Source organism: Acinetobacter tandoii DSM 14970 = CIP 107469, assembly GCF_000400735.1.
GTDB classification, from domain to species: domain Bacteria; phylum Pseudomonadota; class Gammaproteobacteria; order Pseudomonadales; family Moraxellaceae; genus Acinetobacter; species Acinetobacter tandoii.
In genome coordinates, this window is the sequence record NZ_KE007366.1 from 519,044 (window position 1) to 573,052 (window position 54,009).

General features: G+C 40.8%; 54 protein-coding genes and 1 rRNA gene. 11 read left to right on the plus strand and 44 right to left on the minus strand.

What is annotated here, in order from left to right; translation table 11 throughout:
- Positions 1-27: 27 nt before the first annotated feature.
- From trxB to I593_RS09105, 3 genes are all read left to right on the plus strand, one after another.
- Positions 28-981, plus strand: a complete 954-nt coding sequence (gene trxB, locus I593_RS09095) for a thioredoxin-disulfide reductase (protein ID WP_016167275.1) — start codon at positions 28-30, stop codon at positions 979-981.
- An 81-nt stretch (positions 982-1,062) separates the two neighbouring features.
- The gene (aat, locus tag I593_RS09100; protein WP_016167276.1) at positions 1,063-1,797 is read left to right on the plus strand and encodes a leucyl/phenylalanyl-tRNA--protein transferase; all 735 of its coding nucleotides are present in this window, start codon (positions 1,063-1,065) and stop codon (positions 1,795-1,797) included.
- Positions 1,798-1,816: 19 nt separating this feature from the next.
- Positions 1,817-2,632 carry an arginyltransferase gene (locus I593_RS09105; RefSeq protein ID WP_016167277.1) on the plus strand — a complete coding sequence of 272 codons (816 nt, stop codon included), beginning with the start codon at positions 1,817-1,819 and terminating at the stop codon, positions 2,630-2,632.
- Between the two features lie 49 nt (positions 2,633-2,681).
- On the opposite strand, the gene rimI is transcribed toward I593_RS09105, so the two are convergent.
- The 7 genes from rimI to I593_RS09140 all read right to left on the minus strand — a co-directional run bounded on the left by rimI (position 2,682) and on the right by I593_RS09140 (position 10,623).
- Positions 2,682-3,143 carry a ribosomal protein S18-alanine N-acetyltransferase gene (gene rimI, locus I593_RS09110; protein ID WP_016167278.1) on the minus strand — a complete coding sequence of 154 codons (462 nt, stop codon included), beginning with the start codon at positions 3,141-3,143 and terminating at the stop codon, positions 2,682-2,684.
- Between the two features lie 117 nt (positions 3,144-3,260).
- On the minus strand, positions 3,261-4,142 hold the full coding sequence (locus I593_RS09115; RefSeq protein WP_016167279.1) for a metal-dependent hydrolase: 882 nt from the start codon (positions 4,140-4,142) through the stop codon (positions 3,261-3,263).
- Positions 4,143-4,455: 313 nt separating this feature from the next.
- Positions 4,456-5,646: an elongation factor Tu gene (gene tuf / locus I593_RS09120; RefSeq protein WP_016167280.1), complete on the minus strand. Its 1,191-nt coding sequence runs from the start codon at positions 5,644-5,646 to the stop codon at positions 4,456-4,458.
- A gap of 94 nt (positions 5,647-5,740) precedes the next feature.
- Positions 5,741-7,879, minus strand: a complete 2,139-nt coding sequence (gene fusA, locus I593_RS09125) for an elongation factor G (protein WP_016167281.1) — start codon at positions 7,877-7,879, stop codon at positions 5,741-5,743.
- Positions 7,880-8,009: 130 nt separating this feature from the next.
- Positions 8,010-8,480 (minus strand): 30S ribosomal protein S7, encoded by a 471-nt coding sequence (rpsG, locus tag I593_RS09130; RefSeq protein ID WP_016167282.1) that lies wholly within the window; start codon positions 8,478-8,480, stop codon positions 8,010-8,012.
- A gap of 177 nt (positions 8,481-8,657) precedes the next feature.
- A complete protein-coding gene (rpsL, locus tag I593_RS09135; protein ID WP_002050319.1) occupies positions 8,658-9,032 on the minus strand; it encodes a 30S ribosomal protein S12 in 375 nt (124 codons plus the stop codon).
- Between the two features lie 154 nt (positions 9,033-9,186).
- On the minus strand, positions 9,187-10,623 hold the full coding sequence (locus tag I593_RS09140) for an EcsC family protein (protein ID WP_016167283.1): 1,437 nt from the start codon (positions 10,621-10,623) through the stop codon (positions 9,187-9,189).
- 271 nt (positions 10,624-10,894) lie between these two features.
- On the opposite strand from I593_RS09140, the gene I593_RS09145 reads away from it, so the two are divergent.
- The gene (locus I593_RS09145) at positions 10,895-12,124 is read left to right on the plus strand and encodes a beta-ketoacyl synthase N-terminal-like domain-containing protein (protein WP_016167284.1); all 1,230 of its coding nucleotides are present in this window, start codon (positions 10,895-10,897) and stop codon (positions 12,122-12,124) included.
- Between the two features lie 76 nt (positions 12,125-12,200).
- Positions 12,201-12,653, plus strand: a complete 453-nt coding sequence (gene hemJ, locus I593_RS09150; protein ID WP_016167285.1) for a protoporphyrinogen oxidase HemJ — start codon at positions 12,201-12,203, stop codon at positions 12,651-12,653.
- An 83-nt stretch (positions 12,654-12,736) separates the two neighbouring features.
- Here hemJ and I593_RS09155 read toward each other — a convergent pair whose 3' ends face one another.
- The 5 genes from I593_RS09155 to I593_RS09175 form a co-directional block, all read right to left on the minus strand.
- Positions 12,737-13,840, minus strand: a complete 1,104-nt coding sequence (locus tag I593_RS09155; protein ID WP_016167286.1) for an acyltransferase family protein — start codon at positions 13,838-13,840, stop codon at positions 12,737-12,739.
- A 188-nt stretch (positions 13,841-14,028) separates the two neighbouring features.
- Complete coding sequence (locus I593_RS09160; RefSeq protein WP_016167287.1) at positions 14,029-15,468, minus strand: amino acid permease; 1,440 nt, start codon at positions 15,466-15,468, stop codon at positions 14,029-14,031.
- Positions 15,469-15,645: 177 nt separating this feature from the next.
- Positions 15,646-16,005 (minus strand): RidA family protein, encoded by a 360-nt coding sequence (locus I593_RS09165; RefSeq protein WP_016167288.1) that lies wholly within the window; start codon positions 16,003-16,005, stop codon positions 15,646-15,648.
- A gap of 10 nt (positions 16,006-16,015) precedes the next feature.
- Positions 16,016-17,119, minus strand: coding sequence for an alanine racemase (gene alr / locus I593_RS09170; RefSeq protein ID WP_016167289.1), 1,104 nt, complete (start codon positions 17,117-17,119; stop codon positions 16,016-16,018).
- Positions 17,120-17,163: 44 nt separating this feature from the next.
- Positions 17,164-18,423: a D-amino acid dehydrogenase gene (locus tag I593_RS09175; RefSeq protein ID WP_016167290.1), complete on the minus strand. Its 1,260-nt coding sequence runs from the start codon at positions 18,421-18,423 to the stop codon at positions 17,164-17,166.
- Positions 18,424-18,563: 140 nt separating this feature from the next.
- On the opposite strand from I593_RS09175, the gene I593_RS09180 reads away from it, so the two are divergent.
- Positions 18,564-19,028: an Lrp/AsnC ligand binding domain-containing protein gene (locus tag I593_RS09180; protein ID WP_016167291.1), complete on the plus strand. Its 465-nt coding sequence runs from the start codon at positions 18,564-18,566 to the stop codon at positions 19,026-19,028.
- Positions 19,029-19,124: 96 nt separating this feature from the next.
- Entirely contained in the window at positions 19,125-19,868 is a 744-nt protein-coding gene (locus tag I593_RS09185; protein WP_016167292.1) for a sporulation protein, read from the plus strand.
- Between the two features lie 60 nt (positions 19,869-19,928).
- Here the strand turns inward: I593_RS09185 and I593_RS09190 are convergent, their stop codons facing one another.
- The gene (locus tag I593_RS09190) at positions 19,929-20,573 is read right to left on the minus strand and encodes an HAD-IA family hydrolase (protein WP_016167293.1); all 645 of its coding nucleotides are present in this window, start codon (positions 20,571-20,573) and stop codon (positions 19,929-19,931) included.
- A gap of 82 nt (positions 20,574-20,655) precedes the next feature.
- On the opposite strand from I593_RS09190, the gene I593_RS09195 reads away from it, so the two are divergent.
- A complete protein-coding gene (locus I593_RS09195; RefSeq protein WP_016167294.1) occupies positions 20,656-21,423 on the plus strand; it encodes a hydroxymethylpyrimidine/phosphomethylpyrimidine kinase in 768 nt (255 codons plus the stop codon).
- A 55-nt stretch (positions 21,424-21,478) separates the two neighbouring features.
- On the opposite strand, the gene I593_RS09200 is transcribed toward I593_RS09195, so the two are convergent.
- The 8 genes from I593_RS09200 to rpe form a co-directional block, all read right to left on the minus strand.
- Positions 21,479-22,132 (minus strand): nuclease-related domain-containing protein, encoded by a 654-nt coding sequence (locus I593_RS09200; protein ID WP_016167295.1) that lies wholly within the window; start codon positions 22,130-22,132, stop codon positions 21,479-21,481.
- A gap of 35 nt (positions 22,133-22,167) precedes the next feature.
- Positions 22,168-22,650: a methylated-DNA--[protein]-cysteine S-methyltransferase gene (locus I593_RS09205; RefSeq protein ID WP_016167296.1), complete on the minus strand. Its 483-nt coding sequence runs from the start codon at positions 22,648-22,650 to the stop codon at positions 22,168-22,170.
- A gap of 40 nt (positions 22,651-22,690) precedes the next feature.
- A complete protein-coding gene (locus tag I593_RS09210; protein WP_016167297.1) occupies positions 22,691-23,008 on the minus strand; it encodes a DMT family transporter in 318 nt (105 codons plus the stop codon).
- 252 nt (positions 23,009-23,260) lie between these two features.
- On the minus strand, positions 23,261-24,268 hold the full coding sequence (locus I593_RS09215) for a copper resistance protein B (RefSeq protein ID WP_016167298.1): 1,008 nt from the start codon (positions 24,266-24,268) through the stop codon (positions 23,261-23,263).
- The gene (locus I593_RS09220; RefSeq protein WP_016167299.1) at positions 24,255-24,554 is read right to left on the minus strand and encodes a hypothetical protein; all 300 of its coding nucleotides are present in this window, start codon (positions 24,552-24,554) and stop codon (positions 24,255-24,257) included. Before I593_RS09220 ends, I593_RS09215 begins: the two co-directional genes overlap by 14 nt.
- Positions 24,541-26,445 carry a copper resistance system multicopper oxidase gene (locus I593_RS09225; protein ID WP_016167300.1) on the minus strand — a complete coding sequence of 635 codons (1,905 nt, stop codon included), beginning with the start codon at positions 26,443-26,445 and terminating at the stop codon, positions 24,541-24,543. Before I593_RS09225 ends, I593_RS09220 begins: the two co-directional genes overlap by 14 nt.
- Before the next feature lie 49 nt (positions 26,446-26,494).
- Positions 26,495-26,974, minus strand: coding sequence for a hypothetical protein (locus I593_RS09230; RefSeq protein WP_016167301.1), 480 nt, complete (start codon positions 26,972-26,974; stop codon positions 26,495-26,497).
- A 385-nt stretch (positions 26,975-27,359) separates the two neighbouring features.
- Positions 27,360-28,046, minus strand: a complete 687-nt coding sequence (gene rpe, locus I593_RS09235) for a ribulose-phosphate 3-epimerase (protein ID WP_016167302.1) — start codon at positions 28,044-28,046, stop codon at positions 27,360-27,362.
- Between the two features lie 157 nt (positions 28,047-28,203).
- Between rpe and I593_RS09240 the strand changes: the two genes are divergently transcribed.
- Positions 28,204-28,479 (plus strand): DUF2218 domain-containing protein, encoded by a 276-nt coding sequence (locus tag I593_RS09240; protein ID WP_026441180.1) that lies wholly within the window; start codon positions 28,204-28,206, stop codon positions 28,477-28,479.
- Positions 28,480-28,503: 24 nt separating this feature from the next.
- Here the strand turns inward: I593_RS09240 and fghA are convergent, their stop codons facing one another.
- The 7 genes from fghA to I593_RS09275 all read right to left on the minus strand — a co-directional run bounded on the left by fghA (position 28,504) and on the right by I593_RS09275 (position 34,485).
- Complete coding sequence (fghA, locus tag I593_RS09245) at positions 28,504-29,340, minus strand: S-formylglutathione hydrolase (RefSeq protein ID WP_016167304.1); 837 nt, start codon at positions 29,338-29,340, stop codon at positions 28,504-28,506.
- A gap of 12 nt (positions 29,341-29,352) precedes the next feature.
- Positions 29,353-30,762, minus strand: a complete 1,410-nt coding sequence (locus I593_RS09250; protein ID WP_026441181.1) for a C13 family peptidase — start codon at positions 30,760-30,762, stop codon at positions 29,353-29,355.
- Between the two features lie 117 nt (positions 30,763-30,879).
- Positions 30,880-31,692 (minus strand): class I SAM-dependent methyltransferase, encoded by an 813-nt coding sequence (locus I593_RS09255; protein ID WP_016167306.1) that lies wholly within the window; start codon positions 31,690-31,692, stop codon positions 30,880-30,882.
- Positions 31,692-32,513: an undecaprenyl-diphosphate phosphatase gene (locus I593_RS09260; protein ID WP_016167307.1), complete on the minus strand. Its 822-nt coding sequence runs from the start codon at positions 32,511-32,513 to the stop codon at positions 31,692-31,694. The genes I593_RS09255 and I593_RS09260 overlap by 1 nt, the downstream gene beginning before the upstream one ends.
- Positions 32,514-32,521: 8 nt before the next feature.
- The gene (gene tsaB, locus I593_RS09265) at positions 32,522-33,190 is read right to left on the minus strand and encodes a tRNA (adenosine(37)-N6)-threonylcarbamoyltransferase complex dimerization subunit type 1 TsaB (RefSeq protein WP_016167308.1); all 669 of its coding nucleotides are present in this window, start codon (positions 33,188-33,190) and stop codon (positions 32,522-32,524) included.
- Positions 33,191-33,322: 132 nt separating this feature from the next.
- Positions 33,323-33,853: a gamma carbonic anhydrase family protein gene (locus I593_RS09270; RefSeq protein WP_026441183.1), complete on the minus strand. Its 531-nt coding sequence runs from the start codon at positions 33,851-33,853 to the stop codon at positions 33,323-33,325.
- 2 nt (positions 33,854-33,855) lie between these two features.
- Positions 33,856-34,485 (minus strand): NUDIX hydrolase, encoded by a 630-nt coding sequence (locus tag I593_RS09275; RefSeq protein WP_016167310.1) that lies wholly within the window; start codon positions 34,483-34,485, stop codon positions 33,856-33,858.
- A gap of 122 nt (positions 34,486-34,607) precedes the next feature.
- Here I593_RS09275 and I593_RS09280 point away from each other — a divergent pair, with 122 nt between their 5' ends.
- Positions 34,608-35,156 carry an NUDIX hydrolase gene (locus I593_RS09280; RefSeq protein ID WP_016167311.1) on the plus strand — a complete coding sequence of 183 codons (549 nt, stop codon included), beginning with the start codon at positions 34,608-34,610 and terminating at the stop codon, positions 35,154-35,156.
- 72 nt (positions 35,157-35,228) lie between these two features.
- On the opposite strand, the gene filF is transcribed toward I593_RS09280, so the two are convergent.
- The 6 genes from filF to filA all read right to left on the minus strand — a co-directional run bounded on the left by filF (position 35,229) and on the right by filA (position 43,402).
- Entirely contained in the window at positions 35,229-37,157 is a 1,929-nt protein-coding gene (gene filF / locus I593_RS09285) for a putative pilus system protein FilF (RefSeq protein ID WP_016167312.1), read from the minus strand.
- A gap of 22 nt (positions 37,158-37,179) precedes the next feature.
- Positions 37,180-38,577, minus strand: coding sequence for a putative pilus assembly protein FilE (gene filE, locus I593_RS09290; protein ID WP_016167313.1), 1,398 nt, complete (start codon positions 38,575-38,577; stop codon positions 37,180-37,182).
- The gene (gene filD, locus I593_RS09295; RefSeq protein ID WP_016167314.1) at positions 38,571-40,235 is read right to left on the minus strand and encodes a putative pilus system OmpP1/FadL family transporter FilD; all 1,665 of its coding nucleotides are present in this window, start codon (positions 40,233-40,235) and stop codon (positions 38,571-38,573) included. The genes filE and filD overlap by 7 nt, the downstream gene beginning before the upstream one ends.
- A gap of 12 nt (positions 40,236-40,247) precedes the next feature.
- Complete coding sequence (filC, locus tag I593_RS09300) at positions 40,248-41,342, minus strand: putative pilus system protein FilC (protein ID WP_016167315.1); 1,095 nt, start codon at positions 41,340-41,342, stop codon at positions 40,248-40,250.
- 41 nt (positions 41,343-41,383) lie between these two features.
- The gene (gene filB / locus I593_RS09305) at positions 41,384-42,217 is read right to left on the minus strand and encodes a putative pilus system C39 family peptidase FilB (protein ID WP_026441184.1); all 834 of its coding nucleotides are present in this window, start codon (positions 42,215-42,217) and stop codon (positions 41,384-41,386) included.
- Positions 42,218-42,418: 201 nt separating this feature from the next.
- Positions 42,419-43,402: a putative pilus system protein FilA gene (gene filA, locus I593_RS09310; RefSeq protein WP_016167317.1), complete on the minus strand. Its 984-nt coding sequence runs from the start codon at positions 43,400-43,402 to the stop codon at positions 42,419-42,421.
- Positions 43,403-43,659: 257 nt separating this feature from the next.
- On the opposite strand from filA, the gene pabB reads away from it, so the two are divergent.
- Positions 43,660-44,997 (plus strand): aminodeoxychorismate synthase component I, encoded by a 1,338-nt coding sequence (pabB, locus tag I593_RS09315; RefSeq protein WP_016167318.1) that lies wholly within the window; start codon positions 43,660-43,662, stop codon positions 44,995-44,997.
- Here the strand turns inward: pabB and hisC are convergent.
- The 10 genes from hisC to rrf form a co-directional block, all read right to left on the minus strand.
- Positions 44,994-46,082 carry a histidinol-phosphate transaminase gene (gene hisC, locus I593_RS09320; RefSeq protein WP_016167319.1) on the minus strand — a complete coding sequence of 363 codons (1,089 nt, stop codon included), beginning with the start codon at positions 46,080-46,082 and terminating at the stop codon, positions 44,994-44,996. The two genes, pabB and hisC, sit on opposite strands and share 4 nt — an antisense overlap.
- A gap of 240 nt (positions 46,083-46,322) precedes the next feature.
- Positions 46,323-47,627, minus strand: coding sequence for a histidinol dehydrogenase (gene hisD, locus I593_RS09325; protein WP_026441186.1), 1,305 nt, complete (start codon positions 47,625-47,627; stop codon positions 46,323-46,325).
- A 118-nt stretch (positions 47,628-47,745) separates the two neighbouring features.
- On the minus strand, positions 47,746-48,408 hold the full coding sequence (locus tag I593_RS09330) for a DUF4272 domain-containing protein (RefSeq protein ID WP_016167321.1): 663 nt from the start codon (positions 48,406-48,408) through the stop codon (positions 47,746-47,748).
- A gap of 146 nt (positions 48,409-48,554) precedes the next feature.
- The gene (gene hisG / locus I593_RS09335) at positions 48,555-49,256 is read right to left on the minus strand and encodes an ATP phosphoribosyltransferase (RefSeq protein WP_016167322.1); all 702 of its coding nucleotides are present in this window, start codon (positions 49,254-49,256) and stop codon (positions 48,555-48,557) included.
- Positions 49,253-50,512, minus strand: coding sequence for a UDP-N-acetylglucosamine 1-carboxyvinyltransferase (murA, locus tag I593_RS09340; RefSeq protein WP_016167323.1), 1,260 nt, complete (start codon positions 50,510-50,512; stop codon positions 49,253-49,255). The genes hisG and murA overlap by 4 nt, the downstream gene beginning before the upstream one ends.
- Positions 50,513-50,518: 6 nt before the next feature.
- The gene (ibaG, locus tag I593_RS09345) at positions 50,519-50,770 is read right to left on the minus strand and encodes a BolA family iron metabolism protein IbaG (RefSeq protein WP_016167324.1); all 252 of its coding nucleotides are present in this window, start codon (positions 50,768-50,770) and stop codon (positions 50,519-50,521) included.
- A 138-nt stretch (positions 50,771-50,908) separates the two neighbouring features.
- On the minus strand, positions 50,909-51,241 hold the full coding sequence (gene hpf / locus I593_RS09350; protein ID WP_016167325.1) for a ribosome hibernation-promoting factor, HPF/YfiA family: 333 nt from the start codon (positions 51,239-51,241) through the stop codon (positions 50,909-50,911).
- A gap of 169 nt (positions 51,242-51,410) precedes the next feature.
- Positions 51,411-52,862 carry an RNA polymerase factor sigma-54 gene (locus I593_RS09355; protein ID WP_016167326.1) on the minus strand — a complete coding sequence of 484 codons (1,452 nt, stop codon included), beginning with the start codon at positions 52,860-52,862 and terminating at the stop codon, positions 51,411-51,413.
- A gap of 569 nt (positions 52,863-53,431) precedes the next feature.
- Positions 53,432-53,677, minus strand: a complete 246-nt coding sequence (locus I593_RS09365; RefSeq protein WP_016167328.1) for a hypothetical protein — start codon at positions 53,675-53,677, stop codon at positions 53,432-53,434.
- A gap of 177 nt (positions 53,678-53,854) precedes the next feature.
- Positions 53,855-53,969: ribosomal RNA gene (gene rrf, locus I593_RS09370) — 5S ribosomal RNA — on the minus strand.
- Between the last annotated feature and the right edge of the window lie 40 nt (positions 53,970-54,009).

The window sequence follows — 54,009 nt, forward strand, 5'->3', positions numbered from 1 at the left end:
TTTTGAAAGAAAAAAAGGATGTCGCGAATGAGCGCTCGTCACTCACGATTAATTATTTTAGGTTCTGGTCCTGCAGGTTACAGTGCTGCAGTTTATGCTGCGCGTGCCAATTTAAAGCCAATGCTGATTGCTGGCTTGCAATTGGGTGGTCAATTAACCACAACAACGGAAGTCGATAACTGGCCAGGTGACCCAGAAGGTTTAACAGGTCCAGCGTTGATGGAACGTATGCAAGCCCATGCAGAACGTTTTGGCACTGAAATCGTGTATGACCACATCAATGAAGTTGACCTCAGTGTTCGTCCATTCGTCCTTAAAGGCGATATGGAAGAATTTACTTGTGATGCACTGATTATCTCAACGGGTGCAACTGCACAGTATTTAGGCTTAGAATCTGAAGCAAAATTCATGGGGCAAGGCGTGAGTGCTTGTGCAACTTGTGATGGTTTCTTCTATAAAAACCAGAAAGTCATGGTGGTTGGCGGCGGTAATACCGCAGTCGAAGAAGCCCTCTACCTGTCTAACATTGCTTCACACGTGACGCTTGTGCATCGTCGTGACAGTTTACGTTCAGAGAAAATTCTACAGGACCATTTATTTGAAAAAGAAAAAGAAGGCAAAATTAGCATTCTTTGGAACAATCAAGTTGATGAAGTCTTGGGTGATAACACAGGTGTAACTTCTGTACGCTTAAAATCAACTGTAGATGCAAGCACACAAGATATTGATGTCCAAGGTTTATTCGTTGCAATTGGTCACAAACCGAATACGGGGATGTTTGAAGGCCAACTCAATCTACGTGATGGCTACATTCAAGTGCAAAGCGGTACCTCGGGTAATGCAACGGCTACATCGGTTGCAGGCGTATTCGCAGCAGGTGACGTAGCAGACAGTATTTACCGCCAAGCAATCACTTCAGCAGGTTCGGGCTGTATGGCCGCACTAGATGCTGAAAAATATTTGGATGCTCTAGGTTCATAATCCTTTATATCCATTAAAACCGCCCAAATAGGGCGGTTTTTTTATGTATGATAGAACAAAGAATAATCCCTGAATTGAATCATGCAGCATACTTTAGCACCTTCTGAATATTTATTTCCCGATCCCATAAACTCAGACCCAGAAGGACATGGACTGATTTGCATAGGTGCTGATCTCTCCCCTTCTACGCTTTTTGAGGCCTATACACACGGTCTTTTTCCATGGTTTTCTGAAGGTGAACCTATTTGCTGGTGGTGTCCCGAGCCACGCTGCATTATCCGCCCTAATGATTATCAACCCAGTAAATCCTTGCTGCGGAATATGAAAAAGCATGACTATAAAATTACCATTAATCATGCTTTTGAATCGGTAATTCGCTCCTGTGCCCTGCCTCGCAGTTATGCAAATGACACGTGGATTTCCGAAGATATCATTCAAGGTTATTTAGGTATGTTTTCAGCAGGTTATGCCTATAGTGTGGAAGTGTGGGAACAGGATCAGCTTGTCGGTGGGCTGTATGGAGTAAGCATTGGCAAGGGTTGTTTTGGTGAATCCATGTTTAGCACACGAACAGACGTGTCTAAAATGGCATTTTATACCCTAATGTTACTTGGACAACAAAACCAGTTACCTTGGATTGACTGTCAATTGGTTAATGATCATTTACTCAGTCTTGGTGCTTGTACGATTTCTCGACAAGCGTATTTAAATTCGTTACAAGATATTATAAAACAACCCCCTATCGATTGGAAAAAGTATCAAGAGGGTGTATTTTCAAGTAAAAGAATAGCGTTATCTTCGCAATTAATCGAATGAAAACAATAGAGGGATCTTTATGAATTCATATCACCCGAAGTCCCTGTTAAATGATTTACAGTACTATATTACGCCACCACATGAATGCAGTTACCTTGAAAAGAAATCTGCTCGCATGGTTTTTCTAGATCCAGCCCATCGGATTGATGTGGTCACGTTGTCTGAACTTTCACGTGTCGGTTTTCGTCGTAGTGGGGACTTTGTTTACCGTCCTGAATGCCATTTGTGCCGTCAATGCTTATCTTGCCGCGTTCCCGTCCAAGAGTTTCAAATGAACAGCAAGCAAAAAAAAGCTTGGAAACGCAATCAAGATCTCACAGTCAAAATTACTCAACCGAAAGATGCGAGTGATGTACATTACGCATTGTATGAACGCTACATTCGTGAACGCCATGCCGACGGTGATATGTTCCCCCCTAGCTATGACCAGTTTGAAAAATTTCTGATTCATACCTGCACTGAAAGTTTTTTTCTGGAACTGTGGAAAGATGAGCAGTTGCTCTGCGTTTCGACCTGTGACCAACTTGATGATGGTGTGTCTGCGGTATATACATTTTTTGATCCCGATGAAAATCGTCGTTCATTAGGAGCCTTTGCCATCATGAAACAAATCCAATATGCGCAACAGCAGCAATTGGGCTATGTCTATTTAGGTTACTGGGTGCCACATTCCAATAAAATGAATTATAAATCGCAATACACGCCACTAGAATTATTGCTTGATGGACAGTGGCGTCGTATCAACCGCTCACTCAGTGCAGAAGAAATCCAACTTTTGGGAAACTCATTAATGACCACACTTCCTTCAGGATGGAATAATTCAATCATTAAATAGATGAATTATTTTGATGGAGTCTATTCACTCCATCAAAGAATGCTTTGAATCATAATTTAAATAACTGAGAAAAATCGTCAGTACATGCTTTAACCATAATAATCGCATGTTCACGCCCACCATTCGGGCATGGATAATAATTCTTACGTAAATCGATCTGATGAAAACCAGATTTTTCATACAGTGCAATCGCAGCTTGATTGCTTTCACGCACCTCTAAAAAAATTTGCACGGGTTGATTCTTAAGTAATGCAATTGACTCATCTAATAGCCGATATCCTAATCCTTTGCCCTGCTGATTGGGATGAATAGCCATGAGCAATAAATTCGCCTCATCTAAAACTGGCTGCAAAATACAAAAACCCACAACTTGTCCAGCCTGCTCAATCACCGTACTTTGGTAACTGTGCACTGCATCCTGAAATTGGTTCAACGTCCAAGGATGACTTTGTACCAGCTTTTCAATTTGAGCAACCGCATTGACATCAGTTTGTTGCATTAAACGAATCATGCACGTTCATCTTATCGATCTAAATAGACCTGCATTATAAAAATATTTCGCACAGAAACGAACAAAAACAGGGATATTTTTCATATCCCTGTGATCTTTAAAGCCCATCACCAAAGACTAAAGCCCTAGCTTTGCTTTCCAATTGGCCAGCAAACTTACCGTATCCAAATGATTTGGATGGAATCCTGGTTTAAAATACGCCAACATCTCACGTCCCATTCCCGTAATAATCCCTTTCGATGGACTATAACCATAAACATAGATATCTTTTAATGCCTTTAAATTGAGTTGATTATCTTGTTTTAACAAGCGTAGAACAAAATAACTTTGTACAACAAATAAGGTCGCCATGGCAGCAATTAACGAGCCACAACGTGCTAGATAGGCTTTCACTCCAGTTCCAAATACACCCTCAAACACATCATAAGCCACCGCTTTATGTTCATTTTCTTCGATCGCATGCCAGTACCACATGGTCGACATGGTTTCGTCAGTCATGAGTTCCTGAATATGGCGATTAATCAGTAATTGCGAAGCAATCGTTGCCGTAAAATGCTCTAAAGCAGTGGTTCCCATCAAGTCGATCATTTCTTGGGTAACACCCACAGGTTTAAATAATATTGCAGCTGTCTTGCGGAAGCCTTGAATGACTTTATCCGTTTGTTGTTCTAAACACGCGACATCATGTCCGTACTTTTGTGCCGAAGCATTAAAACCAACATGTTCTTGCGTATGCATGGCTTCCTGCCCAATGAAAGCACTGATTTCTTTTTGCAGCAGCTCATTGTCTTTAATTGCAGGGTGATAACGCACAGCACGCACACTATCAATAAAAAATTGCTCACCTGCTGGAAAAAGAGCAGACAACGCCGTCATGAAATGCGTAAGCCCTGCCGAGCCATTCATCCAATATTCAGGCACATTTTCAAAATTAAAGTTCATACGACGTACAGGAAAACTCGCACCTGCACGATTGGTAATTTTTACCTTAGCATTCATTCTGAGACTCCTACAGACCAATAAGGTCTAACCATCTTTATGCTTGTTTTTGTTGATTCTAATATTACGGTTTTCGCCACCTGCGATAAGGGCAGATAAGGTCAGCAAAGTATCAGTTAAGGACAGTTTTGAGCGTAAATTGTCTGACAATTTCTTTTTCTAGGACTAATTTCAACAGGCTGTCTGAATCTATTTTTCGTATGAATAAATCCACCGAATGTATAAGCGTCGAACAGAGATACAAAAGGCCAGCAATTTTATCTACATAAAAAAAGCGCCCCAAAGGAGCGCTTTTTTTCACACAATAAAGTGATTATGCAGTTACTTTCGCAACAACACCAGCACCTACTGTACGACCACCTTCACGGATCGCAAAACGTAGACCTGGGTCCATTGCGATTGGGTGGATTAATTCTACTGACATTTCAACGTTGTCACCTGGCATTACCATTTCAACGCCTTCTTGTAATTGGATTGCACCAGTTACGTCAGTCGTACGGAAATAGAATTGTGGACGGTAACCGTTAAGGAATGGAGTATGACGACCACCTTCTTCTTTAGAAAGTACGTATACTTCTGCGTCGAATTTAGTGTGCGGCTTGATTGTACCTGGTTTAGCAAGTACTTGACCACGTTGTACGTCTTCACGCTTAGTACCACGTAGAAGAATACCACAGTTCTCGCCCGCACGGCCTTCGTCAAGAAGTTTACGGAACATTTCAACGCCAGTTACAGTTGTTTTAACTGTATCTTTGATACCAACGATTTCAACTTCTTCGCCTACTTTCACGATACCAGCTTCTACACGACCTGTTACTACTGTACCACGGCCTGAGATAGAGAATACGTCTTCGATTGGCATCAAGAATGCTTTGTCGATCGCACGTTCTGGTTCTGGAATGTAAGTGTCAAGCGCTTCAACAAGAGCAAGAACTGAAGACTCACCGTACTGACCAGCATCACCGTTAAGCGCAGCAAGAGCAGAACCACGGATAACTGGAGTGTCATCACCTGGGAAGTCATAAGTAGAAAGAAGTTCACGAACTTCCATTTCTACTAATTCAAGTAATTCTTCGTCGTCAACAAGGTCGCATTTGTTTAAGAATACGATGATGTAAGGTACACCAACCTGACGTGAAAGAAGGATGTGTTCACGAGTTTGTGGCATTGGACCATCAGTCGCAGCACATACAAGGATCGCGCCGTCCATCTGAGCAGCACCAGTAATCATGTTTTTAACATAATCGGCGTGGCCCGGGCAGTCTACGTGAGCGTAGTGACGGATTGGAGAATCGTATTCTACGTGAGAAGTATTAATTGTAATACCACGTGCTTTTTCTTCAGGAGCAGAGTCGATTTGTGAGTAATCTTTCGCTTCACCGCCGTAAGTTTTTGCACAAATAGTTGCAATCGCAGCAGTTAAAGTAGTTTTACCATGGTCAACGTGACCGATTGTGCCCACGTTTACGTGTGGCTTATTACGTTCAAACTTAGCCTTAGCCATTTGATTTTCCTTTTTAAACTACTCATGCAGGATTACTGCATGAGCAACTGGTTATTAACTAAAAAATTAGTTTGGGCTTATAGTAATCGAAAGATTACTCGTCGTCACCTTTTTTACCGCCAGATTGGAACTTAGCGATAATGCCTTCCGCCACGTTACGTGGAGTTTCAGCGTATTTAGCGAATTCCATTGAGTAAGTCGCACGACCTTGAGACATAGAACGCATTTGAGTCGCGTAACCAAACATCTCAGCTAATGGAACTTCTGCTTTAATTGCTTTTGTTCCACCAGGAAGATCGTCCATACCTTGAACCATACCACGACGACGGTTTAAGTCACCCATGATATCGCCCATGTAGTCTTCTGGAGTTTCTACTTCAACTTTCATGATTGGCTCAAGCAAGATAGGATCCGCTTTCATGAAACCATCACGGAATGCGTAAGAACCAGCCATTTTGAACGACAATTCGTCAGAGTCGACATCATGGTAAGAACCGTCGAATAATGTCGCTTTGATACCCACAACAGGATAGCCAGCCAATACACCATTCTTCATACGTTCTTGAATACCTTTATCAACCGCGCCGAAGAATTCTTTAGGTACTACACCACCAACAACTTCTTCAACGAATTGGTATTCTTTACCAGCTTCTTCAACATCAAGCGGTTCAAGACGTACATATACGTGACCAAACTTACCTTTACCACCAGTTTGACGTACGAATTTACCTTCTTGTTCAACCGACTTTTTGATCGTTTCACGGTAAGCAACCATTGGTTTACCAATGTTCGCTTCAACACCGAATTCACGCTTCATACGGTCAACGATGATGTCAAGGTGAAGCTCACCCATACCCGCAATAATCGTTTGACCAGATTCTTCATCTGTACGAACGCGGAATGATGGATCTTCTTTCGCCAAACGACCTAAAGCAATCGACATTTTTTCTTGGTCAGCTTTAGTTTTTGGTTCAACAGCCAATGAAATTACTGGCTCTGGGAATTCCATACGCTCAAGAGTAATGATGTTTTTCTCATCACATAATGTATCACCAGTGGTAACGTCTTTAAGACCTACACACGCGGCAATATCACCTGCACGGATTTCATCAAGATCTTGACGTTCGTTCGCATGCATTTGCACGATACGACCAATACGTTCACGCTTAGACTTAACTGGGTTATAAACTGGGTCACCTTGTTTAAGTACACCAGAGTAAACACGTACGAATGTTAAGTTACCTACGAATTTGTCGTTCATGATTTTGAACGCAAGCGCAGAGAACGGAGCTTCGTCAGATGCTTCACGAGATGCTTTAGTTTCATCTTTGTCGTCAAGAATACCTTCAATCGCTTTAACTTCTGTAGGAGAAGGTAAGAATTGAATTACAGCATCCAACATACGTTGAACACCTTTGTTCTTGAACGCAGAACCACAAAGCATTACTTGAATTTCAGATGCTAATGTACGAGCACGTAAACCAGCGATGATGTCTTCTTTAGAAAGATCACCTTCTTCTAGGTACTTGTCCATTAACTCTTCTGAAGCTTCAGCAGCAGCTTCAACCATGTTGGTACGCCATTCATCAGCAGTATCAACGAGGTCAGCAGGGATGTCGCCATATTCGAACTTCATACCTTGAGACGCTTCGTCCCAGATAATCGCTTTCATTTCGATAAGGTCAACAACACCAGCAAATGTATCTTCAGCACCAATTGGCACAACGATTGGCACAGGATTACCGCCCAAACGTGTTTTCATTTGTTCAACAACACGGAAGAAGTTTGCACCTGTACGGTCCATCTTGTTCACGAATGCTAAACGAGGCACTTTATATTTGTTCGCCTGACGCCATACAGTTTCAGACTGAGGTTGTACACCACCTACCGCACAGTAAACCATGCACGCACCGTCAAGAACACGCATAGAACGTTCAACTTCGATTGTGAAGTCTACGTGTCCCGGTGTATCGATTACGTTGATACGGTGTTGTGGGAATTGGCTACTCATACCAGACCAGAAACAAGTCGTTGCAGCAGAAGTAATGGTAATACCACGTTCTTGCTCTTGTTCCATCCAGTCCATTGTTGCTGCACCATCATGTACTTCACCAATTTTGTGAGATACACCTGTGTAGAACAAAATACGTTCAGTCGTAGTTGTTTTACCTGCGTCAATGTGCGCAGAGATACCAATGTTACGGTAACGAGAAATTGGGGTTTGACGAGCCATGATTTCTAGCATTCCTAAATTTTGTTGTTAAAACAGGACGCTTTAAGCTGCATAGCAACTTAAAGCGATTTGATGACAATTATGTGAAAACACAAGAGTCTTTGTCCTGATTAAGGCCTGTTTTATCCGCTTAGAAACGGTAGTGAGAGAAGGCTTTGTTGGCTTCAGCCATACGGTGCACATCTTCACGTTTTTTAACAGCTGCACCTTTACCTTCAGCTGCATCAAGCAACTCACCAGCAAGACGTAAAGCCATCGTTTTTTCAGAACGCTTAGCAGCAGCATCTACCAACCAACGCATAGCCAAGGCAGTACGACGGGATGGGCGCACTTCCATAGGTACTTGATAAGTAGCACCACCAACACGGCGTGCTTTTACTTCGACCATAGGACGAACTTTTTCAAGAGTAGTCTCGAAAAATTCAACTGGGTCTACTTTGTTTTTTTCTTGAACGCGGTCTAAAGCACCGTAAACGATACTTTCAGCAATAGATTTTTTACCATCTTGCATTACGTGGTTCATGAATTTAGCGATTGTTTGGCTACTGAACTTAGGATCCGGAAGGATTTCACGAGCAGCAACTACGCGACGTCTTGGCATTTTAAACTACCTATATATATGACACTTCAGGTTAATCCAGCAGTAGTACAAAGTGTCGTGTACTTTCGCTGGCCTTACTACACGTCGCTTGAATTTCACAAAATTAATGCAGAAATCAGACAAGCGAGACGATAAAGGATTGCAGTTCTAGCGAAATAAGATTTTAATCTCGAAAGATTATTTCTTAGGACGTTTAGTACCGTATTTAGAACGTGACTGGTTACGATCTTTCACGCCAGCACAGTCTAAAGAACCACGAACGGTATGGTAACGTACACCTGGTAAGTCTTTAACACGACCACCACGGATAAGAACAACACTGTGCTCTTGTAGGTTATGGCCTTCACCACCGATGTAGCTAGATACTTCAAAGCCTGAAGTTAAGCGAACACGGCAAACTTTACGCATTGCTGAGTTAGGTTTTTTAGGTGTAGTTGTGTAAACACGTGTACAAACACCACGACGTTGTGGACAAGCCTTCAACGCAGGAACTTTAGATTTTTCAACTAAAGTCGTACGACCCTTGCGGATCAACTGATTTGTTGTTGCCATATGGCAATTCTCCCGTTAATAAAAAGCCCCAAAAAATACTACTTTTTGAGGGCATGCAATTGTAAGTCAAGATGCAAAAATGGTCAACCTAAGCAAAGCATCAATCCATCAGCCTTTCGGCTTTTCTTGTCATTTTTTAAACACTTTTCGTTGTTTACTGTTCAGTCGGTGGCGTAGTCTTTTTTGTAACCCTTTTTGTTGGAGTTTTACGTGGACGTTTTCCCACGACAACAGGCTCTGCCAATGGATTTTCAATTTGCTCTACTACACCATCCACAATGACCTCAACTGCTTGAGGACTTAGAGCAGATTGTTGTTGAGCTTTATCATGAGGCTCTACCAGATGATCAGCTAATTTTTCCAAGCCTTGTTCTATTTGCTGCTGTTGTTCAGTTTCATCGCTCGGTTTTGTGGTGGTTTTTTTCTTGACGCGTACTTTGGCAATATTTTGATGATTTTCCAGTTTAAACTCTGCAATATCATTGAATGACGCGGCCTCAACCAAACTTGGCTGTACAGTTCCAGTTAATAACTTAGGTGTTGCCTGAGCCAATAAAGTTAATGATCGCTCGTAAGCAGCGACCACCGAGAGTTCAAGGTCTTTGTGTTGCTGGAGATATTGGCGTGCTTGAGCAAAAACTACTTGTGCTTTGCAATTGACGTCCTCAATTAACTTCCAACTATATACTGCACTTAAGGTTGCACTTGCCACAGGCGTGAATTTACTAAGGAAGCTATAATTTGGAACTTTATTCATCCAAGCCCATGTATAATCCCCCTGCTCATTGTGTAGCCATTTTTTAAGCAATTCAAGATCATTGCTAGAGCCCAATAAATACTGCAACTGCCCAATGTCATGTGTTTGCAACATTTTAGACACTGTTTTAATCGCCATTAATAAAGCTTGTTTCTCAGCAATGAGCCCTAAATCAATTTGTTTAAAAATAAACTGAACGATCTCTTGCTCGGTATCTTTATTCAGTTCAAAACCATAAGAGCGTCCGACTTGATAAATGGTTCTCAATGACAGAATTAAAGACAATGGAATATCCACACTGGAGCCAATGGTACCTGTTGCCCCTGTGAGCATACCTTGTAAAGAGGCAATCCATTTGTTTTGTTCAGCCAGAGCCTGACTAATCCGTTTAGAACGATCAATGTCTTGCGTTAAGGTTTCCAGATCGCGTACGCCGGCCTGATCTAAAACGTCATCAACAGAACCAATATCTGAACTAAAGGCATTCAACTTTTCAAAAAAATAGTCACTAATTTTGTCGGTATACTGTGGTGCTACAAAATTCGCCACGTTATTCACTTTAGAATAATGACGTCCTAAAAGTTGTCGGGAAACTTGCGGGAAATGCTCACGTAAAATCTGCTGTGCATCTTGATACTTTTTCCTTTCAAAAGCTGGTTTAGAATGTGCTTTCCCTTCAATAAACTCTGAATTTCCCGCACCTTGTGGATATGCTGCAACAGAGCCTGGTGCAACATGTTGCAAAACATCTATTCCTGTTTGGCTGAGCTTTTTAGCCACTCCAAAGGCATTTGAGAGGAATCCTGTTGATTGTTTATTATTAGCTTCTGTCATTCTCAATCCTTCTTTTTCAATTCTTTCATTTCTCGCTAAATACTAGGTATAGTCTAAGTTTATCTCAACATCAAACTGTTTCTTTTAGTTAAGAACTTTGACTAAATTTGTTTTTTTTCTTTCCCCCAAATACACATCATATTTGCCATAAGAATTCAAAAATCTTTCTGCTATCATGATTGCAAATCAAACATATGAAGACTTGTAGCATAAAGGCTCTCCCCTGATTGCATATAGTCATTCGAAATATCACCATATAAGGGATCTGTAGATGAAACGTGTTGTAATTACTGGTATGGGCATCAACTCATGTATCGGTAACACTTTAGAAGATGTCACTCATTCATTGCAAAACGGGATTTCTGGTACACGTTTTAACCCGACTTATGCTGAACTTAATTTCAAAAGTCACATCAGTGCAGCAGCAGAACAAGATTTCGACCACATTGACCGTAAATTAAAACGTTTTATGGGTGTGTGTGCGATGTACGCGTATAACGCTGCGGTTGCTGCGGTTGAAAATGCTGGTTTGACTGCTGAGCAAATTGGTGGCAATCCACGCTATGGTATTACAGGTGGTTCAGGTGGTGGCTCAACTGCTTCTGTCATTGAAATGAAAGAATTGCTCGACACCAAAGGTGCGCGTAAAGTTGGTCCATTCTTCGTACCACGCAACATGTCAAACACCATCACTGCGAACGTAGGCGTTGCATTTAAAATGCAAGGTGTTGCACACACCATTACAAGCGCTTGTGCAACTTCTGCTGATGCTATTGGTTATGCTTACAACCTGATTCAATTGGGTAAACAAGACCTCATGCTTGCAGGTGGCGGTGAAGAAGATCACTGGTCACAAAGCTTATTGTTTGATGCAATGGGTGCGCTTTGCTCAAAGTACAACGATACACCAGAAACAGCTTCTCGCCCGTATTCAGCAGACCGTGACGGTTTCGTGATTGCTGGTGGTGGCGGTTTCGTGGTTCTTGAGTCACTTGAACACGCTCAAGCACGTGGTGCCAACATCTTAGCTGAAGTTGTGGCATATGCTGCGAACAGTGATGGTGCAGACATGGTTGCTCCATCAGGTGAAGGTGCAACGCGTTGCGTACTTATGGCACTTGAAGAAGCGAAACAGCATGGCGTAGACAAGATTGACTATGTGAATACACACGGTACATCTACACCTGCTGGTGACGTTACTGAATTGTTAGCAATGGAACGTGCATTTGGCGAAGGTCAAGTTCCTCCACTAAGCTCAACCAAGTCAATGACAGGTCACAGTTTGGGTGCTGCTGGCGTACAAGAAGCTATTTACTCTGTATTGATGATGCAAAATGACTTCATTGCACCGAACATCAATGTGACTGAACTTGATGAAGGCGCAAAACCATTTGATATCGTACTTGAAAAACGCGATACAAAATTGAATACTGTGATGAGTAACAGTTTCGGTTTTGGCGGTGTAAATGCTTGTCTCATTTTCAAAAAATGGGAAGGTTAATTTAAGAAATCTTGATCATTCATTGCTGATGCAGTGAATGATCAACTTTCCACACTGCCCTTAAAAGGGTGAATTGATGGATGCTCCTTCTGATGCTTTCCTTTGGGTAAAAGCATTACATATCATTGCAGTCGTTTGTTGGTTCGCTGCACTCTTCTACCTCCCCCGTTTATATGTCTATCACGCCATGAGCGATGATGCAGTCAGTCATCAGCGTTTCGAAGTGATGGAGCGTAAACTCTATCGTGGCATTATGTGGCCCGCGATGATCGCAACCCTCATTACGGCACATTTTTTGGTGGATTGGGGAGATGCAACGCGCCATTACCATGAAGCATTGTGGTTTTACCTGAAAGTCGGCTTAGTTGGCCTATTGGTGATTTACCATTTTGTCTGCGGTTATTACCGTAAGAAACTCATTGGTAATGCACATTACAAGTCACACAAGTTCTGGCGCTTCTTTAATGAAATGCCGACCCTCATTTTATTTGCTGTGGTGATTTTAGTCGTGGTGAAACCGACATTTTAAAATCCCCGAAATGAAAAGCCCTGATTAGTTCAGGGCTTTTTTATATCTATAAAAATCAACAGCACACCCAAAAAGCAGAGCTATTAGCGTATCCAAGCTTGACGTATTTTTAAATTGAGCGGAGTCGAATAATACTTTTCAATTGCCCAACTCATTATAAACACTGCAATAAAATAAACTGGCAGCAACATCAGCTTTTCAGCCGCTAAAGTTTCTTTTGGGAAATACACAACTTTCATAAAACCCAAAACAATTAAGTGAAACAAATACATTTCATAGCTACGCTGTCCAATCCAAACTAAACTCCGTGCAGCGTATGAGACAGGTTCAACTTTCGGGTCTTGTACAAAGCAAAACATCAGCAACGCTGTAAGTAACGCAAATACACTGATACCCCATATACTCACTTCTTTGATCGGTGCATAAAAATATAAAGCGGTCATCAAAAATACAGTCACCGCAACAATCACTTTTGGATTGTAAATGACGCCTTTAAAATACTGTGCATACATTGCGGTGAGGCAGCCAATCGCAATTCCATCAAAACTAGAAAAGTAGTGATACAGATAAGCGCCACTTTCTTCTGCAAAATGCAGGGCACGAAAATAAGGTGCATACGCGATGATAAGGAGCAGAAAAACAATAAACCCTTTGCCTCGACCAAGCACTAAACACAGTATAGGAAAGGCTAAATAAAAGACCTCTTCTACTGATAAAGACCACAATACCCCTAGGGCATAATTGATCCATCCAAATTCAATAATCAATATGTTCATCCAAAAGATAAAAGCTGAAAGGACGGTCACCGCATAAGATACGTCTACACCATTCGGTGACTGATTCATGAATGGTTTAAGTTCCAAAGCACCCAGTACGGTGACAATTGCAACCAATAACACCAGACACGGCATAATTCGAGCAATACGTCGGATATAAAAATCTTTCAGCTTAATCTGCGCCAAAGATCCGCTGCGTTGCAAAGTATGTTGGGTAATCAAAAAACCTGAAATGACAAAAAACATGGTCACACCATAATTACCATTTCTTGCAATTAAGGTACTTAAGCTTTCACCCCCAATTGGGATACCGAGAAACGTATCGTGTAATTTATAAGGAATATTAAAATGATGAACCAATACCAAAAGGATGGACACTCCACGCAGGATGTCGATTTTATAATTACGCATAGATCATTGTTAAAATTTTAAAGTGCTTCATTAAAAATGAAATGGCTCGAGTTAAATAGCTTTTATAAATAAAATCATACAATTATCTCATACTTAATTAGAGTACATTTACTTTGTTTAGACAAAAAGAAAACCCTGCTGATGCAGGGTTTTCTCTCAGATATCGCAAGCTAAGCGATGCGTTTTACTTAGTTATCAAGTTGCTGCGCTAACATACGTTTTTTCACACGTGGCAAATACAGTACTCGATAAGTAATCGTCAAAATAATGAGCCAAACTGGACTAATAATTAAGGCACGTAAGGTATCAGGTTCTAAACTTAAAATAATCAGGGTAAAGAATAGGAAAATCAAAACCACATAAGACATCCATACCCCACCCGGCATTTTGAACTTCGATTGTGCATGTAATTCAGGGCGTAATTTACGGTAGCGTAAATAGCACACCATAATAAGCCCCCAAATACTGATAAATAGAATTACACACAACGAACTTGCCAAGGTGAATGCTTCTACAGTATTCGGAACGAAATACTGCAATGCTGCGCCTGCCATAATAAAGAGACATGAGAACAGCAAGCCTTTGGCGGGTACAGCTCGGCTAGATAATTCACCCAATCCTTTTGGTGCCTGACCACCTAAAGACAAACCGTATAGCATACGACTGGTCGAGAACACGCCACTATTCATTGATGACATTACCGAAGATAATACCACCAAGTTCATAATCACTGCTGCACCACCAATCCCTGCATGTAAAAACAGGCTGACGAATGGACTTTGATCCGCTGGAATTTCATTCCACGGTGTTACTGACATTACAATAAATAACGCCAACACATAGAATAAAATGATTCGGGTTGGAATGGCATTCACGGCTTTGGGTAAGTTCTTTTCTGGATCTTTCGCTTCAGCAGCCATTGTTCCAATTAATTCCACACCTACAAAAGCAAAGAGTGCAATCTGAAAACCTGCCAAGAAACCACTTGCACCTTTAGGGAACATTCCACCATGTGACCAGACATTGCTAAAACTTGCGATTGAACCCTGTGGTGCTTGGAAATGACTGAACACCATAAAACCACCGATGACAATCAATCCTAAAATGGCGAGAATTTTGATTAATGCAAACCAAAATTCAATTTCACCAAATAGCTTGACGGTTAAAAGATTCAGTCCAAGTACCAACAATACACAACCTGCACTGATCAACGCTTGCCCTATGGGCGTAAACGCCATATCGGGCGGTAACCAGAAATTCAGATAATTGATAATCGCCGCAAGGTCAGCAATACCGACCAAGACCCAACCGAGCCAATACGACCAACCGATATAATAGCCTGCTGCAGGACCAATTAAATCGTGTGCCATATCGATGAAAGATTTGTAATGCAGATTGGAAAGTAGAATTTCACCTAATGCACGCATCAGGAAAAAGAACATACCGCCAATGATCATATAGATCAGTAAAATTGAAGGTCCAGCGAGGGAGATGGTTTTCCCTGAACCCATAAATAAACCTGTACCAATAGCTCCGCCAATTGCAATCAATTGTAAATGACGATTAGAGAGCTTGCGTTGCAACTCATGGGTTGCTTGTTCAGCTTTTGGCTCACGCACTGTGGTCATAACTCAACATCCTTTTTTAATTCCTTTACTGGACTTAACCCAGATCTAGCTCCTCACGAGCAATACAATTAATCTAGGGTTAAGCCTGTGTCCTTAACAATGTAATCTTTAACCTTCGTGGTTAATTAGCTGATCACATTGCTCATTGCTTACGTCCTCCATTCCATGGAAGAGCACTTACTTTTGTGCCGCAATTACTGCAATTTCAATGAGCCATTTTGGATTGACCAAATCGGCTTGAATCGTGGCACGTGCAGGCGTTGCATGGTCTTTCAACCAATCAATCCAGATTTCATTCACCACTGAAAAATCCGACAAATCTTTCAGAAAAAGCTGTGCTGAAAGAATTCGGCTTTTATCACTATTGGCTTGTGCCAAAAGTTGATCAATGGTGTTTAATACATCTTGGGTTTGTCCATTAATATCTAAATCAGGATTTTTTGGGACCTGACCTGATAAATACACCACGTTGTTAAAAACTGTCACGGCGCTCATCACAGGGGTGGTATTGAAGCGCTGAATATCCTGTTGTGACATGATTAATTCCTTATTCCTGAATTGAAAAATTGACGCGTGCTGTGACTGCGCACATTAGTTCATAGCCAACAGTGCCTGAAGTTGCTGCAACCTCATCTATCGGCAATACCGCCCCAGTGCTTGATTGACCCCATAACACCACTTCGCTGCCTATCTGCGCATCGGGAATTGGATCAAGATCAACTGCGAGCATGTCCATGCTGACACGCCCTAAAGTACGGGTACGAATAGAGTTCACCAATACAGGCGTACCTGTCGGTGAAATACGTTGATAACCATCGGCATAACCACATGCCACAATCCCGACGCGAATTGGTCGATCTGCGACAAAACTAGAGCCATAGCCAATGCTGTCGTTTGGATTCACCTGTTGAATGGCGATGATTTCACTGCGCAAACTCATACTCGGTTGTAAATTCCAATCCTGAATAGTATGCGTTGGAAAATCTGGAGAACTGCCATATAGCATGATGCCGCTACGTGCGTAGTCTGAGCGTAGCTGAGTCGAGTATCTTAAAATTGCGGCACTATTGCTGATTGAACAAGGTGCTGGATACTGCTCTAAAATCTGCTGGAACACTTGATGCTGATATTCAATCCCCACCTGACCTTGACGCTCGCCATCAGCGTCAGAGAAATGCATCATGTGTACCAATTCTTTAACCGAAGCTAAATCCTTCAGTTTTTTCCATGCATCGACATAGTGTTCTGGTGTGAACCCTAAACGATTCATGCCATTGTTCATTTTTAAGAACACTTTGAATTGTGCTGCAACGGGAAACTGTTGTAACCATTGAATTTGCAATTCATTATGCACAGTAAAATTCAATTGATACTGTGCACAATCATATAAATCTTGCGGCGAGAAAATCCCTTCCAGTAACAGGATTTCCCCTGTCCAGCCCAAAGCACGAATGCGCTTTGCTTCTTCGATATCAAGCAATGCAAAACCATCGGCAGATTTAAAGGCTTGATACACGCGTTCAATGCCATGCCCGTAAGCATTGGCTTTGACCACAGCAAAAACTTGGCTATCTGGCATTGCGGCACGCGCAATTGCCAGATTATGTTTGAGTGCGGATTGATGAATCACCGCAGTAATTGGACGTGGCATAACTCTTCTTCCCTAAAATTCAAACAACTCCCTGAATTCAGGAATTATGCTGCACTTAAATAACGTTCAATCGATAACCCATCAATGCTGATGTCTGGTTTATGGTTCATCACCAAGTCACTAATCAGCTTGCCTGAACCACATGCCATGGTCCAACCTAAGGTGCCATGCCCTGTATTCAAGAACAGATTTTTGAAACGTGTTGCACCAATGATTGGCGTGCTGTCTGGCGTCATTGGGCGTAAGCCTGTCCAGAAAGTCGCATTTGGTAAATCACCGCCAGGGAATAAATCTTTGGTGACCATTTCTAGTGTGCCACGGCGGTCATCATTCAGCTTCAAGTTGAAACCACTTAGCTCTGCCATACCACCAACACGGATACGTTGATCAAAACGAGTAATCGCAATTTTGTAAGTTTCATCCAATACGGTTGATTGTGGTGCAAACGCAGGATCAATAATTGGCACTGTCAATGAATAGCCTTTGACTGGATAAACTGGTAGATGTAACTCAAGTGGTTTTAAGAAATCACGTGAATAACTACCGAATGCCAACACATAACGGTCTGCGGTCAATACTTGACCATTTACCACCACACCTTTAATTTCATCGCCTTCAACCACTAAGCGCTCGACGTTCTGGTTAAACAAGAACTTCACACCGTTAGCTTTAGCAATATCTGCAAGTGAATTGGTGAACTTATAGCAATCACCCGTTTCATCATTTGGTAAATGTAAACCACCGACCAATTTATCTTTGGCAAAGCCCAGTGCAGGTTCTACGCGAGCCAAGTCATCTTTCAATAACAACTCATGCGGTACACCACACTCTTTTAATACTTGAATATCACGTTGTACTGCTTCTAATTGCGCTTCATTACGGAACACCTGTAATGTTCCTTTAGAACGGTTTTCATAGCTGATGCCTGTGTCTTTACGCAATTCGCGCAAACAATCACGGCTATATTCTGCTACACGGGTCATACGTTCTTTGTTGACTGCATAACTTTGCGCATTACAGTTTTTGAGCATTTGTGCCATCCACTGTAACTGCCACATGCTACCATCCATGTTGATTGCTAATGGCGCATGATGCTGAAACATCCACTTGACCGCTTTAAATGGAATGCCAGGTGCGGCCCAAGGAGTCGAATACCCTGGCGAAATTTGCCCTGCATTACCAAAACTTGTTTCTTCTGCTGGACCTGATTGACGGTCCAATACAGTCACTTCTGCTCCCTGCTGCGCAAGATAATATGCACTTGCTACACCAATTACACCACTACCTAGAACAATTACGCGCATTTCCTTTATCCCACTGCTTCACCAGTTTATTTAACTAGTATATTTCTACATCAATAGTGAATTTGACTGATTTAATAGGTATAGTTAAGAGATATTCATGAAATTTTCACTAAAGAAAGGCAAAAAACAGAGAAAAGCTTATGCGTAAATTAGACCGTGTAGATCGCCTGATTTTGGATATTCTGCAAATGGAAGGACGAATTGCGATTAGTGAATTGGCTTCTCGGGTCAATTTATCCACTACGCCTTGCTCTGAACGGGTCAAGCGACTGGAACGCGACGGCATTATCACGGGCTATCATGCACGGCTGAATCCTGCACTGGTTGACCGAAACTTACTGGTGTTTTTAGAGATTAAACTCTCTGCCAAATCGGGAGATGTCTTTGACCAAGTCGCACGAGATTTGGTCGAAATTCCTGAGGTTTTGGAATGTCACTTAATTTCAGGCGAATTCGATTATCTGGTCAAAGCACGCTTAAAAGAGATGACTGCTTATCGCCGCTTATTAGGTGATTTATTGAAAAAACTCCCCTCATCTGCTTCATCGCATAGCTATATTGTGATGGAAGAAATTAAGGAAACTTTGTATTTAGATATGCGCTAAGGCTTGACTGAATTATGCTAATCTCATGCAGCTTTATTTTAGAAATCACTTATTTTTCTTAATTTTCATACCTTTCTCTTTGGGAATTTTTGCATCATGTTGAATAAACTTATGTCGAGCTTAGGTCTACAAGGCATTCAGGTAGACACTCGTATACACAACAGTCAATTACAAGCAGGTCAAGTCCTGAATGGAGAAGTCATTTTTACGGGTGCTTCTTCTAATAAACATATTAATGGCATCTATTTAAAATTAATGACCACAGCCGAAGTCGAATCGAATGACTCAGAATACAACACCAATTTGACGATTGCGGAATGGCATATTAGTGGTGCATTTGAATTACAAGCCAACCAGACCCACACCTTCCCGTTTTCAATTCAATTGCCGTTTGAAACACCTTTGACCGATCTGGCTTGCCACAGCAATAAAACCCGTGTTTGGTTACATACTCATTTAGATGTCGATTGGGGACTCGATGCCACCGATAAAGACTATCTACAGATTACCCCGACACCTACTATGCACAGCTTTATTCAAGCCATGCAACAATGTGGTTTTCACTTGGTGACTGCCGATGTTGAAAAAGGTCAACTTCGTGGCAATGGGTTTTACTCGACCCTTGGCTGTTATCAAGAGTTAGAGTTTAAACCTGCGCAGTTTTTTAGTGGCATCAATGAAATTGAAGTGTCCTTTGTAGCAGAACAGCATCAAACTCACGTGTTATTAGAAGTAGATCGTAAATTTAGAGGGGATGGCTTTAAAAGTTTTAGCATTCCACATCAACATGCCAATCCTGCAGTTTTAGCCAATGAAATTCGTAGAACATTAGGTATATAAAACCAAGCACCTTACTTTTCAACAAGGGAAAGTGAGGTGCTTAAATGGATCAATGATTGATTAAATCAGGTTCAACAAATCGGCAAAACGTTGGATTCGAGCCTTGGGTTGAGCTGCATCAAGTTCAGCCATAGAGCCATAGCCATATTCCACGGCAATGGTTTCAATGCCATTGCTGCGTGCGCCGAAAATATCATGCTCACGGTCACCCACCATCAAACATTCTTCGGCTTGAAGCTGCTCTTGTTCTAAAATATAAGCAATTAACTCGCCTTTATTGGTTCGTTCACCATTCAATTCACTGCCATAGGGATATTCAAAATACTCTAATAAATTAAAATGATCTAAAATCTGACGGGCATAAACTTCAGGTTTAGCAGTTGCCAAAAATAAGCGATAACCTTTGTTTTTTAATGATGCTAAAGTTTGTGCCACATCTTCAAACACATGATTTTCAAATAAACCTGTGACCGAGAAACGCTCGCGATAACCCAATAATGCTTGATCCGCCAATACATCATGAGGATCAACATTTAAAATTTTAGCCAAAGATGCTTTCAGTGGTGGACCAATAATCCAGTCAATATTCTCTGACTCAGGAATCGGGTGCCCCACTTTTGCCAAACCATACCGTGCAGAAGTGGTAATCCCGACTTTGGGATCTGTCAGTGTTCCATCTAAATCAATCAAGATATTCTTAATCATTGTCCAACCCAATAAATTACGCTCGAGACTTCGCTCAAAGTTGCCTATACTATCGCAAATCTCATGAATGAAGGAAATGTACATGCGCCCGACTGTACTGTGCTTTTCGGGTTTAGACCCTTCTGGCGGTGCTGGCTTACAAGCGGATATTGAAGCGATTGGTCAAAGTGGTGCGCATGCCGCAATTGCATGTACCGCACTGACCATTCAAAACTCACAACAAGTTTTTGGCTTTGAAGCAACCTCCAAAGAATTACTTTTGGCCCAAGCACATGCCGTCGTCGGTGATCTACCGATTCAGTGTGTGAAGTCTGGCATGCTCGGTACAACCGACAATATTGCCGCTTTGGCTGAATTTTTACGTGAACATCCAGAGTATCGTTATGTACTTGACCCAGTGTTGGTTGCGAATAGCGGTGGTTCTTTAGGAGATCAAGCCACCCTGGTCAAAGCTTTTGTCGAACTCATTCCATTGGCCACTATGCTTACTCCAAATACCGTAGAACTGCGTGCTTTAACGGGCGAACAGGACTTGGAAGCTGCCACGCAGAAATTGTTTGCGATGGGTGCAAAAGCGGTTTTGGTGAAAGGTGGACATGAAGATACTGCCGACTATATTCGCAATGCCTTATATATTGATGGGGAATTTGTATCTGAAAGCCATTGCCCACGTCTAGCAGGTGAATATCATGGTTCGGGCTGTTCACTCGCGAGCTTTATTGCAGGTCGTCTCGCGATGGGCGATGAGTTAAAGATTGCGGTACAACATGCAGAAACATGGTTATTTGGCGTATTAAAACAAGCGGAAACACCTGTACCGAATGGACAGAAAATTCCAAAACGTTTCTAAATTTTCGCTTTCATTTATAAAACCCACAGCTCTTGCTTGAACTGTGGGTTTATTTTTATTCACTGTGTTTGAGCTTTAAATTCTCAACATGTTGACGATTGGTTTTCCACGACTTTTCCAGTACTTCTTTTTCAATCCGTAATTGAATCCGCTTCAACTTCATCGGTGGAATCATCACCTCCTGAAAAGTTTTCACGTAATCCGTCCAAGCTGCTCCACGAAACACATTCTGAGGCATTTGCGTTTTAAACTCGCAGTCAGGCATAAATACGATTAAAGAATGAATAAACTGAGGCTCAACAATATCGGACAAAATATCTTCCAATACCTTTTGATGTTTATAGTTTTGATATAATGGATTTTGAAACTTAAAACTCTTTTTATAAATTTTCTGTGTCCATGTTTTTTGATGCTGATTACCAAAAATCCAGCCTTTATAATTTTTAGTTTCAATCACAAAAATACCAAAAGAGCTCAGTAGAATATGATCAATTTGTGTGGTCTGGTTCTGTTCATCTGGTAAGGTGCAATCGTTGAGTAAGGTATAACTGTCTTGATCTAAATAAAGTTTGACATGAGTTGCAACCGCAAACTCGCCCATTTTTCCTTTTAGGAAGGGTTTAAATGCCTTAAATAGCACAACGGCAATGAATAGTAATAAAATCCACCAAAATGTGGACGACAGCAGTGCAAAAATCTGTGCAATCATTTTACTTAAAATTATAAAGAACTTAGTTTTTCAGTTTATTTCAGTTGTTCAATTTTTAAAAGAATCTCTTTATTGCTCAACCCACCTGCAAAACCCACCAATTTACCGCTTGAACCAATCACCCGATGGCACGGCGCAATAATAGAAATTGGATTTTTACCATTGGCTGCTCCCACGGCACGTACCGCTTTGGGATTGCCCAATTGTTCTGCAATGTCTTTATAACTGCGGGTTTCACCAAAGGGAATATTCAACAAAGCTTGCCAAACCTGCTTTTGAAATTCTGTTCCTTCAAAATCTAAAGGCAAATCAAACTGCTGACGTGTGCCTGCAAAATATTGCATGAGCTGCTGTTGTGTTTGCAGCAAGATTGGATGATCGGGCTGTTCGACCAATTCGGCCAATCGCACGCGTTTAGGATTTTCATTTTCCCAGAGTACCGCAACCAGCGCGGTATCATGCGCAACTAATTTTAACTGTCCAACAGGAGAAGCCATATACATAAATGCAAGTTTCATTGTCTGCTCCTGCGATATTGAGAAATAAAAATAAGACTGATTATGAAGATGAAAGCTTCATTAATACAAGCCCTGAAATAATTAAGATGGCGGCAAGCATCCGCATAGCTGTCGCAGGCTCACCTAAAATAAAAATACCCACCAAAAAGGAACCGATTGCACCTATTCCCGTCCAAATCGTATATGCTGTACCCAAGGGTAAAGTGCGCATCGCATATGCCAATAAAGCAAAGCTTAAGATCATAAAAATTAGGGTGATAATACTCGGACCTATTCGGGTAAAGCCTTCTGACAGCTTCATGGAATATGCCCATACGATTTCAAAAATACCCGCAAAAATAAGTACAATCCAAGCCATGGCGACCTCCAAATTTAAATCAAAAATCAGGTCGTCCTGAGGAATTTTCTTGGTGCATCTTTAAAGTTTAAGCACCAAGGGAGGTCGTTCCTCCTTATAATTACGCTCAATTATACTCAATACTGCGCTTTTATGGTGCGAAACTACAATGCAATAACATTAAATACACCTATAAAAAATAAGGCTTTAAAACCGAAGTTTTAAAGCCTTATGAATATATTAAACTGAATAAAATGTGAGTAAACTCAGATCTTAGAACTTGAAACGAATGCCTGCACCATAAAGCCAGCCTTTTTCAGAGCCACTCTCGGCCTGCCAAGGTGTAGCATCGTTACCTTTTGAATATTCATACGCAATGTCGATATAAGGCATCACCCTTTTATTCATTTCATAACGCGTTTCCAAACCTGCTGTGACACCACTCAAGCCTGTTTTTTTGGCATATTTAGAATCATCACTAAACACAAGTTCTACATCTAAATAGGGTTTAAAAATCAGCTTTTGTGTCAGCAACAAATCTCGCTCTGTTTCGAGACTAAAGCCTGAATAATGATCTTCACCTGCATATAGATAGGCATCTGTTTCAAAGAAATACGGCGCCAAACCATGTAAACCAATTACGGCATCCCATTTTTCTTCCGTATCTTTACGATGCTGATCTAACTCGACTTTTTCGACACGGTAACGTGTACCCATTTGCACATCCCAAAAGTCTGAAATCATTCGACTATAAAGTGCCTTCACCTCATATTCGGCCGCATGTGATTCCTGCTTATCTAAGTGAGCTTTAATAAAAAGCTTATTTTCATCTGTACCAATGCGGGTTTCAAACTCAGATTTTAAAGTGCCTGTTCCCCCTTCATCAATCAACCACTTATTATCAAAAGTATTGACCATATAAACCTGTGCACCGTGTTCTGCACGATGATCATGCTCTGAGTGTTTGTTTTTAGATGGTTCTACCCCCACCTGAGTTGGTTGGTACTGTGGATAATCGGCTGATGGTGACGCATGTATTGGTTTGACCGAATCAGTAGCTGAACTCATGCTACTTGATGCCATGGGTTGCATACTGGAATGATCCATATTCTGCATCTCATGCATCATTTCAGAATGATCCATCTCAGCTTGCTGAACCTGTGATTCGCTTTGCTGTTGATGCACGGTATGGTCTTGCTGTGCTTGCGCTAAAGTCAATTGACTCAGCAACAACAAAGAACCTGCCAGAACAGTCTGTGGAAATAAATTAATGCTGCGCATTTTGATCGCCCTGCTGTTCAGTGTTGGCTTGTTTCTTTTGAGTATCGCGAGATTGTTTTTGTGCAGATGGTTCGCTCGAGCTAACGGGCATTGTCATCTGCTGCATATTGGAATGATCCATATTGTGCATCTGATGTTGCATTTGAGAGTGATCCATCTGATGATCTTCTGATTCAGTCATGGACTGATGTGCAGTATGTACCTGTTGTTCCTGTGCAAAAGCCACTTGGCCCAATAATAATGAACTAAGGAGAACCATTTTCGGCAATAAATTAGTGATGTGCATGTTGCTCTCCTTGTTGTTCTGTACTTGAATTTTCGGCTTTAGCTTGGCTCGCTTTGGATATCGGTGTGGTCGATACTTTCCCGTCTGTCACATTGGCAACAATCAATTTATTCATCATGCCTGCACCCATGTGATACAGCAAATGACAGTGAATCGCCCATTCACCGAGCTCATCCGCAGTTAATAATGCCGTCACAGTTTTTGCAGGTGGAACCACAATGGTATGTTTATTTGGCATATCAACTGCTGCTTGCCCATTTTCTAATTGCATAAACATGCCATGTAAATGCATCGGGTGCGCCATCATGCTGTCATTAATAAATTTAATGCGAATACGTTCGCCATACTTCACTTTCAGTGGCTCAGCATCACTAAACTTTTTCCCGTTGATGGTCCATATATAGCGTTCCATGGTGCCGCCTAAACGAATCACCAGTTCACTACTGGCTTCACGGGTATCTGGTTGTGGGGTTAATGATTTTAAATCATGATATTGCAAGGCCTTATCACCTGCTGGCGTAGAAGCATTTGCCCAACCTTCAACCACAGTATTCTTCGGAGTCGATGTCATCTGTTGATGCTGTGAATGATCCATACCTTGCATCTCTGCTTGGTTCATCTTCGAATGATCCATACCCTGCATCTCAGCATGATTCATCTTCGAGTGATCCATGCCTTGCATCTCAGCATGATTCATTTTCGAGTGATCCATACCTTGCATTTCTGCATGATTCATCGTTGACTGATCCATGTCTTGCATTTCTGCTTGGTTCATCGTTGAATGATCCATACTAGAAGATTGATCACCACTGCCATGTCCCATATCTGCCATATTCAACAAGGCACGCGGTCGAGCTTGTGGCATCTGCATAGCTGGCTTCACAGGAGCTAGTTCATTCTGCAAAGTGGCACTGGCAAAACCAGAACGATCAATAGATTCTGCTTCAATCTGATAATTCGCTTGTTTTGGCTCAACAATTACATCGTAGGTTTCCGCCGTTCCAATCCGAAATTCATCGACATTCACTGGCTGAACAGGTTGACCATCCGCACTGACAACTGTCATTTTTAAATTTGGAATCCGCACATCAAAAAAAGACATGGCAGAAGCATTAATGAAGCGTAAACGGACTTTTTCATTCGGCTTAAACAGCCCAGTCCAGTTTTGTTCAGGCGTTTTACCATTGACCAGAAAGGTATAACCCGTCACATCGGACAGATCTGTTTTCAGCATCCGCATCTGGTTCCACATGGAACGGTCAGACCATGTAGCTTTGAGTCCATCACGCTGAACTTGTTGCCAAACACTACGCAAAGTTTCACGTTGGTTCTGATAATATTCAGCGGAGATTTTTAAGTTCTTTTGGATTTGATCGCTTTTTTGTTCATGAAAATCTGACAACATGACCACATAATCACGTTCAGCTTTTTCATGTGCTGCTAAAGGCTGTTTATTTTTCGGATAAATGACCAAAGCGCCATATAAACCATCTTGTTCCTGCCCTTTGGAATGAGCGTGATACCAATAAGTCCCATTTTGGCGAACCTTAAAACGGTACACAAAATCTTCATTGGGTTTAATGCCTTTAAACCCATTAAAACCAGGCACACCATCCATCAAACCTGGCAACAATAAACCATGCCAATGTAAAGATGAATCCTGATTTTTTAAATTGTTATGTACGTGAATAACCGCATCGTCACCTTCTTCAAATTCAAGCAAGGGTGCGGGAAACTGACCATTCACGATAATACGTTTTAGTGGCTTACCTGTTACATTGACCATCCCTTCATCAATGGTCAAATGATATTCCTTGGCTGCGGCAAGGGTCCATGATGATGAAAATACACATAGCCCAATCAAGAGGCTTTGACGAAATAAAATAGACATGACTTAACCTTTATTCGAAATTAATAAAAATTCTGCTTTCTGAATAAAGTTAAGCTTTGGGAGGGCGTAAAATTTCTTGCCAATAACCAATTAAATGCTGAGCCGTATAACGGCTATGTAGATTGGTTAACGTCTCTGCATGAAAATATTGCAGTGGATCAGTAACAGCCGTATCAAGCCAGACGCTTAAGGTCTGGCAATGTAATTGAGCACAATCAGCACATTGTTTCACTTGAATTGTGCTACTTAAATGGCTTTCACAATCACTGTTCTTCTGTATATCTGAATGTAGTGCATGTTGTTGATGTGGTTTAACTGATTCTGCGCTATGACAATCAGGTTGTTTCTTTTGCACAGTTTGGTGTTGGCTATGTAGAAGCTCGGCATTCACCATACTCTGTTGCTGCAACTGCTGTTGTAACATTTGGGCGTGCATTGGCATTGCTGATGCATAGACAAGACTACTCCACCCCATGGCAAAAACCATGAAGCACACAAACCAAGACTGTCTGCGGAGATTCGTCAACACCTTAATCATCCTAGATTGAGAGATAGAAGGTCATTACAGCAAAATGCATCTATACAGCATACCCAACAAATCAGTTAGACACAATTTTTTCTCATTTTTCGCTCATGCTTCATCTTGCGTTGATAAAAAATTTACTCATATTTATTAATTTTTAATCTGTATAACTTTTAAGCTGAGCTGAATAAAGCAGCTATTTTTTCAAACCGTGATTACAATAAAAAAGAGCACAAATGTGCTCTTTTTATACATATAAAGTCTAATCGATAAACACTTGATGCGAAATTGTTTATTGTTTAAACGAGATATCCATATAGTTATCTACATAGATATCTACAAGCTTACCCACAAAGTTATCCACAACCTACACAAATTTTAGTTCTAAGCGTTAAACTGTCACTGAACCTACTTTCGAAAGTTCATCACGCATTTCATCAATCACAGCTTTATAATCAGGTTTGCCAAAAATAGCTGAACCCGCAACGAACATATCTGCACCCGCTTCTGCAATTTCACGAATGTTGGCTGGACCAACACCACCGTCTACTTCTAAACGAATGTCACGACCTGAAGCATCAATAATCTTGCGTGCCTGACGTAATTTTTCCAAGGTCATTGGAATAAATTTTTGTCCGCCAAAACCAGGGTTAACACTCATCAATAGAATTTGATCGACTTTATCTAATACATAATCCAAATAATGTAATGGTGTTGCAGGGTTAAAGACTAGACCAGCTTTCGCACCACCCGCTTTAATCAACTGTAAAGAACGATCAATATGATCTGTGGCTTCTGGATGGAAAGTAATGATATCGGCCCCTGCTTCCAAGAAATCGCCAATCATACGATCCACTGGAGATACCATTAAATGCACATCGATTGGAGCTTTAATGCCATAGTTTTTTAATGCCTTACATACCCCTGCACCAAAAGTAAGATTCGGTACATAATGATTATCCATTACATCAAAATGCACCACGTCAGCACCTGCCTCTAATACTTTTTCAACATCTTCACCTAGACGTGCAAAATCAGCAGATAAAATTGAAGGTGCGATTAAATAAGGCTTAGACATGGATCAACCTGAGAGTTCATGAATTTAATGCCATCATTATAGCAAACTGCGGCCAAGGTCTGTGACATTTCATTTTTGCAACATTGCGTTGCAGTGATGCCGTATGCAAACCTGCCAAATTTGTTATGGTAAAGTTCCTACATTATGGTCGAAAAAAATGAAAAGTAGCAGTCAAATTGCCACATTAGAATCTGCCCGTATCGCTAAGCGCTTATATAATCACTGGAAACATAAATTTGAAGTGAAAGAATCAGAGCAACAATTTGAGATTATTATGCCTGAAGCTCAGGTTAGCCTTATCCCGCAGGCAGAATATTTAGCGGTTGAAATTACTGCATCCGTAGACAAAATGGATCACTTGGAAAAAGTTGTGCTGGATCATTTAAGCCGTATGGCACAGCAAGAATTCAAAGCAGAATGGCAGCGGAGTTAAACTCCGCCCCTTTGGAAAAGTTAGTTAAGATTCAAGTTGGACGGCATGGAATTGAAGATGATCATCCATAAAACTTTGAATAAAATAATAACCATGATCATAGCCCGCATGTTCACGCAGGGTCAAAGTTTGCCCGACTTGCACACAGACTTGTTGGAATAATGCAGGATTCAACTGGCTATAAAATTGATCATCCAAACCTTGGTCAATCAAAATTTCATTAAATAAAGCGCCTTTTTCACCCACTAACGCGACGGCATCATGCTGCGCCCAAAGTGCTTGGTCATTACCTAAATAGGTGGAAAATGCTTTTTCTCCCCACGGACATTGAGTCGGTGCACAAATAGGTGCAAATGCTGACACTGATTTAAATTTATCAGGATATTTAAATGCTAAAGTTAATGCACCGTGTCCACCCATCGAATGACCAAAAATACCAACACGGTTTTGCTGAACTGGGAATTGTTGCAATACTAACTCATAAAGCTCATCAACAATAAAGCTTTCCATTTGATAATGTTCAGCCCACGGTGCCTGCGTTGCATTGATATAAAAACCTGCACCTTGACCAATATCCCAATGATCGCCTTGTGCGACGTAATCACCACGCGGTGAAGTGTCAGGCATTATCAGAATCAAACCTAATTGTGCTGCCATACCTTGAGCATGCGCTTTAATGGCAAAAGTTTCTTCAGTACAAGTTAAACCCGCAAGATAAAATAAGGCAGGACAAGCCTCTCCCTCTAATGCTTGTGGAGATAAATACACTGCAAAACGGCTATCACCTTTTAGGGTTTGAGAATTAAAACGATAAATGCGTTGCTCACCATCAAAACAGCGATTTTTTTGTAATAATTCCATCTTGAGTTCCTTTTAAGGTGTATGCGCAACCGCTTGCGCTTGAACTGGTGGTGTAGTTGTTGTCGGTGGGAACAGACGTTGCTCTAATTGTGGCAGCATCAATTCCATATTTTTACCAATCGACCATTGTGGTTCAGAAGGATCAAAGCCCTGAGCAGTTTCCCATTGCGCCACAGTATCTTTGGCTTGAGCAAAAGCATCTTTAATCGAATGCTGTTCACGCATAGCCTGATCAAAGAAAGCTCGACCGAAATAAGTATAATCCGCTTCATTCGAACAACCAAATGAAGCTCTGTCAGCTGCGGAAGCCGTAATAATCAAGGTATTATCATTCTGTAATGCCGAGACAAAACTGCCTGAATAACAGGCTGAAATCACAATGACGCGCCAACGAATGCCCGAACGGTCTAGGGCATCTCTTAACCATTTTGGATCGACTTGTGCCAAATCGAGTGGCGCATTTTCCATTTCAAATTCATTCTGTAAACCATGCGAGGTCATATAAAGGAAAAGCACATCACTTTCACGGTTCATCTGCTGTCCAATACGCTTTAATGACAGTTCCATACTGGTTCGTGAAGCAATTGGAATTTCAGTGCGTGTCGCAGGATTGTTCACCAAAATCATGGATCGACCAAAGGTTCCAAAACGTGTATCGAATTGTTCACGAATGCGTTTTACCTCAGACATAAATACATCTTGGTAACTGGCGCCTGCCACCCCTAGGAAGTACCAATGTGACTGAGCAAATTCTCCATATTCAATGGCTTGTAAATTCTTATTCAGCAGCCGACTTTGTGCGTAAAAGGCATCTTCTGCAAAAGTTGGCGGGACATCTTCAACTTTCCAAATTGGTTGGCTCTTCACTGACATCTGCCACACCACCAAAGTAAATAGTGTTGCCAACATAATCAGCGCACGTTCCCACCATGGCCATTTTAACTCACGGGCGAACACCCAAACCACCGCCAGACTTTGCCAGACAAACAGCACCATAAAAATGGTCGGCAAATAATCATAAAAAGCATAAGGCAAGATATCAATCATGCCCAAATATTGGATGAAACTTTGTAGCAGTGCGATATGGGTATCTAAAACCAACCACAATAAAGCTGGAACCAACATTAAACGTGGATTATTTACCCGCTGGGATAAAAAAATACCAACAATCAGTGCAATGAAAGGCCATAGCGCATAACTGACCAAACCTTGAGAGTTAAACTCACCGACTTCGCCCGCACTGAGCCAACTAAATAAGGTATTGGCACAACCGCCTAATATCCCCCAGAAAATCAACTGTAAAATTGAAGGATGGACAATTTGTAATGCACGTCGTGAACCCAAAAACAGCCACAATCCCGCCATTTGGTTGCTTTTAAAATCGTGCCAAAAATTAATGGAGGGCTTAAAATCAATCTTCATAAGGTTTTCAGGTGGCTAGTGCTACTCGCTTTATTGCATAGCTAGTTTATGCTTGATCGGTTTTTTATCAATATTATTTTTAACTATATAACAAATCTTTGCCCAATATTGAAGCAATTATCCTAAGGTCTGATAATCAAGCTGAAAGTAGGCATCAAAACGGCAAGCATCCCCCTGCCATTGCGTATCGGGTTGCTGGTCATTCAAAAATACTGCCAAACGAGGACGTTTCACCACTACACGTTTTGCAATCTGTTGAGCCAGAGGCAACAGTTGATCCCCCAAATCCATTTCGCCATGCTCTGGCAGCAGTAAATGCAGCAATTGCATCTGTTTTTTGACCTGAGCTTGCTTTTTAATGGCTTGTTGATTTTGATCACGTTGCGGGAACATTGGATCTAAATACACCACATCACTATAGTATGGCTGCGCAGCACATTGTTTTAAATAATCGGCAGAGTCGGCAAAGACCAAATGAATTCGCGCTGCAATCGGTGCGAGATAGGGATGAACTAATGCTTGTCGCTGGGTATCTTCGAGCAACGTAAATAAGATCGGATGTCGCTCCACCAAAGTGACATTTGCACCCAGTGCCGCCAATAACAAACTATCGTGTCCTAAGCCCGCAGTCGCATCAATTAAACGTGGTTTTTCCGCCAACTGACAAGCACGGGCAATCATTTCTGATTTGAGCGATGCACGTTTTAAACGTGGAATTTCTGCCTGCCAATCGGGCTGCATTTTCATGCCATTGGCACATAGCCAAAGCCCTTGCTCATCGACACATAAGGCCAATTCAGGATTTAAACGTAAAAAACGCGCATTCAACTTTTCAATTGATTCAACCTGAACCTCAACGCCACGGGACGCAAGCACAGCCACATAGTGCTGTGCCTGAGCTTGAAACTGAGGTTCTGTAAATAAATGCATTACCAAGTGACCCAACCTGTCCACCAAGTTGCCAAAATAAATAAACCAAAGCCAATACGGTAATACGCAAATGCAGTAAAGTCGTGTTTAGAAACATAACGAATCAAGGCGCGGATGACGATAAGTGCAGAGATAAATGCCACAATAATTCCGACAGCCAGAACAGCCATATCATTACTGTGCAAATCAGCTCGCATTTTATACATATCTAGTAAGCCTGCACCCATTAAAACGGGAATGCCGAGGAAGAAAGAGAATTCCGCTGCTGCTTTACGTGATACGCCTAAAAATAAAGAGCCAATAATGGTTGAACCTGAACGTGATGTGCCTGGAAATAGCGCTAAACATTGAATTAAACCAATCAAAGTCGCTTGTTTATAAGTTAAATCATCAACTTCCTGAGTTTGAATGCTGTGTGGACGGCGTTCAGCCCATAAAATAATGAAACCACCGACAATTAAGGCTATCGCAACGGTAATCGCATTAAATAAATAAGCTTTAATAACATCGCCAAAGGTTAAACCCACAATCACAATCGGTATAGAGGCAATAATTAAGTTAATGCTTAAACGGCGACCTTGTTCTTGACCTTTTAAACCACCAATTAAAGCGCCCCAAAGTTTACCCCAGTATTCATAAATTACGGCTGCAATCGCACCAATCTGCACGGCAACAGCAAACATATCTCTTTTTTCAATCGACCAGAAATCTAAAAGTTGACCTGCTAAAATTAAGTGTCCAGTGCTTGAAATCGGTAGAAATTCAGTAATCCCTTCTACCAAGCCCATTATGGCCGCTTTAAATAATAATAAAAGATCCATATCTAACCTTAAGTTGCTTTAATTTGTTCTGGAATTTTTTTCCATGCATTATCACGTAAATACACTGGAAGGGCTTCTTCTGCCTTGACCCATTGTGCTTTGAGCGCCGCTGCACGTGCAATTTGAGCAATATCTTGTGCCGTTGTGACCACATCTTTAAATTCTAAAGCATCAGGCTTAATTAAAGCTGAACCTGAACCCACCAAGGTAAATTGAGTGATGCTGGCGGCCTGTTGATAGTCTAATAATTGTTCTTCATCAACCGCTTGCATAATGCCTTGATCATTCAGTTGAAAACTTGCGATATACACTTCATTCATACGTGCATCGAGTACTGCAGTCACAGCAGTCAAACCGTGCAGACGATAAGCAGCTTGCGCTAAAGCTTGTAAAGTTGATACAGGAATCACAGGCAAATCATGTGACCAAGCGAGTGCTTGTGTAACAGCGGCATTAATGCGCACACCACTGAATGAACCTGGACCACGACTAAAAGCAATCGCTGTTAAATCTTCTGTCGTTACACTTAATTGAGCATAGCCCTGCTCAATCATTGGTAAAATGGTTTGCGTTTGAGCCTTTGCACGCGTATCTAATTGGAAAAACAGCTCTTGATTTTCATCTACGATAGAAACAGAACATTGTTCATTGGCTGTTTCTAATGCCAGCAATTTCATGCTCAACCTTGCTTCAACTTTATCTTAAAAAACGAGGGCTATCATACTCTACTCAATTCTTGGACGCGAGAATTTCCCTATTTAGATACAAAAAAACCAAGCATCGGCTTGGTTTAAAAAACAATGCTTTTGTTAGAACTCAAAAACTTCCAGTTGGGTAAATTTCTTATAATGTTCAGCATAATGTAAAGCACTAAGTTTTAATTTCGCTTCAACATCAGCATCCAGCGTTTTTACCACTTTCCCGGGCGATCCCATCACCAAAGAGTTATCAGGAATCACCTTTCCTTCCGGAATCAAGGCATTTGCTCCAATAATGCAATTTTTTCCAATCACTGCATTGTTCAAAATCACCGCGTTAATTCCAATTAAAGAATTATCACCCACCGTACAGCCATGTAGCATAGCTTGATGTCCAATGGTCACATAATTCCCAATGTGCATCGGAATCCCTGCGTCGGTATGCAAGACCGCATTTTCCTGTACATTGGTAAAATCGCCCAAGTAAATACGACTGTTATCTGCGCGAATAACTGCCCCAAACCAAACACTGACCTGTTGTCCTAATTCAACTTGGCCAATTACGGTTGCATTGTCTGCCACCCAACCATCAAAAGGAACATGCGTGGCTTTGGGTGCATGTCCGGCAAATTTGTACATCATGTTCATTTACGTCCTTTGGTTTTGAGTAATGCCTGCTGGGCATAGAATAATGGCGAATTTAATAAAAAAGGCCATTCTTTTTGATAATTCAATCCATATTGAAACAGTGAAATGAGCATCCTTGCCGTGAGCCCCCAGACGATTTCATCTTCAACCCGCATACTGGGAAAATACAAAGACTGTTGTGCATAACGGACTTCATGTGGCGTTGGCGGTGCTTCCATCAAATTTTGTAGAGAAGCAAAAAATATTCGATCAATTTCTGAAGGCTGAGCGATCAGTTCAACCTGAGGGGGAATAAGCCCAACAATCGGTTTGACCAACATACCATTACGGGCTTTTTGCATAGGTAAATCCCCAAGCAAGCGCACATCAAACGGGTTTAAAGCCGTTTCTTCTTGCGCTTCTCTTAGCGCGACCACAATATTACTGGTGTCTTGCGGGTCTCTTTTGCCCCCAGGAAAAGAAACTTCTCCTGCGTGATTAGACAAATACACCGAACGGCGGGTTAAGAGTACTTTTGGGTCAGCTTCATCAGTAATCGCAATTAACACAGCAGCTTCAGCTTCTCGCTTACGGGTCGAAAATCTTAAATGCTGTTGTAATATATGTGTTAATGAACGATTATCCATATCACTCACCTCTATTCTTCTTCATTTCATCATAGCTGAATTTTGATCGGATTGGAGAGAATAGATGTCAAACTTGTTTTTTTCAGTTATGCTGAGTGGCAACTTTATCATTGACGATGAATATGAACTTCTGCGGAAATTGTGGACATAAAACGACTGAAAAAATTCCACTTGGCGATCATCAATTACGTCGCGTTTGTACAGAATGTGGTCATATTCATTATGTAAATCCCAAAGTCATTTGTGGTGCTTTAGCACTCTGGGACAATAAAGTCTTGCTTTGCCGCCGTGCCATTGAACCACGTTATGGTTTGTGGACCTTACCCGCAGGTTACATGGAACTGTTTGAAACCATGGAACAGGGTGCTGCACGTGAAACTCGTGAAGAAGCACAAGCAGAAGTCGAAATTGAGCAACTTTACTGCATGTACAATATTCCGCGTATCGGGCAAATTTATGTGTTGTTTAAAGCCCAACTGGTCGATGGAACTTTTGGTGCAGGTGAAGAAAGTATTGAATGTCGCCTGTTTGAAGAACATGAAATTCCATGGACAGAATTAGCATTCCCAAGTGTAGAACAAACACTTAAGCACTATTTTGCCGATCGAAAAACCAATCAGTTTATTACACATTTAGAAACCTTAGGTACACGCTTAGACCATACTGGCTAAACCAGCTTAATGCATTGATAAAAACAAAAGCCGATTCGTTTGAATCGGCTTTTTTATTCAGAATCTCGAGATTTAGCTTTTGGCTTTAATGCTATAGCAAGGCGCCAAACTCATTTCTAAAGTTCCGCCACTTAATTTCGCTAAAGCGGTGTCATCCGTTGTTTCATCGGTATTATTGGCATTATATACCTTTTGAAAACTGGCATAACTGTTCGCCCATTTAACTGCACTGCCTGCAGAATCGGTAAAGGTGATACGCCCTGTACTTCCCGTCGATGCATTTAATAAATTCTGTAAGTGAACTAAAGCACCGCCCACCACGATTTTTTCACCTGTGGCAGATATTTGAATAGTTGAGTTCACACCAATCAAAGCACCATTGACTGACTTTAATGCTTCATCGCCTAAAATCATACGAATAGAAATGGCACGATCATCAATAAATGCACGTGATGTTGTGCCTAAGCGATATTGCTGCACACCATTACTGTCTTTCAGATTACTACCCACTGTTGTATCACAACTTCCTGTACTCATATCAGTATCGGTCGCAGCAGGCTTCATATTGGTTCGTATGTCGCCTTTCTCATCAATCACAATACCCAATTTTAGACTTGGTACACTCGTGTCGGTAAATTTGAAGGTTAAATCTGCATACAATGGGAAAATGTAATTTTCACCAGTTGAGACATTATTACTCGATTTAAATACTTGTTTATCTAAATAGGTAATTGGATAAACTTTAAAAAGATCTAAGGAACCTTTAAACGTATCTGAGATACCATAACGCTGTTGCCATTGTCCGAGGTCTTTCAAGTCCTCAGCAGTGACCGTAGTTTTTTGTGTCAGTAGTTTGTAGAATTTTTCCTTACCCGCAATCATATAATCGTTATACAGCTTCCCTTGATTGATAATCAGATCATCAGAATTCGGGTCATCCACACCAATATAATAATTTTGATCAATGCGTTTATTCAGCGGGTTAATCCAATGATTTTGTGGCAATGCCGTCATACGGGTGGGTTTATAGCTCCGCAGTAATTCGGCATTTACTCCAGCTATCGAAGTCAGTCCTGATTTTGCCAAACCTCTCCATTGCACACCGCTGCCGAAGGTATAGCCTTGACGATCCGTCAACAACATAAAATGCCCAAACAAATGTTTGGTGGTCGTGTCATTTGCAGCACAAACATCTTTATTACAACCCGTTAAACCATCCGACCCTGTTAAACTACTCATCACACTGCCAGATGTCGAGAATAGAGAAAATTCAGGCTGATATACCGCTGCATTGCTAATATTCAATAATTGACTGACCACCGCAAAAGCGTCTGCATCTGAAATGACTGAGACATCTAACCACGGTTTAATGATAGCGGCGTACTCTCCATTCACCATCTGTTGTGCGGTTACAGAGCTGGTAATTTTATCTAAACTTTCACGGATCGAATCATTCATATACAGTGCTTGAATATCCGTTTTTGTGTTTATACTTTTTTGCTGTAAAGCCAATGCTTGAATAATTTTAACCAAGTTCATGGCTGTTTTGACTGTAGCATCACTTGGATCAAGTACAGTCGCATCACGGTTGGTCATCCCTTTAGCAATATCTAATACCGTCAAACGCGGAATTTGATCGGTACTGACCAAGGCAATATTACTGATTGGGAAAGATCCTAAAGCAATCCGTTTATCCGCTTTACCCAATAAGAACACATTGACTTTATCACTATAATTACAAGTGCCTGTGGCAACGCCATTCTTCAAATCCATTAAAGTCACAAAGGTATTTTGCGTATCACTACTACAGGAAAAATTTAAACCATCAAAAGGATAATCCAGTGCGAACTGAATACAATTGCTCGCACCCGCAGTACAACTGCCATTCACCGTGCTGTTATTATTTTTCTCTGGAATAATATTGGCACTTTCCCCACCACAAGCCGTTAGTCCTGACATTAACGTTGAAAGTGCGATGGTTAATAAATATTTATTTTTCATTCCTATTACTCTATTTTTCTAACTAACGAACCGCGGTCAGTTTGATTTGTCCTTGATTGCTTAATGCTTGCTCTTCAACATCCACTGCTGAAAGTAAAGGGGTCATAAAAATATATCGAGTTTGTGCAGGTAGCTGTAACATGCCGTCTATCACAGCATGGCGATATTTGTTTTCGGCACGGTCCTGATTTTTAAAACCAGTCACGCCTTCAATGATACAACCAGATTCATCCAGAAAAGCCACAAAAGGCCAGTAATAACTCGGTTGATTTTGACTTGAGGCATAAGAACTGAGTTGCACATTTTTAATGCCCGTCTGTACTTCCACCACTTCATAATCAAAATGGTCCTTTAACGGTTGGCGAGGCCATAAATTGACGTCTTGCTGAGCTTTGAGTAATTTTGCTTTTTGTATTTTTTTATCGCGATAACAGCTTTGCCCCAAACTCTGTACCACTTGATCTTTTGCAATTGGATAATACTGGGTCGATAAAGTAATCACTGAGTTTTCAACTGGATTATTCTTCTTAAATAATCGGTCGAGTACACCTTGATTCACCCCTTTTTCCCGTTCAACCACTTGCAAACGAGGTGGACCTAACTCTTTATCAACCACACCTTCAGGCATGATGTAAAAGCGTTTTTTATTTTCTAAATTAAATTCTTGCCCCTCTAAATATTCATTTTTCACATAACGATCCCCATTGATGTCTAAAAATCCATCTTGTAAGGGTTCGGAAGACATCGAACTGGTTTCTTGTTTGCTTTTTAATTGTGTGACTTTTTGTATTGCCATATTGGTTTCAATTTTCTGAAGTGTTCGCTCGACTTGCGCTGAAGTTGCTTTCTGAGTGACAGCGGATTGAACAAATTCCACAGGCGGTGTTTGAGGCGTGGTAACTTGCTGATTGAGCTGCTCATTCACTTGTTTTGGAATTTCAGTAGTTTTTGCTGTTACAGCGACTTGTGGCTCAACATCGTTTATTGTTTTTGCATGATCTGTTGATGGAATAGATTTACTTTTATCAACTATTTCGGACTGTACCACGACAGGATTTTTTTCTACTTCAGCAATTTGAGGTTTAGTTTTTACTTGAGATTCAACTTTTTCAACGGCAACAGTTGGTGGTACAACAACTTGTACTTTTGGCATCGGTTGAACCACCTGAGCAGACGGTGCATCCTTTACTTTGATTTTGTCTTGTTCTGTTTTTTGCTTTGATGGACGCTCAACCTGAGATTGAGCTTCCACTTTTTGGGTTTCAGCAGGCACACGAGGAATCACCATTGGACGACCATCTGGCCCAATGATGGTATAAAACTCACCCGCATTTGCAGACAGTGCCATCATCCCACATAAAACCCAAGTCGATGATGATACCCACGTAAACCGCTTAGCTTTATTGTTTTTTCTTACCATTTTGTACGATAACTCAAGCCTAAAATAGTGATATTGGTTTCGGTTTTTACGTTTAAGCCCGCATATGGGTTGAGTAAAATATTATTCACCCCAGTTTGGTTCGATAAAGTACTGGTATTGGCAGGAATACTGTCTTTACTGCGTAAATAACCAATGGATAAATCTAGGTCGGTATCGGCATCGAAGCGATAACCCACACCCAAACCAAATAATTGCGCATTATTAATAGGGACCATGGTATTGCGTTTGTCATCAGGAATGGCGCTGGTTCTTGGTTCATATCCAGCCCGTAACTTCAAACGATCAGTTGCCGAATATTCAATCCCGATACCATAGTTCCAAGGTGAATCAAACTTCAAAGGCAATGACAAACTATTGTCAGTAATATCTGGCGAAAGGAGTTTGGCAATTTTTAATGCCGAGATAGAACGGTCAAACTCAAATTTGAACTTGTCCCATGCGCGATAATCTGTCCAGCCCACATCCACATTGACTTGTAAATCGGGCAGAAGCATATATTTGATCCCTGCCTGAATATGCTGTGGATATTCAAAGTCCATTGACACCAGACCTGATTCAGTCGCAGGAATACTTTGTGGAAAACCTAAAATTGCCGCAAGAATCTGCCCTGTAGGCGAAGACATCAAACCATTGATTAACTCACGTGGCGCTTTTGAGTTATCAATCGTGTATTTCCCTTTCAAACGCATTTTTGAAGCACTTTGATACACCATACCAAAGCTAAATTCGTCGGTAGGTTCCCACATAACTCCAAGGTTAAAACTCGGACTCAATGATTGCTCCATCGCGACCTCCATCCGACCAAAACGGCCAAATGGATTCATTCCTTCTTGAGCATTACAAATCCCGAGTAATAAAATATCGGTAATCACATCCGAGTTGTCTTTAAATGGGGTACAAACCACCTCATCAATCATGCGTAACATCCCAATCATTTCATTCGGGAAACGCAAATCTGTTTTTAAGGCAAAAGCTTGATAAGACATGCCCACGGATGCACCAATGGAAAGTTCATCATTGACTTCATAGGCGATCGATGGCGACAAATAGGTAAAGCGCTCCAATGCCACCTGTTGTCCCATAAAGTTACTTGGATTACCGTTTTCTGCACCGAATCCAGCCACTAAGGGTGCATAAAATGCTGTGGCAAAAGTAGTTTTCGAACCAGGCGGTTTATATGCTGCACCCGCTGTTGGTGCAAGCATAGGCATACCTTCACCTAAATCGACGACTTTCTTTAAAAAAGGCACATAAAGACTGATATATTCTACATCGCCATTTACAGGGCCTTTGTAATCTGTACAGATGTCTGAAGCCACTTCAGGACCGTCATTACACACTAAAGGGTCATCTGAATAACCAAAAACGTTATAGCCTTCAGGTACTGAATACTGACGTTTGATATTAAAGTCTGCCAGAATCCCCTGTACATCGGTTTGCAAACCTTCAATTTTCGTCAAGGCCGCAGGGTTATAATGTACCGCACTTACCCCTGGAGGATCGGCTGTGACCGCATTCCCCATCGCAAGTGATCGAATATCTACTGATAAATTTTGCCCGAGTTGAGCAAAAGCCATACTTGAACAGCCCGATAAAACTATCGCTGAAACTAACGGGCTAAGTCGTACCTTGTACATGCGACTGCCCTCTTAGCTGATTTTTTTACCGAAACCTGCAATATCTAATGGGAAGGACAAACCTAAAGAGACATCGGGTGCATCTTCAGTTAAGCCAATGCCTAAAGTGCCATTCACAATGGTTTCTGGAGAAACACGTACGCCCAATGAAATCGCAAAGGTTGAACTGGTCTGATCGGCTGGTGAGTAACTTTCGCCCGAGGTATATGTAAATTCGGCACCCGTATTGAAACTTTGCTGGTATGACATCGTCATAGACACATCATAGTTAAATGAATAGGCAAAACCGAATGAAAAGCCTCCGCTAATGCCTGGGTCAAACTCTTCAATGACTCGCGGACCACGACGCTGATCTAAACCTGACTCTTTGAAACCATAGTTTGCAGATACAGAAGCAAAAAGTACTACAGGATCAATATACTTACGTGTGCTGGCACCTACACCTGCTGAATAATAACCTTTACCAGTAGCTAAGTCGGAAGTTGGATTAATTTCATAAGGACTATCGCCTGTTTTGGTCGAGATGTTTCCAAATAAAATTAAAGGTAAACGTCCAGTTTTAAGCGGGAACGGTTCCCAACGTGTACCTAAAGAGATATCCCCTAAGCCTGCGGTAGAGGTATCTTTTAAATTATCCGTCTTTGCAACGAGAGGTAATGAAGCCGTGAAGGTTAAATTATCGAGTATCCCGTACTGCACGGTAAACGTATTGGTCAAGGTGTGGCTGGCATTTTCCTGTACGCGTAATTGATACAGACTACCTTGTGCCATTTCTAAATCTAATTGGGTATCGCGATAATAGGTATAATCCACATCATAAAATGCAGAAATATCCCCTTTTTTAATTAAAGAATATTGACGCTCATTTGAGGTAAATACTTCCTCAAGATTGGTCTGTTTAGTCGCATCACCTTCTTGTTGCTGCAAGGCACTCGAAGCTTGTTGTGGTGGTGTGGTATTGGTTTCTACACTTGATGCAACTGCTGTTTCTTGAGCACCAACGGTTGTTCCCTGTGTTTCAGCTGTCGTATCGGCTGCATAAGCAGTCCCCATCAAAATTTGAATACTCAGCACCAATAAAGTTTTATTCATCCATTGATTTTTCATTTCCGTCCACTCTATTCTTTTTTTATTTGCTTTAAACCGCTCTATTTGCTTTTGTAATATAGGCGTAAATGTTGATCGACATATTGGCCGTTCATCTCTGATTCTGGGTTATTATTGACAATTCTTGAGATCGTTGCCCCACGATCCGCCAGTTTTTCCATATAAAACTGAGGATATTGAATATCAACCAGTGCATAACGGTTTACTGTTGCATCCTCAACATGGCGCATATCATTATCCTGTAATGCCAATAAATTTTTACGTTGTTCTGGTGGAACACTAATTAGAAATAAAGTGTTATTTTCCCAAACTTGCTTAAAGCGTTCCTCATCAAAACTAATGTTTCCCAAAGCAGGATCTGCTACATAAACACGGCCATCTTTATAGGCTTTAAACACCACAAAATGTTTAAACCCTGCATAAGAAATTGGAACAATGGCTGGCTGTCCTTGCGCAACTAAATCTGAAAACTCACCTTTATACCCACCACTTTCTAAACCTAGTGCCGCGACAAAACGCTTCATATCCAGTAGTGAAAAGCTGCGACGCTCAATAATTCGCTCTGACTCTCCAAACTTGAGTAAGCCAGTCATGGTCTGTTGTTCCGTCAACTGTGTACCGACATAACCATTGAGCAATGTCGTTAAGGCAGCAGATCCACAGCTATAGTCATAGGCTTGACGTACAATGCCACGAAATTGATCAATTAATGCAGGTTGAATTTGAACGGTTTCACGGTGCATGCGGGTAAAGGAATCTTGCCGTGAATCCAATGTTTCAGTGTAATAAACTGCCTCAGGAGGTTTTTCTTTTATTTCAAAGGCTTGTGTGGCAAAATAATACATCAATGCCGAGCCCAATGCGATCTCTAACATATTCCCTAACTTTCTGGTGTTCGGCATGACGTGCCTGAAATTTATTATTTTTCTAGAGTAAAAACTCTATACTTCCTTGTATTTTGACAACATACCTGTTTTTTCAAAAAAGAAACAGCTTTTTCTTACATTTTTAGATGAACTGAATGGTTTTTTGTAAAAAAAAAGCGCGTGAATTCACGCGCTTTTTCTACGAAAGGATTAGTGACCAGAAATCGTAATCACTGCACCTGGTGTGTAAACACCTAAAGATGGGCTGAAATAGGTTTGTAAACCTTGTACTTCCACATCACCAATTGATGCGGCAGCTTGACTACCCAAATGTACACCTTTCACATAGTTATCTACTGCACCGCTAGAGCTGATAATACGTAAATAACCTTTGTTTGCACCTTCTGTACCAATCACGCTGATTGATTGATTCAAGGTTAAATCTTTCGCATTAGCATCCGCAACTTTAATGCTGTCAACGAAGATTTGACCTGCTGCACGGTTACCAGCAGTACCATCACCCGTACCTTGTTTTGTTGAATTATCCAAAATACCGAGGTTAGTAATTTCTAAACCACCAATCATACTCGCATTCAACTTAACCATCGCCCCTTGTGGTGCTGCACCCAATTGAATATTGGCAGACATAGGACCTGTTTTTAAAGATAGACCCGATAAAATTGCGTTGTAGTTGGCATCATCTCCACCACGACGAATGTTGGTTGAAGCTGCTGTTGGAAGCGCACCTGAACCTGTTACGCCAATTTCCCCAATTTTAATATCTAAGCCAGAAACTTGTGCACCAATGTTCAGGAACGCACCACCTGTTCCTGAAGTACCTGCATCCGTGTCAATGGTTAAGTCTGCAAGGTTACGTGATGCGAGTAAGTATGCACCCGCATTATCATAGTTAGCACCAATCACAATACCTTTAGTTGCCGTAGCACCTGTACCATTACCCTTAATTACAATGGCACCAGCAGTTGAAGTACCACCCAATCCCGCTGTTGCAAGACCGTCATTGTCATGAATGAATAATTTTTCAATTTCGACTTTAGAAATGCCAATACCGATATTTAAACCATCTTGACCCGTTGCCGCGCTTAATGAAGCATCATCCATTGCTTGCATAGCCATCGCATTCGCGCTAATAGCCATTGAAGAAACTAAAACAAGTTTAGTCAATTTTTTCATGTTCCACTCTCCCAAGAGTATTCTTTTTCTTTAATGTCAACCACTCGATGTATCTGTTGTTTTATTTGTTTTTCGACAACAGTACATAGTTCCTTGAGTGATCCGTTGGCACCCATAACGTTATAGGTCTGTTATTTTTTGTTCAACTGCTGTTGGTCGCAATCTGAATCTTGCCGACAAACGGTATTTACTATGTTGTTTCTTTCACATTCGAGTAAAATATAAAATATTGTTTTAATGCAAGTTTTATTAAGCATATGACCACCCCCTCTATTTTCAAAAATATTATTTTCAATCAACCTGTTAACGTTCAAGAAATTCTTCTACGTCTAGATGATCTTCCGCATTTAATTTATTTAAAAAACAATCAAAGCCCGGTCATTGCTTTTCTCCCAAATCAATTTGAATGTGTAAAAAATGGCATCTGTCAAACTTACCAAAGAAAACAGATTGACCAATATGAACAGATTGAATCAAATTTAAGCTTCAATCAGTCCGAAGATATTCAGGTAAATTCTGATGGATTTCAGGGTGGCCTCATGGGCTTTATCAGTTATGATTTTGCCAGTGCACAACACGTGAATATTCACTCAAGAAATCAACCTAGTTTATGGCTTGGAGTATTTCAAACTTATTTAAAATTTCAGGATGATGCTTGGTATTTTTATAGTCATGAGCCAGAAGCTGAACAACTTTTCGAATTCATTCAAAATAAATTAGAATCGACATCGTCAATCCCCCAATTACAACTTACACAAAGCTGTCATGCACGTTGGAATAAACAACAATATCAAGCGGCTTTTACACAAGTTCAAGAATATATTAAGGCTGGTGATTGTTATCAAATTAACCTGACCCAAGAATTTAAAGGACAAGCTGAAGGGCGTTTACTCTCTGTGGCACAAGAGTTCTGGCAGTTAACGGATGCACCTTATTCAGGTTATTTAAAAACTGAAGACTTCGAATTACTGAGCTGCTCTCCTGAGCTTTTTATCGATTTTTTAGCAGAAAAAAAACTGGTAACTAAACCCATTAAAGGCACTATGCCACGTTATGCAGATACAGAGCGCGATGCGCAATCTAAACAACAATTGCAACACTCTCCTAAAGATCAGGCTGAAAATGTCATGATCGTAGACTTGTTACGTAATGATTTAAGTGTTTATGCAGAAACGGGGACAGTTAAAACACCTAAATTATTTGAGATTGAATCATTTAATCAAGTGCATCACATGGTCAGTGAGGTTACAGCAACCCTGAAGCCAAACGTCAAAGCTTTAGATGTGTTATTGGCAGCGCTACCTGGTGGCTCCATTACAGGTGCACCTAAAATTCGTGCCATGCAAATTATTGAGGAATTAGAAGGCGCGCCACGTGGGGCTTATTGTGGATCTTTGGGTTATTTTAATTTTAATGGCACAGGTTCATGGAATATTTTGATTCGTTCTATTCAGAAATATCAACAAGATATTTCTTTGTGGGCAGGCGGTGGCATCACGATTGCCTCTGACTGCGATGCTGAATATCAAGAATGTTTTGATAAAGTTTCTGCCATGCTGGATTTGCTCAACACATGGCAGAAGCCGCAATCTTAAGCCAGAATATCTTGCTTTAAGGTTTCAACCAAACGCTGATTTTGCTCATCGGTACCAATGGTAATACGCAAGAATTGATTAATGCGTGGCTTATTGAAATAACGCACGATAATGCCACACGCACGTAATTCAGCAGCTAACTCACCTGCATCTTTATTCGGTAAAGATGCAAAAATGAAATTGGCTTTAGATGGCAATACCACGAAACCAATCTCTTGTAGTTCATTAACCAATTTTTCACGACTACGAATGACTTTTTCACATTGCTGTTCAAAATAGGTCTGATCTTCAAAAGAGGCCACGGCTGCGGCAATCGCAAAGCGATCCATTGGATAAGAGTTGAAACTATTTTTCACTGCTTCCAATGCAGCAATTAAATGCGGTTGTGCAATGGCAAAACCAACACGTAAACCTGCCAGTGAACGAGACTTAGATGTGGTTTGGCAAACCACCAAATTCTCATATTTTTCCACTAATTTAACAGCAGATTCAGCACCAAAATCGACATAAGCTTCATCGATGACCACCACTGAATCAGGGTTGGCTTGCAAGACTTCTTCAATGGCTTGCAAACCTAAGGCAATACTGGTTGGTGCATTCGGATTAGTGATAATAATGCCGCCATTGGCTTGCTTATAATCATCTACCACAATCTCAAAAGCATCATTCAAGGGTAAAACTTTGGTTTTGACACCAAAAAATTGACTATAAACAGGGTAAAAACTGTAGGTAATATCAGGATAAAGGATGGGTTTATCTTGGACAAAAAAAGCCTTAAAGATATGTGCCAAAACTTCGTCTGAACCATTTCCGACAAAAACATTTTCCAATGCAACATTTTGTTGTTTAGCAATCGCCTGCTTTAAAGCGGAAGCATCAGGATCTGGATATAAACGTAAGGCATCCGCAGAATCTACTAATACCGCTTGTACAGCTTCTACGACTTTCGGGGATGGTGGGTATGGATTTTCATTGGTATTTAATTTTAATAAATTTTGAATTTTGGGTTGCTCGCCTGGTACATACGGTTCTAATTCACGTACTTCAGGGCTCCAAAAACGCATTTGTTCAGTAGTGATTGACATCTTCATTTCTCTTATCTTTTTGTGTCCAAGACTACTCATCTAGGCTGAGGCAAAAGTTTTTAATGTTGCTTGATGGATTGAATCCTGCATACATCTCTAACATTGCTGTTCTAACTCTACCTAAACCTTATTTAGACTGTAAATCAGACGTTGGACAAATCATATTAAACTCAAGCTCTAGAGTTCTGTCTGCTCAAGATGCTCCCTTCTCCATATGAGATGTAGAAGGGAATATCAAACCTAATCTTGATAACGGTAGCGTGCTGAGCGAGCATGAGCATCTAAACTCTCTTGCTGAGCCAAGATATCAGCGGTTTTTGCCAGCGGTTTTACCCCTGCTTTAGAGCACATAATCAAACTTGATCGTTTTTGAAAATCATATACACCGAGTGGCGATGAAAAACGCGCTGTACCTGAAGTTGGTAAAACGTGGTTTGGCCCAGCGCAATAGTCACCAATTGCTTCTGGAGTGTAACGTCCCATAAAGATTGCACCTGCATGGCGAATATCTTCTGCCATTTCTTGTGCTTCATCTAGACACAACTCAAGATGCTCTGGTGCTACTTGGTTAATAAGATCAATCGCTTCTTGACGGTCTTTAACCAAGACCAAAGCCCCACGATTTGCAATTGAAGTGCGCGCAATTTCAGCTTTCGGCAATACCGCTAAATGCTCTTCTACCGCTTGGGCAACCTCATTCAGTAGTTGCTCATCAGGTGTAATGAAAATGGCTTGAGCGACGGTATCATGCTCGGCTTGGGACAATACATCCATTGCCAACCATTTCGCATCATTTTCACCCTCAGCATACACCAAAATTTCTGAAGGACCTGCAATCATGTCAATGCCAACTTGGCCAAACACTGCACGTTTCGCAGCAGCGACAAAACGGTTACCTGGTCCAGTGATTTTATCTACACTTGGAATGGTTTCAGTACCATAAGCCAAAGCTGCTACCGCTTGTGCACCACCAATGGTAAACACGCGAGTTACCCCTGCCAAATGCGCAGCAGCAAGAACCAATGGATTTAACTCACCATTCGGGGCTGGAACCACCATAATAATTTCAGGCACACCTGCCACATGAGCTGGTACAGCATTCATCAATACAGAAGATGGATATGAAGCCAACCCCCCAGGTACATAAATACCCACCCGATCTAAAGGGGTTACTTTTTGACCTAATGTATTACCCAAAGCATCAACATAAGTCCAGCCTTCTTGTTTTTGCGCTTGGTGAAATTCGCGAATGCGTTCTGCGGCAAACTCAAGTGCTTCACGCACTTCCGAGTTTAAACCCTCAAATGCAGCTTTTAGTTCTGCTTGGGTTAATTCTAGATCTGAAAATTGATGCGCTGGATGTCGATCGAATTGTTGGGTAAGTTTTAGAACATGAGCATCACCGTGCTGACGAACATCAGCGATGATTTGATCTACGGTTTTTAAAAGTTCAGGATCACTTACAGTTTCAAAAGCCAACAAGTCAGCAAAAGCTTGCTTGAAGTTTTGATCTTGAGTCGATAAACGTCGCATCAATTTACCCACAAGGTTTGAATTGGAAAGCGTTAGTTTACCTTGTTTCCATGAAGTTGTGGGCAAGATAACATCAGCATTTCAACTTAGTCCCATCGGAAATCACTTTCATCAATATAAAAAGGTTGGATTAAGTGTTCACATCGGGATGATCCCAATCACCATCGCGCTGTATTAACCAATTTAAAGCACCGTGCCGCTCTAATACAACCGATGCATTTAAACCCGCTGGTGCTTGCTGATGTTTAAGTCTAGCATCGACACATGCCCAGTCATAACGATAGATCAAATCCGCTTCATCTAATAATTCTTCAATATCTCTCAGTTTTACTTGTGCCATAAATGCATCAAAAGAGTCACATGAAGAAACTGCCTGAATCGCAAAATCACAATCTGCAATGTTTGCAGGATAATTTAGCTCCTCGACCACACCGAGTGCCCAAAGTAACGTCCAATAGGCTTCATATTTCCAGATCATATTAATTACATCTTGTGTCGTGCCCTCACGATGGATAATTGCCAGCTCTTTTGGCGTCAATTCAGACCAAACATCAAATTTCTGTATTAGATCTATGATGAAAGCTTGAGTTTCATCATCAAACTGATCATGGTTAAGATCACAAGCAGCCTGAATTACCAATAGACATGCAATTGCTCGTTTTGCAATTTGTTCTACTGACCTTGGTTCAATCTCATCCGCAGCTTCAATATAAGGTAGCCAGTCAATATAAGGCACAGATTGTGATTGTAATTTTAAAATGGATGCTTGCTTTCTTTGTTCTGGAGTTTTCATATGACTCTTCATTTTTCAAAAAGTGCTAGCACATTAAACCATTCATATATCGTTAAGTCAGTCATTTATTAACATCATGATTTTATTCTGTTTGTTGAAAAATTAAAAAAACCGCCCCAAAGGGCGGTTTTAGAATATCATTTTAATTACGCTTGTTTTGCCTTTTGACGTTCTTCAACTGCTATTTCTAACTGTGCAAGAATCGGATTTAACAAGGCTTGTTTGCGCTTAAAACTGGCTTTATTCACAATCAAACGTGAAGACACTTTGCAAATTTCTTCCAATGGCTCTAAGCCATTGGCACGCAAGGTATTCCCGGTATCAACCACATCGACAATGTAATCACCCAAACCAACTAAAGGTGCTAGCTCCATAGATCCATAAAGCTTAATCACATCGACCTGCTCACCTAAGCTAGCATAGTATTGACGCGTTAAATTGACATACTTAGTTGCAATTTTCAGACGACCTTTCGGACGCTCCATGCCAACCTTACCCGCCGTCATCAATTTGCAGTTGGCAATTTTAAGATCCAATGGTTCATAGACATTTTGTGCGCCATGTTCCATAAGCACATCTTTACCCGCAACACCAATATCTGCCGCACCATTTTCTACATAGGTCGGCACATCTGAAGCACGTAAAATTAAAATACGGACTTGCTTATGTGTGGTCGGAAAAATCAATTTACGGGATTTGTCTGGATCTTCGAGTAAATTGATACCCGCTGTTTCAAGTAAGGGTAAAGTTTCCTTGAGAATACGCCCCTTACTTAATGCCAATGTTAAACCATGATCAAAATTGCCCATTACATTGAAATTAGGATCATCGTTTCTCATGTCACTCATGCACTTACTCGCTTAATTTGAGCACCTAAACCTTGTAATTTTGCTTCAACATCTTCGTAACCGCGATCAATATGATAAATACGGTCAATCAATGTTTCACCTTCAGCAGCCAATGCAGCCAAGACCAAAGAGAATGATGCACGTAAATCTGTTGCCATCACGGGTGCCGCAGAAAGCTTCTCAACACCAGTTACGATTGCATCATTTCCTTCAACTTCAATATTTGCCCCCATACGAGACAACTCAGGTACATGCATAAAACGGTTTTCAAAAATCGTTTCCGAAATAGTCGCAAAACCACGACCAATCACGTTTACGGCCATGAGCTGTGCTTGCATGTCTGTCGGAAACTCTGGATGCGGCAATGTACGGAAACTCACTGCTTTAGGACGTTTGCCCATCATATCCAGTTCAATCCAATCTTTACCACGGGTAACTTCCGCACCCATTTCTTCAAACTTTTCCAGCACTGACTCCATTAAACTCGGATCAGTATGCGTGGTCTTCACACGACCACCCGTAATTGCAGCAGCAGCTAAATATGAACCAGTCTCAATACGATCGGCTACAACGGCATATTCACAACCATGTAAGCTTTCTACACCAGTTACAATTAATGTATCCGTATCTAAACCTTCAATTTTCGCCCCCATCTTGATCAACATTTTCGCAAGATCGGTAATTTCAGGTTCACGTGCAGCATTACGTATGGTGGTGACACCATCCGCCAAAACTGCCGCCATTAAGATATTTTCAGTACCACCTACGGTCACCATATCAAAGACAACTTCGCCACCTTTTAAGCGACCATCGACTTTGGCAAGCACATAGCCATTTTCAACTTCAATTTCAGCGCCTAAAGCTTCAAGTGCTTTTAAGTGCTGATCGACTGGGCGTGAACCAATTGCACAACCACCTGGTAAAGAAACTTTCGCACTACCATAACGTGCAACTAAAGGGCCAAGCACCAAGATTGAAGCACGCATGGTCTTAACCAATTCATAAGGTGCAAACTGGTTATCTAAAGTAGACGTATCCGCAGTAACCGTATCACCTTCATAAGTCATGGTGATGCCTAAACCTGCAATCAACTTCACTAAGGTATTTACATCTTTTAAATGCGGCACATTGGTCAATTTGATCGGCGAATCTGCCAAAATCATCGCTGCAAGCAATGGCAAGGCAGCATTTTTTGCACCCGAAATTCGAACTTCACCTTCGAGCTTAACACCACCTTGAATCAAAAATTTATCCATTAATTTTTAAGCTCCAAAAAGGCTAGCTTTGCGCCATTCTTCTTTTGTCATTGCGCGAATGGTCACAGCATGGACTTCACCACTTGCAATGTAAGAGTTCAACGGAGCATAAACAGTCTGTTGGCGCGCAACAGGACGTTTTCCTTCAAACTGATCATCAACAATTCGAAGATCAAACTTGCCCGCTTGCCCACTAACTGCTACTTCAGCTTCAGGAAAAGCAGTTTTCAAAATTTCAGTGAGCTGTTCACTATTCATGACAAAGACCTCTATACAGGACCAATGGTGTAAAACCCGCCATTTTACTATAAATCAAGTAAAATAAAGCATTCATCGCACAATTTTTATAGATAAAAAAAGGAGGTTTATTCAAACCTCCTCAGATCGGAATCCAGATTAAGCTAAAACTGGGGCATGATCCATTTGTAATTCACGATGTTTATGTAATTGTCGTTTTAATTTTTCCGTCAATTTTTTAATTGAAGTGTACATATCATCTGCCGTGGCCTGTGCAAACAGCTCGATACCAGGTAAGCGAATGATGGCTTCCGCAATATGATTCGAACTACCTTTTTTAGAATGTTTGTCGATTTGATGATCTTTGGACAGCTTCACCTGCATACTATTGACTTGATCTAAATGTTTCGTCATTTGGGCAAATTTTTCACGAATATTTTCTTCGATCGCAGGGGTGATAGTTAAATGATGACCACGAATTGTTATTTGCATAATTCTATCCCTCACCTTCTTTTAGGACTAGCAAAGGCACAGCCGAAATGTTTCACAGCCAGAAAAGAATCTGCACAATCTGATCAAATCATTTCAACCGTCCTTTAAAATAAAAAAGAGATTCATTATTCCGTCATAATGAATCTCTAGAATAGTCATACTTTAAATTTTAGATCAAGACTTTTCGCTCGGAAGAAGACGGAATATGTAACGATTCACGATACTTTGCGACTGTACGACGTGCAACATCAATCCCCTCTTCCTTCAACATATTCGCAATCGCATTATCAGACAATGGTTTGCGTGCGTTCTCTTCAGCAATCATTTTCTTAATTTTTGCGCGAATGGCTGTAGATGAAGCTTCCCCACCCGATGTTGTCCCCACGTGACTTGAGAAAAAATACTTCAATTCAAATAACCCACGCGGAGTCAACATATACTTATTGGTTGTCACGCGTGAGACTGTTGACTCATGCAACTCAACTTCTTCTGCAATATCACGCAACACCAAAGGTTTCATCCCCTCAGCACCGATTTCTAAAAAGGCTTTTTGATGCTCAACGATACAAGTAGCCACTTTCAACAAGGTTTTATGGCGCTCATCGACACTTTTAATGAAGTTTTTAGCTTCCAACATTTGATTACGCAAATATTGATTTTCATCACTTTGATCAGCTCGACGAATCATATTGGCATAAAATGAATTAACTCTTAATTTAGGCATCACATCGGGGTTGAGCTGAATTTGCCAATGATCATTGCGCTTCATGACCACCACATCAGGAATTTGATAATCAGAATCTTTATCCTCAAACTCAAGCCCTGGATGTGCTTTTAATGTTTTTAATAAATTTACCGCAGCTTTAAGTTGGTCGGTATTTAACCCCGTTTGTTTAAGCAACTTAGCAAGTTCATTCGAAATCAGCAATTCATAATGTTTAAGCAAAATTATCGCTTCATGACGATAAGCCGTCTGAACAGGTAAACTTTCTAGTTGAACCATTAAACATTCAGCCAGATTTCTAGCGCCAATCCCAATTGGATCAAGACGTTGGATATGCTTTAAAACGACTATAACTTCATCATCTTCGATACCTTCATCATAATCCATAGATGCTAAAAGGTGTTGGACTGATGCCGTAATCTCTGAAATCTCAACATCCAAAAAACCCTTATCATCCAATGAGTCGATAATACAATAGGCAATCAAACGATCAATTTGAGAAAAATGAAGCAAATTAATCTGCTCAAGCATATGCTCTTTTAAGCCTATATGACCTTGACGATTATCCTCTCGCTCTTCAAATTCAGGACTGCCCAAACTAGTTGATTGGTGGGTATAAACATCATCCCAATCCGTATCAACGGGCAGATCATCTGGTAGATGATCTGCATTTAATTCATTGGTTAAATCGCTATTATCATGTTCTTTTTCTAAGCTTGATAAACTTTCAACACTATTTTGCTCTTCTACTTTTTCTAATAATGGGTTACTGTCGAGTTGAATTTGAATTTCTTGTTCCAACTCTAAACTAGACAATTGAAGCAAACGAATGGCCTGTTGCAACTGAGGAGTTAACGACAATGAGTTCGCAACTTTAAGTCCAACCGATAACTTCATATCACCCTACTCATTATTAATCAATAAATACAAGCAATTTTTATGCCTATTAGTATTTTTATAGCATAGTTTTAGTAAAAGTCATACAAAGTTTTATTAATAATTGAATAAATTGGTCGATCCTTTCACAATCAGCATGATCTTAGAGCACCTAAAAATGACAAAGAAATAATATTTGTAAGGTTAAACTGATTGTCACTTTGTTGATTTTAAGTAGATAAATCAAGTTCAATTTCTAGAATAAGTAAAGTTTGAGCTATTTTTTTAGATATTTAACCCAAATATGTTCATGATCAGTTATTTGTACAAACTCATGATGCTTAAACAGGGAAATTAAAGGCTCATTTAAAAGTGGATAAATAGCACGTGGATTATGCAAGAAAATTAGGTCTTTCTGATTTTCTTGTAAAAAGGCTATGGCACTAATGTATTTACCATAATGTGTAAACAAACCTAACTCGCGGTATATTTCGGTCAAATGTCCTTGTTCATTTTTTATAATGACCTTTACCAATAATCAGGCCTTTTAGGGACAAAAGAATATTAAAGTGCTTAAAGAAAAAATCCCTTCAATCAGCAATTACAATAATACAAGGTTGGTTTTTTACTCTATAACCCCTAAATTGTTTTTTGGCTTTCTTAATTTGATTTTCTAAACCCTTTGAATGTATATCAAGAGTTAATACTTTACCTTGATCAATTTGTTTTCGTAATTCCTTCTGATCATCATTTTCAGATAGTTCTTTAATTTCCCAATAGGTTTTCATGCTATTGAGAATAATTTCATAATCAGGAGTTTCAGTTTCAACCTCCAAAATAAAATACGGTTAAACTAAATTTGCTTTCGCTCTAAAATTTCTTCAAATAACTTTTCCGACTTGGTTCGCTTCACATGCACCCCACTTTACTTACTTAGAATTTAGTATTTTAATTAATTATTTCCATATAAAAAAACACCCCCTTCTGTATAGAAGGGGGTGTTTGAATTAATGAGCTGGCGATGACTTACTCTCACATGGGTAACCCCACACTACCATCAGCGCTAAGAGGTTTCACTTCTGAGTTCGGGAAGGGATCAGGTGGTTCACTCTTGCTATTGTCGCCAGCACAACTGTTTATGGACTTGTTCGGGTTTTATGCTCAGATC

Excerpts from the sequence above, each read along its gene's own strand:
- I593_RS09280 (WP_016167311.1), top strand. The coding sequence starts at position 34,608 with ATGAACTTCTGCGGAAATTGTGGACATAAAACGACTGAAAAAATTCCA.
- I593_RS09355 (WP_016167326.1), bottom strand. The coding sequence starts at position 52,862 with ATGAAGTTATCGGTTGGACTTAAAGTTGCGAACTCATTGTCGTTAACT.
- I593_RS09195 (WP_016167294.1), top strand. The coding sequence starts at position 20,656 with ATGCGCCCGACTGTACTGTGCTTTTCGGGTTTAGACCCTTCTGGCGGT.
- hisG (WP_016167322.1), bottom strand. The coding sequence starts at position 49,256 with ATGAGTGACATGAGAAACGATGATCCTAATTTCAATGTAATGGGCAAT.
- I593_RS09160 (WP_016167287.1), bottom strand. The coding sequence starts at position 15,468 with ATGACCACAGTGCGTGAGCCAAAAGCTGAACAAGCAACCCATGAGTTG.
- filA (WP_016167317.1), bottom strand. The coding sequence starts at position 43,402 with ATGAAAAAATTGACTAAACTTGTTTTAGTTTCTTCAATGGCTATTAGC.
- filE (WP_016167313.1), bottom strand. The coding sequence starts at position 38,577 with ATGGTAAGAAAAAACAATAAAGCTAAGCGGTTTACGTGGGTATCATCA.
- I593_RS09275 (WP_016167310.1), bottom strand. The coding sequence starts at position 34,485 with ATGGATAATCGTTCATTAACACATATATTACAACAGCATTTAAGATTT.
- fusA (WP_016167281.1), bottom strand. The coding sequence starts at position 7,879 with ATGGCTCGTCAAACCCCAATTTCTCGTTACCGTAACATTGGTATCTCT.
- I593_RS09105 (WP_016167277.1), top strand. The coding sequence starts at position 1,817 with ATGAATTCATATCACCCGAAGTCCCTGTTAAATGATTTACAGTACTAT.
- I593_RS09215 (WP_016167298.1), bottom strand. The coding sequence starts at position 24,268 with ATGCGCAGCATTAATTTATTTCCACAGACTGTTCTGGCAGGTTCTTTG.
- I593_RS09270 (WP_026441183.1), bottom strand. The coding sequence starts at position 33,853 with ATGATGTACAAATTTGCCGGACATGCACCCAAAGCCACGCATGTTCCT.
- alr (WP_016167289.1), bottom strand. The coding sequence starts at position 17,119 with ATGCCACGTCCAATTACTGCGGTGATTCATCAATCCGCACTCAAACAT.
- I593_RS09220 (WP_016167299.1), bottom strand. The coding sequence starts at position 24,554 with ATGCACATCACTAATTTATTGCCGAAAATGGTTCTCCTTAGTTCATTA.
- rpsL (WP_002050319.1), bottom strand. The coding sequence starts at position 9,032 with ATGGCAACAACAAATCAGTTGATCCGCAAGGGTCGTACGACTTTAGTT.
- trxB (WP_016167275.1), top strand. The coding sequence starts at position 28 with ATGAGCGCTCGTCACTCACGATTAATTATTTTAGGTTCTGGTCCTGCA.
- I593_RS09225 (WP_016167300.1), bottom strand. The coding sequence starts at position 26,445 with ATGTCTATTTTATTTCGTCAAAGCCTCTTGATTGGGCTATGTGTATTT.
- hpf (WP_016167325.1), bottom strand. The coding sequence starts at position 51,241 with ATGCAAATAACAATTCGTGGTCATCATTTAACTATCACCCCTGCGATC.
- filB (WP_026441184.1), bottom strand. The coding sequence starts at position 42,217 with ATGTTAGAGATCGCATTGGGCTCGGCATTGATGTATTATTTTGCCACA.
- pabB (WP_016167318.1), top strand. The coding sequence starts at position 43,660 with ATGACCACCCCCTCTATTTTCAAAAATATTATTTTCAATCAACCTGTT.
- I593_RS09240 (WP_026441180.1), top strand. The coding sequence starts at position 28,204 with ATGAAAAGTAGCAGTCAAATTGCCACATTAGAATCTGCCCGTATCGCT.
- tuf (WP_016167280.1), bottom strand. The coding sequence starts at position 5,646 with ATGGCTAAGGCTAAGTTTGAACGTAATAAGCCACACGTAAACGTGGGC.
- I593_RS09115 (WP_016167279.1), bottom strand. The coding sequence starts at position 4,142 with ATGAATGCTAAGGTAAAAATTACCAATCGTGCAGGTGCGAGTTTTCCT.
- I593_RS09260 (WP_016167307.1), bottom strand. The coding sequence starts at position 32,513 with ATGGATCTTTTATTATTATTTAAAGCGGCCATAATGGGCTTGGTAGAA.
- I593_RS09210 (WP_016167297.1), bottom strand. The coding sequence starts at position 23,008 with ATGGCTTGGATTGTACTTATTTTTGCGGGTATTTTTGAAATCGTATGG.
- aat (WP_016167276.1), top strand. The coding sequence starts at position 1,063 with ATGCAGCATACTTTAGCACCTTCTGAATATTTATTTCCCGATCCCATA.
- I593_RS09155 (WP_016167286.1), bottom strand. The coding sequence starts at position 13,840 with ATGCGTAATTATAAAATCGACATCCTGCGTGGAGTGTCCATCCTTTTG.
- I593_RS09175 (WP_016167290.1), bottom strand. The coding sequence starts at position 18,423 with ATGCGCGTAATTGTTCTAGGTAGTGGTGTAATTGGTGTAGCAAGTGCA.
- hemJ (WP_016167285.1), top strand. The coding sequence starts at position 12,201 with ATGGATGCTCCTTCTGATGCTTTCCTTTGGGTAAAAGCATTACATATC.
- murA (WP_016167323.1), bottom strand. The coding sequence starts at position 50,512 with ATGGATAAATTTTTGATTCAAGGTGGTGTTAAGCTCGAAGGTGAAGTT.
- I593_RS09255 (WP_016167306.1), bottom strand. The coding sequence starts at position 31,692 with ATGCATTTATTTACAGAACCTCAGTTTCAAGCTCAGGCACAGCACTAT.
- fghA (WP_016167304.1), bottom strand. The coding sequence starts at position 29,340 with ATGGAATTATTACAAAAAAATCGCTGTTTTGATGGTGAGCAACGCATT.
- filC (WP_016167315.1), bottom strand. The coding sequence starts at position 41,342 with ATGAAAAATCAATGGATGAATAAAACTTTATTGGTGCTGAGTATTCAA.
- filD (WP_016167314.1), bottom strand. The coding sequence starts at position 40,235 with ATGTACAAGGTACGACTTAGCCCGTTAGTTTCAGCGATAGTTTTATCG.
- I593_RS09250 (WP_026441181.1), bottom strand. The coding sequence starts at position 30,762 with ATGAAGATTGATTTTAAGCCCTCCATTAATTTTTGGCACGATTTTAAA.
- I593_RS09185 (WP_016167292.1), top strand. The coding sequence starts at position 19,125 with ATGTTGAATAAACTTATGTCGAGCTTAGGTCTACAAGGCATTCAGGTA.
- tsaB (WP_016167308.1), bottom strand. The coding sequence starts at position 33,190 with ATGAAATTGCTGGCATTAGAAACAGCCAATGAACAATGTTCTGTTTCT.
- I593_RS09205 (WP_016167296.1), bottom strand. The coding sequence starts at position 22,650 with ATGAAACTTGCATTTATGTATATGGCTTCTCCTGTTGGACAGTTAAAA.
- I593_RS09140 (WP_016167283.1), bottom strand. The coding sequence starts at position 10,623 with ATGACAGAAGCTAATAATAAACAATCAACAGGATTCCTCTCAAATGCC.
- I593_RS09330 (WP_016167321.1), bottom strand. The coding sequence starts at position 48,408 with ATGAAAACTCCAGAACAAAGAAAGCAAGCATCCATTTTAAAATTACAA.
- I593_RS09200 (WP_016167295.1), bottom strand. The coding sequence starts at position 22,132 with ATGATTGCACAGATTTTTGCACTGCTGTCGTCCACATTTTGGTGGATT.
- hisC (WP_016167319.1), bottom strand. The coding sequence starts at position 46,082 with ATGTCAATCACTACTGAACAAATGCGTTTTTGGAGCCCTGAAGTACGT.
- rimI (WP_016167278.1), bottom strand. The coding sequence starts at position 3,143 with ATGATTCGTTTAATGCAACAAACTGATGTCAATGCGGTTGCTCAAATT.
- I593_RS09145 (WP_016167284.1), top strand. The coding sequence starts at position 10,895 with ATGAAACGTGTTGTAATTACTGGTATGGGCATCAACTCATGTATCGGT.
- I593_RS09165 (WP_016167288.1), bottom strand. The coding sequence starts at position 16,005 with ATGTCACAACAGGATATTCAGCGCTTCAATACCACCCCTGTGATGAGC.
- I593_RS09180 (WP_016167291.1), top strand. The coding sequence starts at position 18,564 with ATGCGTAAATTAGACCGTGTAGATCGCCTGATTTTGGATATTCTGCAA.
- rpsG (WP_016167282.1), bottom strand. The coding sequence starts at position 8,480 with ATGCCAAGACGTCGCGTAGTTGCTGCTCGTGAAATCCTTCCGGATCCT.
- rpe (WP_016167302.1), bottom strand. The coding sequence starts at position 28,046 with ATGTCTAAGCCTTATTTAATCGCACCTTCAATTTTATCTGCTGATTTT.
- ibaG (WP_016167324.1), bottom strand. The coding sequence starts at position 50,770 with ATGAATAGTGAACAGCTCACTGAAATTTTGAAAACTGCTTTTCCTGAA.
- filF (WP_016167312.1), bottom strand. The coding sequence starts at position 37,157 with ATGAAAAATAAATATTTATTAACCATCGCACTTTCAACGTTAATGTCA.
- I593_RS09190 (WP_016167293.1), bottom strand. The coding sequence starts at position 20,573 with ATGATTAAGAATATCTTGATTGATTTAGATGGAACACTGACAGATCCC.